Raw genomic sequence first — 57,286 nt, forward strand, 5'->3', positions numbered from 1 at the left:
CCCCCTTCTCATTTCATCTACTTATCTAAATATTGTACCACTTTATCCAAGAAATTCGTAGCCCATTTGAAAATTTTTACCATCTGTTGGATAGTCCTTCTTTTCTATGTTATAATGAAGGAAGGATTTGAAGTCGGAAAAGGAGTATTTATGCTTAAATTAGGTATCATCGGAACAGGGGCTATTAGCCATCATTTCATAGAAGCAGCCCATGCTAGCGGAGAATACCAGCTGGTTGCAGTCTATTCTAGAAAACGAGAAACTGCCGCAACCTTTGCTTCTTGCTATGAAAATATCCAACTCTTTGATCAATTAGAAGACTTCTTTAAGTCTTCCTTTGATGTGGTCTATATCGCCAGTCCAAACTCCTTGCATTTTGTTCAAGCCAAGGCTGCCTTGTCTGCTGGTAAGCACGTCATTCTTGAAAAGCCAGCTGTCACTCAGCCACAAGAATGGCTGAATTTGAGACAGACAGCTGAGAAAAATCACTGTTTTATCTTTGAAGCGGCTCGTAATTACCACGAGGAAGCTTTTACTACTATTAAGGTTTTTTTGGCAGACAAGCAAATTTGGGGAGCAGATTTCAACTATGCCAAGTATTCTTCCAAGATGCCTGACTTATTGGCTGGACAGACGCCAAATGTCTTTTCAGATCGTTTTGCTGGTGGAGCCCTTATGGATTTGGGGATTTATCCTCTCTATGCTGCTATTCGCCTCTTTGGAAAGGCTCAGGACGCGACCTATCAGGCTAAACAGCTTAACAATAGCATTGACCTAAATGGAGACGGTATCCTCTTCTACCCTGACTTTCAAGTTCATATCAAAGCTGGGAAAAACATCACTTCCAATCTTCCTTGTGAGATTTACACAGCAGATGGAACCTTGACCCTCAACACGATTGAGCATGTCCGCTCAGCTATTTTTACCAACCACCAAGGAAATCAAGTTCAACTCCCTATCCAACAGGCTCCTCATACGATGACTGAGGAAGTTGCTGCATTTGCACACATGATCCAGCAACCAGACCAGAAACTTTATCAGAACTGGCTGGATGATGCAGGTTCTATTCATGAGCTACTATATACTATGCGCCAGACTGCTGGCATTAGATTTGAGGCAGAAAAATGAAAACCAAACTACCTACTGAATGGCAAGAACTGAGCGACCAACTCGGTTTCCAAGACTTCACTCCCATTCAGACTCAACTTTTTGAACCTATAACAGAAGGGGAAAATATTCTTGGAGTCAGTCCCACTGGTACAGGGAAGACTTTAGCCTATCTCCTACCTAGTCTTCTCAAACTGCAAAAGAAAAAAGCCCAACAACTCTTGATCCTAGCACCAAATACAGAACTAGCTGGACAGATTTTTGAAGTCACTAAAACTTGGGGTGAGGCCACTGGCTTAACTGCTCAGCTATTTCTATCAGGTTCGAGCCAAAAACGCCAAATTGAGCGTCTGAAAAAGGGACCAGAAATTCTGATTGGAACACCTGGCCGTATCTTTGAGTTGATTAAATTGAAAAAAATCAAGATGATGAATGTGGAAACCATCATCCTGGATGAATTTGATCAATTGCTCGATGATTCTCAAATTCACTTTGTCGAGAAAATCACCCACTACGCACCTCGTGACCACCAACTCATCTACATGAGTGCGACGACCAAGTTTGACCAAAAAAAGATTGCACCAAACACGCGCACCATTGATCTCTCAGATCAAAAACTGGACAACATCCAACACTTCTACATGCAGGTAGACCAACGTCACCGAGTAGACATGCTACGAAAGCTGGCTCATGTTGAGGATTTCCGCGGACTAGTTTTCTTTAATAGCCTATCAGATCTTGGAAGTGCAGAAGAAAAATTACAGTATCGTGATGTCTTGGCTGTCTCCCTCGCTAGTGATGTCAATGTTAAATTTCGAAAAGTCATATTAGAAAAATTTAAGAACAAACAGCTAACCCTGCTCCTTGCAACTGACCTTTTGGCACGTGGAATTGATATCGATAGTCTAGAATGTGTCGTAAACTTCGACGTCCCTAGAGATATGGAAACCTATACCCACCGTGCTGGCCGTACAGGTCGCATGGGCAAAGAGGGCTATGTTATCACTCTCGTAACCCATCCTGAAGAACTGAAAAAACTCAAGAAATTCGCAAGTGTTCGTGAAATTGTCCTAAAAAATCAAGAACTCTATATCAAATAAGGTTGGCATTCGCCAACCTTTTTCTTATCCCCAAGTAATTTCTAATTGATAGCTGGCAAAGGGGTGTCCCTCTTGGTTTTGCAGTTGATAGGCGAGTTCAATCTTTTGCCCATCCAGTTGATAACGATTCGTTTGAATGATAAATTCCTGCATCCCCATTGGAGTCGGAATATAGGCTAAACTATCACTATCCTTTAGAAATCTCATAATAGTCTTCGGATTGGAAAAACGGGTCATCACCAGTTCTTGACCATGAAACTTGAGAACCACTTTTTCTTTTTCCTCATTATAAAAAAGCAGATAGCTATAATCCCCTTTTTCACACACTTCCACGTCATAAAGCTGGTCAATCACTTCCAACTGTTCATCAAACTGAATCCTATTTCGCATCCGAATCTTCACATCAGGTCCTCTTTCTTCTCTCTTGTCCTACTATTTTACCAAAAAGAGCAGGATTTTGCTATAATGGTCATATGAACGAAAAAGTATTCCGTGACCCAGTTCACAACTACATCCATGTCAATAATCAAGTCATCTATGACTTGATCAATACAAAAGAATTTCAACGTCTGCGTCGTATCAAACAGCTAGGGACTTCCAGCTATACCTTCCATGGTGGCGAGCACAGTCGCTTTTCCCACTGTCTAGGAGTCTATGAGATTGCACGACGCATCACAGAGATTTTTGAAGAAAAATATCCTGAAGAATGGGATCCTGCTGAGTCTCTCTTGACCATGACCGCTGCGCTCCTTCATGACCTCGGGCATGGTGCCTACTCTCATACTTTTGAACATCTCTTTGATACAGATCATGAAGCCATTACCCAGGAAATCATCCAAAGTCCTGAGACAGAGATTCACCAAGTCCTGCTACAAGTAGCGCCTGATTTCCCCAAAAAGGTAGCCAGTGTCATTGACCATACCTACCCTAACAAGCAGGTCGTACAGCTCATTTCCAGTCAGATTGATGCAGACCGCATGGACTATCTCTTGCGCGACTCTTATTTTACAGGAGCATCTTATGGGGAATTTGACCTGACTCGCATCCTCCGAGTCATTCGTCCTGTCGAAAATGGCATCGCCTTTCAGCGCAATGGCATGCATGCCATCGAAGATTATGTCCTCAGTCGTTACCAGATGTATATGCAGGTTTATTTCCACCCAGCAACACGCGCCATGGAAGTTCTCCTACAGAATCTCCTCAAACGCGCCAAGGAACTCTATCCTGAAGACAAGGATTTCTTTGCACGCACTTCTCCACATCTCCTCCCTTTCTTTGAAAAAAATGTGACCTTGTCTGATTATCTAGGTCTTGATGATGGCGTGATGAATACCTACTTCCAACTCTGGATGACCAGTCCTGACAAGATTCTCGCAGACTTGTCGCAACGCTTTGTCAACCGCAAGGTCTTTAAATCCATCACCTTTTCACAAGAAGACCAAGACCAACTCGCAACCATGAGACAACTGGTTGAAGAAATCGGTTTTGATCCCGACTACTATACAGCCATTCATAAGAACTTTGACCTCCCTTATGATATCTATCGTCCCGAATCTGAAAATCCACGGACACAGATTGAAATTTTACAAAAAAATGGTGAATTGGCAGAACTCTCTAGCCTGTCCCCTATCGTCCAATCCCTTGCTGGCAGTCGCCATGGAGATAATCGTTTCTATTTCCCAAAAGAAATGTTGGACCAAAACAGCATCTTCGCAAGCATCACCCAGCAATTTTTACACTTGATTGAGAACGATCATTTTACCCCAAATAAGAACGAATAGAGGAAATTTATGAGTATTAAACTAATCGCCGTCGATATAGATGGTACCCTGGTTAACAGTAAAAAAGAAATCACTCCGGAAGTCTTTTCTGCCATCCAAGATGCCAAACAAGCTGGCGTCAAGGTCGTGATTGCAACGGGTCGTCCTATCGCAGGCGTTGCCAAACTTCTGGACGATTTGCAATTGAGAGATGAGGGTGACTATGTTGTAACCTTCAACGGTGCCCTTGTTCAAGAAACTGCTACTGCCCATGAGATTATCAGCGAATCCTTGACCTATGTGGACTATCTGGATATGGAATTTCTCAGTCGCAAACTTGGTGTCCACATGCACGCCATTACCAAGGACGGTATCTACACGGCCAATCGCAATATCGGAAAATACACGGTGCACGAATCAACCCTCGTCAGCATGCCCATCTTCTACCGCACCCCTGAAGAAATGGCTGGCAAGGAAATCGTCAAGTGTATGTTTATCGATGAACCGGAAATTCTCGACGCTGCGATTGAAAAGATACCAGCAGAATTTTACGAACGCTACTCCATCAACAAATCTGCTCCTTTCTACCTCGAACTCCTTAAAAAGAATGTAGACAAGGGTTCAGCTATTACCCATCTAGCTGAAAAACTCGGATTGACCACAGATGAAACCATGGCGATCGGGGACGAAGAAAATGACCGTGCCATGCTGGAAGTCGTTGGAAATCCCGTTGTTATGGAAAATGGAAATGCAGAACTCAAAAAAATCGCCAAATACATCACCAAAACAAATGATGAATCCGGCGTAGCCCATGCCATCCGAACGTGGGTATTGTAAAAAGGCAAGAATAGACGAAAACCGCTCAGGAGAGCGGTTTTTCATATCTAATTACTGCCCCCTGCAGGAATCGATAAATAGGAAAAATCTTATTTTAAGGCTTTTCCTATTTAAAGGACGAAATTTGTCCTTTCTCGAGCTTAGCTTTTCTTCAACCCACTACAGTTGACAAAGAGCCCTTTATTCTATATTCATTGAGTGAAAATTATTCCTGAGTATTTATCATACACTATCTACACTTTTTACACCACGACTGCACTCTAATAGTACCACCACCCATATTTCTATAACCAAAATTACTTAACGGTTTCTCAATTCCACAATTTGGACATATCCTAGTCGGTTCACTTCCATTATAACCACTAGATTGAATAATAACTTCTTGATCATTTCCAAACATAATCAACGCTCCTTATTTTTATATATTTACTAAATTAAAAATCCAGTTTAGCCAACTTATAACAGAAGTCGCTCTCCTTGAAGCTACATCTATACTACATACATTATATTCCAATTCAAGTTCAACTACTCTACCTTTATCTGGGATCATACCTGTTTCTATAATTTCTCTAAATAATTCTCTAAAAATTCTATGAGATAAAATTAACTTGACTAATTCTAACTGTCTTTCTTTATAACTCTTTTTATAAACAGCCACACCAACATTAGTCAAGCCGTATTTTGTAACTTTATCTTCTTTTATTCTTTGAAATAGACCTAAATATTTACCAGCATTAAAATAATATTCTTTTTGGCGAATTGTAAACTTCATCAATTCAATAATTTCTTCACTTGTCATTGGATTGTCATACATATTTTCTAACAAAGAAACTATTCTTTCAAAGTTATCAGCCTGTATAAATGGAACACTACTTTCACCATTCATATTATCACTAATAACTTCAATATCCTCAATGCTATCATAGACATCTTTTATTTCATCTAACGTAATAGAAGTATCTTCTAAAGAATAGTTTTTAGTTCCAACTAATTCTATTGAAGAATAATTCCCTTTATCTTTAAAACGATACTCCATTAAACGAAAAATTTTATTTGTATAAATTGAAAATATCAAACGTATAGGTTTATCAACTTTACTTTCCCAAGTTCTATACGGATAATAAAGTTGACGAATATGAAAATCCTCATGCAGTACATTTTTTGCCTCTAGGATCACAACCCAATGGTTCGATTCAAAACCACCATCAATTTCTATTTGCGCTCTATCTACATTTACTCCTAGTTGAATCTGTCCTACTGTATCAACTTTAAAATCAAATTCCCCTGATGACATTCTACCATTAAAAGTTCCATATAAAACATCATCTGAATCCAGTTCAAGAAAATCTTCTAGTATTCCTGAAATCTGTAATACATTTATGGCATTTGCTTTAGAAGTAATATTATCTACATCAATGGTTTGTAAGTCAGGTAATTCAACTGTTGCCATATTTTTTACATGTTCTACTACTTTAGGCAGTTTTTGATACAACAAGAAATCACTTAAAATATACGAACTTCTGCTATCAGGTAGAATACTAATCTCATTCTTTTTTAGACTACTTGGCAACTGTTCTGAACTATCCCACTTTGCCATCAATCTAGGTTCTTTTACTTCCTTTATCTGCGAAGCAGAAATCTTAAAAAAACCATTATTAGATATTTCTGTTAAAATATCATACTTATCAATTAACACTTGCCAAGCGTCTGAAACGTTTATTTTTCCCATAACCTACTCTTTTTCGTAATTATAAATTAAAACCTCAGCAATTTCTCCTCTTTTATCTGACTGACTATTTACACTTCGTCTTGCTTGCACAATTTCAATATTAAACACATCTTTATCAGCATACAATTCTAAAATTTCAGGAGAATAAGAATTAGATTGTAAAAATTTAACCCCTCTTTTATGGAGTTTTAAACACTCATCTCTAAGTTCTACTTGTTTGTCATAGTCAAAACCATGTTCTGTATACCCAGTAAAACTAGAAGAAGTTGAAATAGGCATATAAGGGGGATCAAAATAAACAAATGCACCCCTTCTTAACCTTTTTAACGCTTCTTTATAATCACCAGTTAAAAATTTAACATTCGCTGAATTAAAATAATTTGAAATAGCTTTAATAGTCACTTCATTCACAATAGAAGGATTCTTATACTTTCCATAAGGTGTATTAAAGAAACCTGCTCTATTAACTCTAAACAAACCATTATAACAAGTTTTATTTAAATAAATAATTCGTCCAGCTTTTTCTACATTTGAAAATTTTTCATAATCCTCACTACGATCTAAAGAGCGAATTTCATAAAAATATTCTTCAGAGTGTAATTCTTTATGCCTTTTTAAAACATCTATTAAACCATCAGGATCATCTTTTATCACCTGATAAACATTCATCAATTCTTGATTGTAATCATTGATAATTGCCTTCTTTGGTTGTTGATGAAACAATACTGCACCCCCACCAACAAAAGGCTCAACATAAGTAGAAATCCTTCTAGGAATTAAAGGTTCAATTTCTGAAATTAGTTGTCGTTTTCCACCTACCCATTTAAGAACAGGTGCAACAAGTATATTTTTCTTCATTTTTTTATATGACCTCGTATCTTTTAATTATATCATATTTCACTTAAATCTTTCATTCAGCGAACTCTAAAAATGCTGAAAAAACTAAAGTAACAAATACAAAACAAAATAGACCAGCTTCCTGATCCATTTTATTTATCTATTTTAAAATTCTGAGTTTGAAATTTGCATGAGTGCATCCTCAAACTCACCTTTCAAACGATTTTGGCCTACTCCACCAGCTTGAAATTCTTCAGAAATAAGTTGAATATGTTTACGTTCAAAAATATCTTTTATCTTCTTAAAAATGTTTACAAAAAACTCCTCATCTAATCTTCCTTGTTCCATACCAAAATTATAAAATTTTTCAAAAGCCTTGATTAACGCTAAATATCCAGTTGTTTTGGTCAAAATATAGTCATTTGAATACCACTCTTTTTCAAAAACTACACTCACAGCAGTAAAATAATTTTTAAGGATTTTCAAAATTATATCATCATTCTCATTTATAAAGAAATTTCGTAGTGGTAATTTCTCATCTGGCAATAATTTATCGCCATTTTTTATACGAATCATATCTTCCTGAGGATTTTTTGAAATTAGTTCAACTAATCCTTTTACAAAAGTCCCTTGAGATAAAGTGTTTGATCCGCGTTCTCTTTTACCTAACATCTTCAACCTCTGATAAAAAGGATATGTGTGTTTTGAATTCATAATTCTAGCTATATAGTGACAAGTTTTTAATGGACTTCTTTTTGTACTCAGTTCAAATAAATCATAGATTAAAGATTTATCAACTTTTGCTTGATTACTATTTATTGTAGAAAATACATATGCTTTCTCCTCTTCAGTTAGATCAAACATTAATACAACAAGTAATTCACATCTGAATCCTGAACTACTGCTTGCTCGGCTAATTCCCTCTACTCGATGTTGTCCATCAATTATCTCGAAAATGCAATTGTCATCATTATACTCGATAAGAGTACCACCATTCTTCAATTTACAAAATGAAGAATCAACTGATAATATTATTGGTGTAGGGAAAGTAGCATCAGGATCCTTGCAATATGATTCGATTTCCATTACCCTTTTATCAGATCTGTCTCTTTGAATTCCTTCATTGTCTCTTCTAGGACGTACATAAGAACCTTTTATCAAATCACTAGAATCAATTTTTCCAAGGTAAAATGTTCCTATAGGTTGTGTAATTTCTATTACTTTTATTTCTTTTTGCATTATACACTCACATCCTTCCCTGTATCATCCTTAAAGCTTTTAATTTCTTCATTATTCTTATCTAATTTTTCCATTTCTTTATTTTCCATTTCCAAATAATCTTCAAAATTTTGAGGGTATTGTATAAGTCTATTTAAACAATAATAAAAGAAAGTACCATATATTGAAATTACAGCAATCAAAATTTGAATCCAATAATCAGTTCTGTATATACCTGAATATAACAGTAAAGATGTAATAAGCATTACAAATATAAAAACTATTATAACATAAAGATAACTAGTTATTGATGTCTTGCCTATAACAGGTAACAATTTATCATTTTCAATATTTGTTTCACTCAGTTTTCTATTTGCCTCTGATTTCTTCTCTTCTGATAACAGATATATAATTGCATCAGAAAGAACTGTAATTAACAATGTAATCGAAAAAATATAGATATTTCCTTGTTTAAATGAATCCTCAATAGTTTCTCCACGCAATAATTGTGAAAAATTTGTAAAAAAACCTGCTAATAGAGTAGTTACAATCCAAAGCAGTACAATTCTATCTTTTTTTAAAATTTTAAAAGGAAATAGAAAAAAATTATTTTGCTTCTTTTCATTCATAATTAATCTTTCTCCCTAACTAAATTTAATACTACATAGTTTATTAAAATTCTACACTTAATCAATATTTATATTAGCTACTATTATAGCAAAAAATGTAGAAACTTTAAAGAATAATATTATTATATTTTTAAAGACTAAATATAGAATACAAAATAAAATAGACCAGCTTCCTGATCCACTTTATTCTATATTTATTAAGTGAAAAATATTTTTGGTCAAATTTTGGTCATGGTTTGGTCAAAAAAACTCAAAATACTAACCTATTTAAAAAAACAAAATTGTGATGATTGCCTTTAAACTAACACTTTGAATATTCTTTATTCTTCTTTACTTTACTAAAAATGCCCCCTGCAGGAATCGAACCTGCAACTACTCCTTAGGAGGGAGTTGTTATATCCATTGAACTAAGGGAGCTAGAGAAAAACCCTGCTGGGTAAGCAGAGTTTTTTTGTCGAATTAACGACGGATTTCTTTGATACGAGCTGCTTTACCTTGAAGAGCACGCAAGTAGTACAATTTCGCACGACGTACTTTACCGTAACGAACAACTTCGATCTTTTCAACACGTGGAGTGTGGATTGGGAAGATACGCTCAACACCTACACCGTTAGAGATTTTACGAACTGTGTAGTTTTCTGAGATGCCAGCACCTTTACGTGCGATAACAACACCTTCAAAAATCTGGATACGTTCACGGTTTCCTTCGACAACTTTCGCGTGTACACGAACAGTGTCACCAGGACGGAATGATGGGATATCTGTACGAAGTTGACCTTCAGTCAAGCTTTGGATTAATGGATTCATTTTATTCTCCTATCTTTGTCAATCTTGAGGAATCCTCCTCAGCGGATAAACTGTATTTTTGTGCGTCCATTACACACAAGAGACAGTTTACCATATTTCCACCTAAAAGTAAAGGAATTTATAGCAGAATTCCTAAAAAAATCGCTAGAAACCCGCCTATGTAAGTTAAGAGGAAATAGCTATAAAATACCTTCTTGTCACTTAACAGTTTTTGCAGCTCGTCATTCAGAGTTGAAAAGGTCGTCAACCCTCCACAAAAACCTGTCGCTAGGATAGCATAGACTTCCTTGGACTCCACATGATTGTAAAGTAGGCCAATTAAAAAACATCCTAGAAGATTGGCAATGAGAGTTCCTAGTGGCAATTTAGAAGCTTGATTATAGCGGGAAAAGAAATAACGCACCAGGGCTCCGAACCCGCAGGCGATTGCAAGATAAACGATTACCATTTCTTCCTCCCTAGAACATAAGCCAAGAGTAGACCTCCACCAATACTAAAAATCAAATACAGGACTAAACTAAGATAACGCCCAGTATCGAGCAATTTCACAGCATCAAGCATTAGGCTAGAAAAGGTTGTCAGGCCACCACAAAATCCCGTCCCCAGCGCTAAAACCAAGCCTTTACTAGTTCCCTTATGGGCCAGATAGCCTTTTACCAGATAGACCAGGCAGAATATTCCCAGATAATTGACGAGAAGGGTTCCCCAAGGAAAGTCTGGGCTAGCTGGTAACCAAGTGGAAATGAGATAGCGGATAAGGCCTCCCACCATTGCAGCCAGAAAAATTCCTAGCGGATAAAATTGTTCTTTTTTCATTTGATGTTTTGATCCTGATAATCACGCGAACGTTTGAGAATGTCTGAAAAAGTAGCAACAATGGTCTCCTGATAGCGCTTATCTTCTACTCTATTTCTGACTTTTTCAAAAATGATTTCTTCTCTCTTAGTATCTAAAATAGGTTTTCCTGAGGCTTTCTTATAGGCAACTACTCCCTCAACCAAATGCATCCGTTCTTCTAGGAGCTTTACGATTTGGTCATCGATTTGATCAATTTCTTGCCGAATACTATCTAAATCCATAGTATCTCCTCCTTTATTTGAATTATTGTATCAAAAAGCCTCTAAATAGGCTAGTAAAATCCCAAAATAACTAATAAAAAACTGCACCGACTTATTCCAGCCAGCGCAGTTCGCTTCTTATCCTACTTTTGCAGCCAATTCTTCTGCGAATTGTTCCAAACGCTCGATGTCTTCTTCTTCGGCAGAGAGGTCCACTTTAACACACTCTGAACCTTTTTCTGCTCCTGTCGCGACAAATACACGATCAAAGTCATCGACAGCCTTACAGAATTCGTCGTAGAAGGTATCACCTGAACCGACCACTCCATAGATTTTGCCATTCAAGTTGAGATCTGCTAGGTCTTCGTAGAAGTCCATCATCTCATCTGGCAATTCTCCGTCTCCATAAGTATAAGTCGCAACGATTGCGATGTCTGCCTCCAAGAAGTCTGAAGCGTCAACAGTCGTACATTCATCCACATCGACATCCAAGCCCAAGTCACGCAATTTATCTGCTACAATATCTGCAATTTCTTCGGTATTACCGGTCATACTGGCAAATACAATTTTTGCTAATGCCATATCGTCCTCCTCAATTTATCTTTCTCCATTATATCATATCTTTTTCATTTTAAAAATAAAAATTCTTGTGCTACAATGAAATGAGAAAGAATTGAGGTTATTTATGGAAATTTGCCAGCAAATTTTAGAGAAAATCAAAGAATACGATACCATTATCATTCATCGTCATATGAAACCAGATCCTGATGCTTTAGGGAGTCAAGTGGGCTTGAAAGCTCTTCTCACACACCATTTTCCAGAAAAGACCATCAAAGCAGTCGGTTATAACGAACCAACTTTGACCTGGATGGCGGAAATGGATACTGTCCAAGACAGTGACTACCAAGGAGCTCTTGCTATTATTTGTGATACAGCGAATCGTCCTCGTATCGATGATAAACGCTACGAACAAGCTGCTTTCACCATCAAAATCGATCACCATCCAAATGATGATATCTACGGTGACCTATCTTGGGTGGATACAAGTTCAAGCAGTGCCAGTGAGATGATTGCATTATTTGCTCAAGAAAATCAGCTAGCTTTGTCTAGTAAAGCGGCACGACTTCTCTATGCAGGAATTGTAGGGGACACTGGGCGTTTTCTCTACCCGTCAACTAGTGCCCGTACCTTTAGAATAGCTGCCCAGCTCCGAGAAGTTGATTTTGACTTTGCTGGATTGTCTCGTCAAATGGATACCATGAGCTTCAAGATTGCAAAATTGCAAGGGTATGTTTATGATCATTTAGAAGTTGATGAGAATGGAGCTGCACGCGTTTTACTTACTCAAGACATCTTGAAAAATTATAAGGTTACGGATGCTGAAACGGCTGCGATTGTCGGAGCACCTGGTCGAATTGATACCGTTAAGGCTTGGGCTATCTTTGTTGAGCAAGCTGATGGTCACTTCCGTGTGCGTATGCGCAGTAAAATCACCTCTATCAATGAGATTGCCAAACGACACGACGGGGGAGGGCATCCATTAGCCAGTGGCGCCAATTCCTATAGTCTAGAAGAAAACGAACAAATATACAAAGAGCTGAAAGAGGCTCTACAGATGCACCAAGGCTAAGAAAGAATTTTCTTGGCCTTTTATATGCTATATTCTTAAAATATACGGTTTCTTTGTACCTCAGTTTATGGTATAATAAATCAAACTGAATAAAAGGAGACTTAATAATGGAAAAAAATCGTTTGTATATTCTCATTTCTGCTGGAGTAGCCATCCTTGGTTCACTCTTGCCATGGGCTAGTTTAAATGCAGGTTCTTTTGGGTCCTATAGTGTGAATGGTTACCAAGGAGATGGGTGGTTTGTCATTATCGCGGCTATTGTGTCTATTGTTCTTGCGTGCTTGAATAACATGAATAAAGCAATGCCTAAAGGGTTCTCAATTGGTGTCATTGTTGCGGGTGCAATTGCAACTCTCGTTACACTAAATAGTCTCTTTAATGTAAATAAGTACATGTCTAACTTTGGTGGATATGGCATTTCAATCGGCTTTGGTTTGATTTTGGCTATTCTTGCTAGCATTGCACTAGTTGTAACTGGTCTCTTGGCAATGTCAGGTGGTAAAATTACAAAAGAATCATTTACTGAATTAGCTGAGTCTGGTAAAGATTTTGCTCAAACTGTCGGACGTGTAACAAGCTCTACCGTTAAAACTGCAGTCGAAGAAATCAAAAAAGAATCTCAAGAACGTAAAAAAGAAGAAACTACTGCTGAGAAAACAGAGACTGCTAAAGAGGAAACCGAGCAAACAGAAGAAGCTAAGGAACCAGCTAATGTGGAGGCTGAATCAGTAGCAGAAAACGCAGAACCAGTAAAAGAAGAAACTACAGAAGCTGAAACAAAAACAGAAGCTGAACCTGTAGCCGAACCAACTGAAACAGAGGCTGAAGCTGAAACTGTAACAGAATCAACAGAAACAGAACCTACTGAAACTGAAAAAGAGGCTAAATCAGCAGCAGAAAACACAGAACCAGTAAAAGAAACAGAAGTAAAAAATGAACAAGAAGAAAAAGCTCCAAATCAAGAGAACTAATCATTCTTCTACCGTCACTCCAGTAAACACTGGAGTGATTTTTTATCAAGATTTTTAATAAAATCAAGGAAAAGACTTGCCAAACTTATCAGAATCTGATAGACTAGTATGGTAACAATCTATGGCTCGCAAAGAGACCATGGCAGAAAGGAAATATTGCAAAATGAAAAAAGATATCCATCCAGAATATCGCCCAGTTGTCTTCATGGACACAACTACTGGTTACAAATTCCTTAGCGGTTCAACAAAACGCTCTAACGAAACTGTTGAGTTCGAAGGCGAAACTTACCCATTGATCCGTGTGGAAATTTCATCAGACTCACACCCATTCTACACTGGACGTCAAAAGTTCACTCAAGCAGATGGACGCGTGGATCGTTTCAACAAAAAATACGGTCTCAAATAATGATAAAAAAGAACAGTTACCACTGTTCTTTTTTTGTACTTGTTTTTATGAATCAATCACTACTACTTTCTATTTGTCAACCTTCACGCTGACACTATGATTGATGTCAAACGAGTTTAAAAAATATCGAAAAGAAGCTTGATATTGAGAATGGTCAAGATGATTGAAACTGCGTAACCTAGGATTGTATTCCACTTGGCATTGGTAAATTCTCCCATCATTGACTTCTTAGAGGTCAGATAGATTAAGGGGAAGATTGAAAACGGAAGAGCAATTGACAGAAAGACCTGCGAATAGACCAATAACTGATCCAAGGTTTTTTCTTGATGTCCAAACAAGACGGCGACTATAATCACAGGGAGCAAGGCAAAAATACGTGTCCCGATACGGATAATCCACTGAGGTAATCTTAGATGTAAGAAACCTTCCATGACAATCTGACCTGTCAAGGTGCCTGTGATGGTAGAATTCTGTCCACTTGCTAAGAGAGCCAGAGCAAATAAAGTTGACAGCGTTGAGCTAGCTATCGCTCCTGCTATTGTCGAATCCTGTAAAGCATTGTACATTTGAGAAAAGGCCGAAATTTCAGATGCATGACCAAAAAAGAGAGATGCCCCTAAAATAAGAAGCAAGGAATTGACAATAAAGGCTAGGGACAACTGAAGATTTGAATCCCAGGTCATAAAACGCACGGCTTTTCGAACATCCTTCTTATCTTTGTGATTGATTTTCCTTGTTTGGGATAGGGATGAATGAAGATAGAGATTATGGGGCATGACTGTCGCTCCCACAATTCCTAGAGCCAAGGTCAATTGGCTTTCATGACCTGGTAACGGTGTTTCAAATAAAGTTGAAGTCGGTAAATAACCACCAAAAATACCCTGAATACTTGGACTGGATAAGGCCACCAGATAGGTAAAGATGGCTAATATGGTTAAAATAAGAGTCGTAACAATGGCTTCAATTTTTTTGAAGCCAAATTTCATCAACAACAACAAAAGAAATACATCTAAAACGGTTAAGAGGATAGCGACCATAATCGGTATTTTAAATAAAAGATTTAAGGCAATCGCTGAACCTAGAACCTCGGCTAAGTCTGTCGCCATTAAAGCTAATTCTAAAATCACCCACAGACTATAGCGAAGCCACTTGGGAGCATGATGTGCTGTTGCCTGCGCTAGGTCCATCCTAGTCACGATACCGAGCTTTCCAGCCATCTGTTGTAACTGCATAGCAATGATGGATGAAATTAAAATAACAAATAAAAGACTATATTTGTAGGAAGCACCACCAACCACACTGGTAATCCAGTTTCCAGGATCCATATAACCAACTGCTACAAGGGCTCCAGGTCCTAAGAATGCTTTTAGATTTTGCCAAAAATGATTGTTATTGGGAGTTTCAATAGATTGGTTGATCTCAGAAAGAGAGACTTTTTTGTAAGAAGACATCGGAATTTTACACTTTCTAATCTGTCTTTACCTATTTTCTTAATGGGATTTTTGAAAATATCTTGAAAATAGTTTCCTATTTCCAATTCTCCCTTATTATATCACAATTTAGAATGATTCTTAAGGAAAGAATGATAGTTCAAATAAGCAATATCTGTATTGCAAAAGCCAGCGTTTTCTGACGCTGGCTTTAAAACTGTGAAAAACTTTTTCTCAACTAGATCGCTTCTGTGACAAAACTACGGCTTTCTAGCACCTTGAGCATGGCATTAGCTGTATCTAGAGCTGTAAAGAGTGGTACACCGTGTTCAATGGCTGAACGACGGATTTGCTCACCATCTTCGTCAGCAGTTCGTTTGGTTCCGACAGTATTGATGATCGCTTGGATTTTCCCTTTGCGGACAAAGCTTGGGATATCTTGTTCATCGTCACCAATCTTACCAACAGGTTGAGCTTGAAGTCCATGACTAGCAAAGAAGGCTGCTGTCCCTTCTGTCGCAAGGATACCATAACCGATATTTTGGAAACGACGAGCCAAGTCCAAGGCTTCTTCTTTGGCATCATCAGCGATGGTAAATACAACATTTCCAAAGGTTGGCAAGTGTAGGTAGGAAGCTTCAAAAGCCTTGTAGAGAGCTTTTTCCAAAGTAGTATCAGAACCCATAACTTCCCCTGTTGACTTCATTTCAGGCCCGAGTAAGCTGTCTACTTTAGCTAGTTTCGTAAAGGAGAAGACAGGCGCCTTGATATGAACGCGAGTACTTTCTGGATAAAGTCCATCTTGGTAGCCAAGTTCTTCAAGACTTTGACCAAGAATGAGCTTAGTTGCTACCTGAGCCATAGGGATATTGGTTACCTTAGAAAGGAATGGCACCGTACGGCTGGCACGTGGATTGACCTCAATAACGTAGACTTTTTCATCCTTGATGACAAACTGGATGTTCATCATCCCAAGACAGTTAAGGCCAATTGCTAGACGTTTGGTGTAGTCTGCGATGGTTTCTTGCACCTTTTGCGACAAGGTTTGTGGTGGATAAACGGCCATTGAGTCACCTGAGTGGACACCAGCACGTTCGATATGTTCCATAATACCAGGGATGAGAACATTTTCCCCATCTGAGATGGCATCAACTTCACACTCTTGCCCAACGATGTAAGAGTCAACAAGGACTGGGTGGTCTGGACTGGCCTTAACAGCGGTACGCATGTAAGAACGAAGATCTTCTTCGTTTTCGACGATTTCCATAGCACGTCCACCCAAGACATAAGATGGGCGAACGAGGACTGGGAATCCAATCTTGCGAGCTGCAAGTACGGCTTCTTCTTCATTGGTAGCCGTTTGACCTGGTGGCTGTGGAATATCCAAGTCTTTAAGGGCTTGCTCGAAGAGGTCACGGTCTTCGGCACGGTCTAAGTCAGCTACTTGGGTACCAAGGATGGTCACACCTGCTTTTGCCAAAGGCTCGGCAAGGTTGATAGCTGTTTGACCACCGAACTGAACGATAACGCCTTTTGGTTGCTCCAAATCGATAACATTCATGACATCTTCGAATGTTAATGGCTCAAAGTAAAGTTTGTCTGATACCGAGAAGTCGGTTGAAACGGTCTCTGGATTTGAGTTCATGATGATAGCTTCATAGCCAGCTGCTTGGATAGCCTTAACAGAGTGAACAGTTGCATAGTCGAATTCAACCCCTTGTCCGATACGGATTGGACCTGAACCTAGGACAAGTACAGATTCCTTGTCAGACTTGATAGACTCGTTTTCCCAACCATAGGTTGAATAGAAATATGGTGTTTCAGAGTCGAATTCTGCCGCACAGGTATCGACCATCTTATAGACTGGAACAATCTTGTTTTCCAAGCGAAGTTGGCGAACTTGGTCAGCTGTCATTTTCCAGAGTTCCGCAATCTTACGATCTGAGAAGCCATTGAGTTTGGCTGTTTTCAAGACTTCTAGATCTTGTGGATGGGCACCTAATTCTTGCTCAATTTCAAAGATGTGCAAGAGTTTATCCAGATAGAAGATATCAATCTTAGTCAATTCAGCAATTTCTTCTGGTGTATAACCACGGCGAATGGCCTCTGATACGTAGAAGAGACGGTCATCTTGGGCTTTCACAACCTTTTCAATCAAGGCATCATCTGAAACAGTTGCCAGTTCAGGCATTTCATTGTGGTGAACTCCAATTTCAAGAGAGCGACATGCCTTGAGAAGTGACTCCTCAATGTTACGACCAATAGCCATGACTTCTCCAGTCGCCTTCATTTGGGTCCCAAGACGACGCTCACCTTTTTCAAACTTGTCAAATGGGAAACGTGGAATCTTAGCAACCACGTAGTCAAGAGCTGGCTCAAACATGGCATAAGTTGAACCTGTAACTGGGTTAATGACCTCATCCAGAGTCAAACCAACGGCAATCTTGGCAGCCAATTTGGCAATCGGATAACCCGTCGCCTTAGAAGCAAGGGCTGACGAACGCGATACACGAGGGTTTACTTCGATAACATAGTACTTGAAGCTATGCGGATCAAGGGCCAGCTGAACGTTACATCCACCTTCAATTTTGAGGGCACGAATGATGCTCAAGCTCGCATCACGTAGCATTTGGTTTTCATAGTCGGACATGGTTTGCGCAGGGGCAAATACAATGGAATCCCCTGTGTGAATCCCAACTGGGTCAAAGTTTTCCATGTTACAAACAACCAAAGCATTATCAGCTGAATCGCGCATGACTTCGTACTCGATTTCCTTGAAACCTGCGATTGAACGTTCAATCAAACATTGGGTAACAGGTGACAGTTTCAACCCATTTTCAGCGATTTCACGAAGTTCTTCCTCGTTGGCACACATACCACCACCAGTACCACCAAGTGTGAAAGCTGGACGAACGATAACTGGGTAGCCGATTGATGCCGCAAAGGAAACTGCTTCTTCTACTGTGTTGACAATTTCAGATTCAGGGATCGGCTGCTCAAGCTCTTCCATCAATTGTTTAAAGAGGTCACGGTCCTCCGCTTGGTCGATGGCAGATAATTTAGTACCCAGAAGTTCGACACCCAATTCATCTAGAATACCATTTTTAGACAACTCCATGGCCATATTGAGTCCTGTTTGCCCACCAAGAGTTGGAAGCAAAGCATCTGGACGTTCCTTACGGAGAATACGTGTCACAAACTCAAGTGTAATCGGTTCAATATAAACCTTGTCAGCAATTTCCTTATCCGTCATGATGGTTGCAGGATTTGAGTTCACTAAGACAACTTCATAACCTTCCTCTTTCAAAGACAAACAGGCCTGGGTCCCAGCGTAGTCAAACTCAGCAGCCTGACCAATAATAATCGGACCAGAACCAATCACCATAATTTTTTGAATATCAGTACGTTTAGGCATAGTTTATGATACAAAGCCCGTAAAGAACACAGTGAAAATAGGAAACTCGGTGCAGACGCCTTTAGCGTCAAGACGATGTTTTTCTTTTTCACACAGTTCTTAGGGCGTGTTCACTTCCGCGAACAATGTATCTTCTCCTTTCTATTCGTCGCCTCACAGAGCGACATTAAATAAGATACAAAGGACGAATAGAAAGCGATTGAATTTTAGGAAACCAAGGAAGGATTGACAATCCAAGTTGGTTTCTCTAAATTCCGAGCTTTCCGTCCGTGTTCAGTTACATAAATTCTCCGACGAGCTTTTACTCGTTCTTAGTTTGCTTGTTTAAAAGCTTCCATCATCTCGATAAATTCATCAAATAGGTAACTTGCGTCGTGTGGACCAGGAGCTGCATCTGGGTGGAATTGTACAGAAAAACCTGGTTGGTATCTGTGGCGAACTCCTTCAACTGACTTGTCATTGATTTCTTCGTGGGTAATGATCAAATGCTCTGGCAAGTCCTCACGGCTGACTGCATAACCATGGTTTTGGCTGGTAAAGTCTACGCGTCCTGTTGCAATCTCACGTACCGCGTGGTTAAATCCACGGTGACCAAACTTCATCTTATATGTCTTAGCCCCGTTTGCCATGGCAAAGAGTTGGTGTCCCATACAAATTCCGAAGATTGGAATTTTTCCTTGCACACCACGAATCATGTCCAGTGCTTCTGGAACGTCTTCTGGGTTACCTGGGCCATTTGACAACATAACTCCATCAGGATTGAGGTGGAGAATTTCTTCTGCTGTTGTTGAATAAGGAACAACCGTAACGTTACAGTTGCGCTTAGAAAGTTCACGTAGGATTGAGTGCTTGAGCCCAAAGTCTACTAAGACCACACTCAAACCAACTCCAGGAGCTGGGTAGGAAGTTTTAGTAGAAACCTGCTTGATATTGTCTGTCGGCAAGACTGTTGCTTGGAGCTGATCCGTCACATGGTCCATGCTGTCCCCAACGTGAGTCAAGGTTGCACGCATAGTACCGTGCTTACGGATAATCTTGGTAAGGGCACGCGTATCAATCCCTGAAATACCTGGAATTTTCTTAGCTTTCAAAAATTCATCTAAGGTCATTTGGTTGCGCCAGTTGCTAGCTCGACGCGCTTCTTCGAAAACGACAACTCCCTTACAAGTTGGAATGATGGATTCGTAATCATCACGGTTAATTCCATAATTTCCCACCAAAGGATAAGTGAAGGTCAAGATTTGTCCATTATAAGACTGATCTGTAATGGATTCTTGGTAACCAGTCATCCCTGTGTTAAAGACGATTTCGCCTGTTACATCAATGTCTGCTCCGAAGGCCTTGCCTTCAAAAACTGTGCCATCTTCTAATACTAGAAGTCTTTTTGTCATATTTTCACCTCTCGTGGACGCTCTCTGGCGTCTTTTAACGTCTTGTGTTTTAGTTGGCGTTTCTACTCGCCAATACGAATTCTAAGATTGCCATCCGAACAAAGAGACCATTGGTCATTTGTTGGACAATGCGTGATTTTGGCGCTTCAACCAAGTGGTCAGCAATTTCCACATCTCGATTCACTGGGGCCGGATGCATAATGATTGCTGTTTCTTTTAAGCGATTATAGCGTTCTTGGTTCAAACCGTGTTGAGCATGGTAGTCTTCTTTTGAAAAGACCGCTCCACTTTCGTGGCGTTCATGTTGAACTCGGAGTAACATCAAAACATCCACCTGATCAACAATCTCATCAATAGTTACAAACTGTCCATAGTCCGCAAACTCTTGACTTCTCCATTCCTCAGGTCCTGCAAAGAACAGTTCAGCTCCCAAGCGTTTCAAAATCTGCATATTTGATTTGGCAACGCGTGAGTGGTCCAAGTCGCCTGCAATAGCAACCTTAAGACCCTCAAAGTGCCCAAATTCCTCATAAATAGTCATCAAATCAAGCAAGCTCTGGCTAGGATGTTGTCCCGAGCCATCACCACCATTGATAATAGAAGTTGTAATCGACGGACTCGCAATCAACTCTCTGTAATAGTCGACCTCTGGGTGGCGAATCACACAGACATCCACTCCTAGAGCAGATAGGGTCAAGATGGTATCATACAATGTCTCACCCTTATTGACCGAACTAGTCTTCACATCAAAGTCAAGTCGTTCCAGCCCCAGCTTAATCTCTGCCACTTCAAAGGACTTATGTGTCCGTGTAGAATCTTCAAAGAAGAGATTCGATACGATAGGTTTGTTCTCGTAGGGAAGTTGGGCTCCGTTTTTAAACTCGATTCCTCGTTTGATCAATTTCATCACTTGATCGACAGTGAGGTCTTCCATGGAAACCACATGGTTCAGTGCTTGTTGATTTTCTGACATGGCTACTCCTTCAGCTTTCTAAGCTTCTTCAGTAATCAGAACTCTGTCTTGGCCATCAAGTTCTGTCATCTCTACGATGATTTCTTCAGAACGGCTAGTTGGGATATTTTTCCCAACGTAATCTGGACGGATAGGCAATTCTCTATGTCCACGGTCAACTAGCACCGCAAGACTCACGCGCGCAGGACGACCATGGCCGACAATGTTATCAATAGCGGCGCGGATGGTACGGCCTGTATAGAGTACATCATCCACCAAGATAACTTCACGGTCTGTCACATCAACAGAAATCAAAGAAGTATCTTCTCCGCTTTTAACATCATCACGGAAAGGCTTGGTGTCCAGTTCCACAACAGGAACAGTGATATTTTCCAACTGCTCCAAGCGTTCTTTGATACGATGAGCGATGAAAACACCACGCGTTTTTATCCCAGCTAGGATAATTTTATTCAAATCCTTATTGCGCTCGATAATCTCATAAGTAATTCGCGTAATCGCTCGTTTGACAGTCAATTCGTCTACAACTTCTTTTGTCTTCATGACAAACCTCCAAAAAGAAAAGTCTCCTTACACAAGGAGACTTGAAATGTATAGCCAAGCGAGCCCTACTATAAACAGTATAGACTTCACCCTTCTACTTTATCGCGCTCCTTGCCTGCCTCACGGGACAGGTTTAAAGGACTATTTAGTCACCATTTACTATAGCACAAAGCACCCTTAAAATCAAGCAAAAACTTTTTCAGAGTCCCCTTAAACAATGCTAAAATCATATAACTGGGGATAGTGGTCACATTCTGGATTTTTGGGATGACAGATAGCTCGTCCAAAGTAAATCATGGCCTGGTGAGCTGCTAACCATTCTTCTGGTGGCAAGACATCCATAACACGTTTCTCTACTTCAAGTGGCGTAGCTGATTTTTTAACGATATCGTGATGTTTGCAAATACGCTCCACATGAGTATCGACTGCGAAGGCTGGGATTCCATAGCCCACACTCATGACAACATTGGCTGTCTTACGACCAACACCTGCTAGATTTTCTAATTCTTCACGTGTCTGAGGGACTTGACCATCAAAATCATCTAGTAACTGTTGGGCACATTTTTTAAGGAATTTAGCCTTATTTCGATACAGTCCCAGATGAGAAATGTGTGAAGCAATTTCACTCTCTGTCGCTACAGACATGGCTTGCGGCGTTGGAAAAGCAGCAAAGAGCCCTGGTGTGGCCTTATTTACCGCTGCATCTGTGGTCTGGGCTGACAGCATCACCGCAACCAGTAGTTCAAAATGATTGGTAAAATCAAGACTAGGCTTAGCATCTGGAAAGAGGGCAATAATTTCCTCTATGACATGACGGGCACGTTTCTTAGATAAAACCATCTACTCGTCTCCATCAAACAGTCCTTGCAAGCCAGCAAATGGACTGTTTTCTTCTTTCTTGACTGCTTGTTGGGCTTGGTATTCATCTTCAGTCATGATTTGCCAGTCATTTCCTGACACAAAACCTTGGCCCGCCTCTTCTTCTGCCGTCAAGACCTTGATAGGGATATTGAGCAGAATATTATCTGCTACGCTCTCAGCAAGGTCGATTTCCCCATTTTCGATAGGCAAGACCAAATCATCATCTAGAACTTCCTGGTCTAGTTGGTTGGTCGCTCCTTCCATGAAAACTTCTGTGACTGGATAAGACTCAGCCAACTCAACTGGCTCCATACTGCGGCTGGAAGCAAGGACAATGGTATATGACAACTGATAGTCCAAGAAATACAGACGGTCTTCGTACTGCACCTTCCCCACTGCAAGGATATCTTTGACATCTAAAATCTCTTGATTTCGTTTACACAAGTCTGCTGCCAGGTCTAAAGCTTGTTCAAAATGTAGGCCTTCAGGTTGCTTACGAATTTCTTGAATGTTTAACTTCATATTTCCTCCATAAAGATGTACTCACTTGATTATACCATGAAAAGGCTATAAGTCAGCCTCCCAAACTTTGAGATTAAAATCTCATTTTTTAACATATTTACTATGACAAACTTTCCTATTAGTGCTATACTATAGGCAAGAATACATCAGAGCAAGGAGGATGCTCATATGGAAGACAAAGCACTCATCACTGAAGCTTATCGACTCCTTTCCGAGTTAAATAAAAGCTACCAAAGCTGTAAACAAGGAACAGCTGATGATCTTCGACTGCAAGAGCTGCTGAACACCACTCTTAAGGAACTAAAAACAGCAGAAAAGCTGGACAACAGTATCTTAATCGACCTTGAGAAATTTTACCAACGCACCAGTCTTCTGATTGGACTGGGTAGCCTAAAACTAAATGATCAAGCACGCACCGCTTGGCGAAACTATGACAAGTTCCATTACGAGCACGTCAAACACGTACTGACTCTCTATGGACCTGTTTTTGGATTTTAGAGTTTAGAATTTTGGATTTTCTATTGACAAAATTTCCTTAAAGGTATAGGATAGAGATACTAATACTCGGAGGTATGGGAGACATGAACAACTAATCTATCAAATAAAGAACTTTATTTAGTAGATCTTGTTTTTGTCTCTTTTTGTGTGCTCTTTTTATACTAGATTTTCTAGTATCTTGTCCCCATTGAAAATCGAAAAACTAGAAAGCTATGCTCCTCTTGAGTTGGGTTAGGCAGCTCCAAGCTAGTTTGACGAGTTTTTCAACGAGGATAATAGAGTTTTTGACAGTGACTTTGGGCTCTACTAGATAAAGTAGAGCTTTTTGTTATGCAATATCGACATTCTAGAAAGGGCATCAATATGATAAAAATCAACCATCTAACTATCACGCAAAACAAAGATCTACGAGATCTTGTATCTGACCTAACCACGACTATCCAAGACGGGGAAAAGGTTGCTATTATTGGTGAAGAAGGAAATGGTAAATCGACTTTACTACGAGCTTTAATGGGGGAAGCATTACCTGATTTTACTATCAAGGGCGACATCCAGTCTGATCTTCAATCACTGGCCTACATTCCTCAAAAACTCCCTGAAATCCTGAAAAATAGGACTCTACACGACTACTTCTTTTTGGATTCTGCTGATTTAGACTACAGCATTCTTTATCGTTTGGCGGAGGAGTTGCACTTTGATAGCGACCGTTTTGCTAGCGACCAAGAAATTGGTAGCCTCTCGGGGGGCGAATCTTTGAAAATTCAGCTCATCCACGAGTTAGCCAAACCCTTTGAGATTCTATTTTTGGATGAACCTTCAAATGACCTAGACCTTGAGACGGTTGATTGGCTAAAAGGTCAGATTCGAAAGATTAGGCAAACTGTTATTTTCATTTCCCATGATGAAGACTTTCTTTCTCAAACGGCTGATACTATTGTCCACTTGCGACTGGTCAAGCATCGGAAAGAAGCGGAAACGCTAGTCGAGCATTTAGACTATGATCGCTATAGTGAGCAGAGAAAGGCTAATTTTGCAAGACAAAGCCAGCAAGCTGCTAACGACCAGAGAGCCTATGACAAAACCATGGAAAAACATCGCCGCGTCAAGCAAAATGTGGAAACTGCACTTCGAGCTACCAAAGACAGTACTGCCGGTCGCCTATTGGCTAAAAAGATGAAAACTGCTCTCTCTCAAGAAAAACGCTTTGAAAAGGAAGCTCAGTCCATGACCCAAATGCCACTTGAAGAGGAACAAATCCAACTTTTCTTCTCAGACATCCAACCATTACCATCTTCTAAAGTCTTAATCCAACTGGAAAAAGAAAATTTATCCATTGGCAAGCGCATTTTAGCTCAGGAGTTACAACTAACTGTTCGTGGCCAAGATAAAATCGGTATCATCGGGCCAAATGGTGTTGGAAAATCAACTCTGTTAGCCAAGTTGCAACAACTGCTCAGCGCCAAAAGAGAGATTTCGCTTGGTTTTATGCCACAAGATTACCATAAAAAACTGCAATTGGATTTATCTCCAGTAGCCTACCTCAGCCACACTGGACAAAAAGAAGAACTACAGAAAATCCAATCTCACCTAGCCAGTCTCAATTTCAGCTATCCAGAGATGCACCACCAAATTCGCTCCCTATCTGGCGGGCAACAAGGTAAACTCCTACTTTTGGATTTAGTGTTGCGCAAACCAAACTTTCTCCTTCTGGATGAGCCTACACGTAATTTTTCTCCCACTTCTCAACCCGAAATCAGAAAACTCTTTGCCTCTTATCCTGGCGGTCTGATCACTGTTTCGCATGACCGTCGTTTCTTAAAAGAGGTCTGTACGAGTATCTATCGTTTAACAGAAGAGGGTTTGGAAGTCGTTGATTTACAAGATTTATAAATGTTGAACATAGCAAAAATCCAGAGAAGTCTCTCTGGATCTTTTTACATCTGTTTCAAACGTTCGATTCGTTCTGAGATAGGTGGGTGGGTATAAAAGAGTTTTTGAAGTCCCCCACCTTTCTTAGGATCATTGATATAAAGAGCGCTGCTGGCATCGTCAACATGGTGATGCATCGGCTCGCTATTCTCCAACTTACGCAAGGCATTGATCATCCCTTGAGGATTGCGAGTCAACTCCACACTGGATGCATCCGCCAGAAATTCCCTCTGACGGGAAATGGCAAGTTGCACCAAAGTTGCTGCGAGAGGTGCTAGAACAATGGCTAACAGAGAGATAATAAGCATGATAATCTCCAAACCATTTCCATCGCGATCATTATCACTCCGTCTGCGACCTGCTCCTCCCCACCACATCATCCGTCCTGCCATACTAGACAGAAGGGTAATGGCACTGGCAAGGGCGACAGCAATGGTCGAAATTCGAATATCGTAGTTTCGGATATGACTGACTTCATGCCCCATAACAGCTTCTAGCTCCTCACGATTCATGATAGCCAGAAGACCCGAAGTGGCTGCGACAGCTGCATTCTGCGGGTTTGAACCTGTTGCAAAGGCATTTAAAGAAGAATCCTCAATGATGAAAACACGCGGCATGGGAATCTGAGCGACCATGGCCATATCTTCTACTACATGGTAGAGGTCTGGTGCTGTTTGCTCATCAACCTCACGCGCCCCATTCATAGACATAACAATCTCTGTCGATTGAAAGATCATGGTCAGAGCGTAGATAAGACCAATAATCAAGGCAATAATCATGCCACCAAGACCTGAACGCATAAAGAGATAGCCAACAGCATAACCAACCAAGGCCAAGAGTAGGAAGAAAACCAGCAACAAAATCCAGGTTTTTCGTTTATTGCTCGCAATTTGATCAAACAACATCTTAGTCACCTAATCCGCTAAAGTCAACTTTAGGAACTGCCTTTTCCTCTTCAGGTGTTTGAAGGAAGTCTGCAGCTTTAAAGCCAAATAGTCCTGCGATGACGTTACTTGGGAAGCTTTCAAGTTTTACATTGTAGTTGCTGACAACACTGTTGTAGAGTTGACGAGAGTAAGAAATTTTATTTTCTGTATTGGTCAACTCTTCTTGCAATTTGATAAAGTTAGCACTAGCTTTCAAGTCTGGGTAATTCTCTGCTACTGCAAAGATACCAGAAATCTGGCGGGTAAGGGCATCACTGGCCTTCATAGCTTCTGCCGGTGAAGTTGCTGCGGCTACTTGTCTACGAAGTTCTGTCACTTTTTCCAAGGTAGAACCTTCATATTTGGCATAGCCTTTGACTGTTTCAATCAAGTTTGGGAGGAGATCATTACGACGCTTCAACTGAACATCGATCTGGCTCCAAGCCTCCTTGGTCTGCATACGATTTTTAACCAAATCGTTATAGCTAACAATCACAAAAATAACAATCAGAGCCAAAACTCCAAGAATAATCCAAGTCATAATCTTATTCCTTTCTGCTTTTAGATTACTACCAGTATATCAAATTTTTAATGAATATGGTAAAATAAGATGATACTAGAGAAGGAAACTACTATGAAACCAGAAACATTTTACAGCCTACTAGCTGAGCAAAATATTTCACTTTCGGACCAGCAAAAGAACCAATTTGAACGCTATTTTGAGCTCTTGGTCGAGTGGAATGAAAAGATTAACCTGACCGCTATTACAGACAAAGAAGAAGTTTATCTCAAACATTTTTACGATTCGATTGCACCTATTCTGCAAGGCTTGATTTCAAATGAAACTATCAAACTTCTTGATATCGGAGCGGGGGCAGGATTTCCTAGTCTGCCCATGAAAATTCTCTATCCTCAGTTGGAGGTGACCATCATTGATTCGCTCAATAAGCGCATTAACTTCCTTCAGCTTTTGGCTCAGGAGTTGGATTTGGATGGTGTTCACTTCTACCATGGACGGGCAGAAGACTTTGCCCAAGACAAGAACTTCCGTGCCCAGTTTGATATGGTGACGGCTCGTGCGGTTGCCCGTATGCAGGTTTTGTCTGAGCTGACCATTCCCTATCTTAAAGTTGGCGGCAAACTATTGGCACTCAAGGCCAGCAATGCTCCTGAGGAATTGCTAGAAGCCAAGAATGCCCTTAACCTCCTCTTTAGTAAGGTAGAGGACAACCTCAGCTATGCCCTGCCAAATGGAGATCCGCGCTACATCACTGTGGTCGAAAAGAAAAAAGAAACCCCAAATAAATATCCACGTAAGGCTGGCATGCCCAACAAACGCCCACTTTAAACAATGGTGCCCCTTGTTTAAAATTCAGAAAACCATTTACAAAATCAACTTCGCTCTCACATTTCTAGGATCGGGAAAAATTCGTTTACAAAACGGACCTCACTCTCACATTTCTGGGATCGGGAAAAATTCGTTTACAAAACGAATTTTTTCTGCTATACTATCCTAAGCAAAGGTTTTTAATGTCATCCTGTGAGGTGACGAAGGCGCAGATTTATATAAATTTTTAAAAGATAGCTATTTTTTAAAAAGTCTTACTCTGAGGGCCTATTGCTGCAAAATAATGGGCTCTTTTTTGGTGCCCAAAAGTGAGGTTTTTATGAAACAGGAATCAACTGTTGACTTGTTACTAGACGTTGATCAACGTCCTTCTGCTGGTAAAGGTATTCTTCTAAGTTTCCAGCACGTATTTGCCATGTTTGGTGCGACCATCTTGGTACCCTTGATTTTGGGAATGCCTGTATCTGTTGCCCTTTTTGCTTCAGGTGTTGGTACACTGATTTACATGATTTCTACTGGTTTTAAGGTTCCAGTTTATCTTGGTTCTTCATTCGCCTTTATCACAGCTATGTCTCTAGCCATGAAAGAAATGGGAGGCGATGTCTCTGCTGCTCAAACTGGAGTTATCTTGACTGGTTTGGTCTATGTCCTTGTAGCAGCAAGTGTTCGTTTTGCAGGTACGAAATGGATTGATAAACTCTTGCCCCCAATCATTATCGGACCTATGATTATCGTTATCGGTCTTGGTCTTGCTGGTTCTGCTGTAACGAATGCTGGACTCGTAGCAGACGGAAACTGGAAAAACGCCCTTGTAGCCGTTGTTACATTCTTGATTGCCGCCTTTATCAATACAAAAGGAAAAGGTTTCCTTCGTATCATTCCTTTCCTCTTTGCCATCATCGGTGGGTACATCTTCGCTATGATGCTTGGTTTGGTTGACTTTACCCCAGTCCTTCAAGCCAATTGGTTTGAAATTCCTGGTTTCTACTTGCCATTTAGTACAGGTGGAGCCTTTAAAGAGTACAACTTGTACTTCGGTCCTGAAACAATCGCCATCTTGCCAATCGCTATTGTAACCATTTCAGAACACATCGGAGACCACACAGTTTTAAGCCAAATCTGTGGCCGTCAATTCCTGAAAGAACCAGGACTTCACCGTACGCTTCTTGGTGATGGTATCGCGACATCTGTATCAGCCTTCCTCGGTGGACCAGCTAATACGACTTACGGCGAAAATACAGGGGTTATTGGGATGACTCGTATCGCTTCTGTCTCTGTTATCCGTAACGCGGCCTTCATCGCCATTGCTCTTAGCTTCCTAGGGAAATTCACTGCCTTGATTTCAACCATTCCAAATGCTGTGCTTGGTGGCATGTCCATCCTTCTCTACGGAGTTATCGCCAGCAATGGTTTGAAAGTTTTGATTAAGGAACGTGTTGACTTCAGTCAAATGCGTAACCTCATCATTGCAAGTGCTATGCTGGTACTTGGACTTGGTGGAGCAATCCTTAAACTCGGTCCAGTAACCCTTTCAGGTACTGCTCTATCAGCCATGACAGGAATCATCTTGAACTTGATTTTGCCACACGAAAATAAAGACTAATCATCTATACACAAAAAATCCACTCGATTGAGTGGATTTTTTAATTACTTACTCTTTATTTCCAACAGTAAATCTTTCAATGAAATAATGGTCACGGCTAGTAAAATCATAGCCATACCGATAAAATCAATCGCATAAAACTGTTCCTTCATAATCAGAAAGGCAAAGAAAACGGCAGAAATTGGCTCTATGGAAGCCAATAAACTAGACTTAACAGGGCCTATCAGACTAGCTCCCTTTAGGAAAGCTGTATAGGCAAAAACCGTTCCAATAATGATAATCCCAGTAAATGCAAAGAAAAAATCTAAGCTGGTTGGTATGCTAGCCTGTAAGACTCCTGTAAAGGGAATAGCCACTACACCAGAAATAACCATCCCGACACCAATCACCAAAATACTGCCCCACTTCTTAATCAAAGCAATAGGAAGGATGATATAGAGGGCATAGGTCAAGGCTGAAAAGAGGCCCCAGAACAGACCTAGGGATGTGACAGATAACTGGTCAACTTTCCCGTGCGTTGCAATCAGAAAAGTTCCTCCTATAGCCAATCCAATCGAAAAAATCTCAGCCAGTGTCGGAGCTACCTTATCTTTCATACAGGTATAAACCAAAATCCCAACAGGACATACATACTGGAGAACCGTTGCCGTTCCAGCATTGGTCTCCTGAATGGCAGAAAGATAGGCAAACTGGTTTAAGAAAAGTCCAAACAAGGCAAACAACAGCAGAGATAAAAGGCTTTTTCTGTCTTTTAAAAAAGCATAGAGTTTATCCTTTGCGGTCACGTAGGATAAGAACACCAGTGCCAAGCCTGCAATGATAAGTCGCAAATTGGTCAAGACTAAAGCAGAAATCCCGTGTGCCATCAGGTATTGGCCACTGGTTCCAGACAAGCCCCAAGCAATCCCCGCCACTACTGTATACAGAGTTCCTTTTACGGTTTTTGACATACTTCTTCCTACTCCTCTTGACGAATCATTTCCATCACTTGGTTTCGATCGACTATCCACTGGGCACGCTCATCCTTCTCATACGTTCGATTGGATAAAAAGATAGCCGCCTCCTGCTTCTCTCGATTCCACATAATGAAGGTACCTGTATAACCCGTATGGTCGAGCCAAGCTCCTTCCAGATTCCATGATAGAGACCGCTCCTTATCATCTAAAGGAGAAAAATTTCGGCTCAATTCTGCTGCAAAATCATCTTTCAAATAATGTTCCAGAAAAATCTGCAAATCCTTAACAGTCGAAAACAAACCAGCACTTCCTGCGTGTTTCCCTAATAGACGGGCTTTGGGATCGTGAATGTTTCCGGCCTCCACCCCTCTCACTGTTGGTACAGCTTGCTCAACAGGACCAAACATCGTTTCCTTCATCCCCCATGGTTCCAAAACTTGTTTTTTTATAATCTGATCCAAGTCTTGGTTAAAGATTTTTTCCAAAAGAAAGCCCAAGAGTAAAAAGTGAACGTCCGAGTATAGGAAGGCTGGCTGATTTCGTCTGTTGAGGTGAAACATGGCTTCTCTTAATTCCTCTGCCCTTAACTTGTCTCGATTGGGAATAAAGGGGTCCAAGTCTGTGGCATGGGTCAGAAGCTGCCGTATAGTGATATCAGGATAATCACACTCCGGTAAAAAATCCGTTACCGGTCGCTCAATATCGAATGTGCCCTGCTGCCACAAGAAGGTCAAAACCGTCCCCACTCCCACGACCTTACTCACACTGGCTAGATCATAAACCAAACCACTTTCTGTCTTCAAGTCTCTTTCTGGATCACTCAATCCTAGATAAGACTCTTTCCATTCACCATCCTTATAATACGCAAAAGAGGCCCCGGGATAAATCCCTGCCTCAATTTGATTTTCTATTTTTCTTAGAATTTTTTCCAACTTCATGCTTCTTCAAACCACAATTCAATGTTATTGGTATCTTTACCGAGGAAGAATTTTTCAGACTTAGGGACAAAGTAGCCTGTCTTTTCAAATTTCTGACGAAGACTGGTTAGATCAAAATTCTTGACTAAAAATTTTAACATCGTCAGGTCCCAAGTGACATTGTTTTCAACAGCCAAATCTGGTCCTTGTCCTTTAGTAAAGGTAATTACTGGCGCTACTCCTTCGGGATCAAGTAAACTCTCTGTCCCTTCAGGTAAACGCAACTCCATAGAAACCTCAAATTGGCTCACGTATTTTATACTTGTATTTGAATAAAATTCAGGAACAGTTTCCAGTGGAACCAAATCTCTTATATCATCTTCTGCATGAACAAGGATCACATCCTCTTCAGGAGAAACAATCTCAAAAGCATACCCACGGTTTCCTTTAAATAGGCGAGGAAGAGACTTCATCTGAGAAAGGAGGGCCTCGATTTCAGAAGGATTCTCAACCTTTATCAAGAGTCTAGCTAGCTTCTTAAGCCCTTCAACTCTGCGTGTTCGCATGCTTGGAGCCTCTTCTAAAATCAATCTTTCAGTACCTGTCTGATCACCTAAGGAAAGAAAGGCAGACTCTTCCAGCAAAGGTTTCATCCCTAGGGTTTCAATGTAAAATTTTTCATTTAATTTTCGATTATTAACTTTCAAAGTCGGAACGATCCGAACAATCTCATTCACATTCATAAATTCCTCCAACTCTTTTATTTTAAAGGATTTTCGAATATTTTACAAGCCATATCTATTTTATTTAGAAATTTTATAACAAAAAAACTGGGATTCCCCAGTTTTATTTTTTATAGGTAAAGTAGTTTAAATAGTGCTACTGCTGCAATACCCGCTGCAATTGGAGCTACAACCGGAACCCATGCATACCACCATTTTGAATCACCCTTGTGTTGACCAAGAACTGATTTTGGAAGGAGTTCATGAAGAAGACGTGGTCCAAAGTCACGAGCTGGGTTCAAACCAGGTCCAGTAGGTCCACCGAGTGAAGTTACCAAGGCCATTACTAGGAAACCAAGTGCCAAGTGCGCAACTGAGATCCCAGCAGCTGTATGTGGAGCTACTTGAGCTTTCACTGCCAATTCACTTAAATCAACAGTTTGTCCAGCTTGAGTAGCCATTTGTTTCATGTATTGAAGAACCTCAGCACCAAAGAAGTTTTTAGTCAAACCAAGTGCTGCAAAGAAAAGAACAAATGAACCTACAAACTCATTGAGGAAACCGTTAACAGTAGCTGCAAAACGTGATTCTTTTGTACCGTGGTCGATGCTTGAAATCGTTGAGAAGGTACCCAAGATATTGTTTGGATTTTCTGTCTTCAAGTAGTAAGGACGGTGAGTCGCTACAACCAAAGCTTGACCAAAGATTGCTCCCAAAACTTGTGCTAGGATGTAATATGGTACTTGCTCCCAAGAGAAAAGTCCACTAACAGCAAGTCCAAGAGTGAAAGCTGGGTTGATGTGGTTACCAGATACATTACCAAACATCAAGGCTGGGATCATAACCCCCATACCATAACCAACCGCGATAACGAGCCAGCCACTTTGGTGACCTTTCGTACCTTTAAGTTCAACGTTAGCAACTGCACCATTACCAAGAATGATCAAAATAGCAGTTCCCAAGAATTCTGTGGCATATTTAATAGCCCATGTAAAATCCATTTGATAGATTCTCCTTAAATTTTTTTAGACAATCCTTATTCTATCAATTTTTAGGCCTTTTAGCAATATCTTTTCTAAAAGAATCTCTGGAAAACGCTTTATTTAACTTATCTTTAAGAAAAGGACAAAAGAAGTCAAACTCCTTTTGTCCTAATCGTTATTCTTGACGTTGACCAAAATCTGCAATCATCTGCTCCATCTCTTGGCGACTCGGAGTGGTCAACATATAAAGGTAGTCCCCTTGTAGCTCTGCAAAGGCTGCTGGCATGATTTTTTTGACCTTGAATTGCTGGCTGTACTTAGCAAGCAAGTCTTCTTCTGAATAGACATAGTTTGCATTGGCACGACGTGATGTAGCTAGACAGTATTGAGGTTCAAACTCTGATGCTGGGAACTCTTCTCCTGCGACAATAGCTGCATAACCTCGGTAGAGATCCAAGGAGTGGGCAAAGTTATAAACATCAATGGTAAAGCCACCTGCAGGACGGTTATTGTACTCAATGGCAATGTAGTCATCCCCGTCACGGAAAAACTCGATATGGAAAAAGCGCTCTTTCATACCAAATTCCTTGACAATGGCCTCGCCATACTTGCGCAGTTTGGGATCCATATCCTTGAGTACATAGTAGGAATTGTCCATCTTATAAATCATGAGATCAAGTGGTGTATGGGCGTAGTCGAAAGTCGTTGAAAAGACGATGTTGCCATCTTTGTCCACAAGCCCGTCAAAGGTACAGATTTCGCTAGAAGTGACAAATTTTTCAAAGAAATAAACGGTTGAATGGTCCCATTCAGCCTTAAAGTGATTTACATCGTCTTCTGTCTCAAGCTTAAAGGTTGCTGCCGCTCCCACTCCATTATCAGGTTTGGCAATCATTGGTAGACCGATTTCGGTCACTGCTTTATCCACATCTGCTTCCGTATGGATAACAGCACCAGGTACCACAGGGACACCTGCTTTTTTGAAAAGTTTCTTCATCTCAGACTTATATTTGGTCTTTTTGAGATCCTCTGGTTTGGCACCAAAGACATTAAATTGCTCACGAAGTGTTGCGTCCAGCTCAAGCCAGTATTCATTGTGGGACTCGATGCGGTCGATTGGTCCATGCTTGTAGAACAGAAAGGCAACAGCACGTTTGACTTCGTCTATGTTCTCAAGATTGTCCACACGGAAATACTCGGTCATGCTATTGCGCAAAGGTTCATCTAGTTGTTCGTAAGGTTCTTGACCAATCCCCAAGACTGTGATGCCTTTATTAGCTAGCTCGATGGTAAACTGTTGAAAGTTTTGCGGATAGTAGGGAGAAATAACAAGGTAATTCATAGGCAACTCCTTTTATAGATACAGGTGTCCAAGAAAATAGGGCATTTGTTTACGCCACCATTCCCAGTCGTGGGCGACATCGTGTCCCCATTCAGCAAACCAGGCTGGAATTTGTTTCTGGTCAAAGGCTTCTTTAAGCTTGTAGAAAGATGGTAGACCGTCTTGTTCCCAGGCACCAAGTCCCGTACAGACGACGATTTCTGCCTGACGGTAACGATCAATAAACCAGCCGTCGTTTTGATTCCAGATATAATCTACTGGTGAGTTTTGGTAAATTGCATCGTCGTTGTAGTAATCGCCAACGAAGAAACGTGCGTCGTAAACACCACTGAGGGCAATCACCTTGGTAAAGACATCTGGATGCTGAAGAAAGAAATTGAGTGCATGATAGGCCCCCATCGAGCAACCTGTCGTCATCATGCCATCAAACCAACCTGTCTTGTGCTTGATGAAAGGAATGGCCTCCTCAATCACATAGCGTTCGTAGGCGCGGTGCATCTCCGCCTGGTCATGACCATTTTTCCAAGTGGCTAGCCAGCTCTCACTGTCCACACTGGATAGCGTAAAGAACTGGACGCGGCCCTCCTCGATAAAGGAAGCACAGGCGTCAATCATGCCAAAATCATAGTATTCGTTGTGACTGCCACCAGATGAAGCAAAAACAACAACTGGAATCCCAGCATGTCCATAACGGTTGAGATACATTTCACGGTTGAGATTGCCACTCCAGTGGCTGAGGTTTTCAATATGCATTGGCTTTCTCCTTTCTTAACTTACCATTTCTCTGCAAAAAATCGGAGACAGTCTGGTAAATTTTCCGACCATGGAATCTCACTATGGATAGCACCAGACTGAACTTTCAAGAAAAGATTATCCAAGCCTACTCCACCTGCAATCAAATCACGGTAATAGCGAAGCGACGAATCGATATAGGCTTGTTTGATATTGCCAGCCATCAAGGTCTTGTCCGTATCGTCTGCTTCTTCTGTTCCTACATAGATAAAAATGCGCTGTTCAGGTGTCAATTTCTTGCGCTCGATATAGCGGTTAAAGGATTCTTGGTGAAGCCAGTTGGCAGAGGAGAAGACACCTAGACAACCAATTCGGTCTTGGTACTCTAGTCCGATAAACTGAGTAATATTGCCTCCTAGTGACGAACCAATCATAGCCGTGTGCTGGCGATCAGCTTTGGTTCGGTAGGTTTCATCGATAAAAGGCTTGACCACTTCCATGACAAACTCGGCATACTCCACACCCTTACCACCAAACTGCTGGCCTGGGATAGGAGATTCTTGAAATTTCCAAGCCGCATACTCATTCATCCGTCCCATGCCATCATTGTCAATAGCAACGACAATCATGCGACTGATATCAGGATTCCGCTTAATGGCTGGAATAATCTTCCAAGAGTGTCCGATATAAGACTCCTTGCTGTAAAAGACATTTTGTCCATCATGAAAGTAAACAACAGGATAAAAACGATCTGTGTCTTTCTCGTAGTCTTTAGGCAGAAGAACACGCACACGACGCTCCTTTCCTGTATAAGGAACCTTGAGTTTGTGTTCTTTCATTTTTAAGTAAAAGTAGGAATGATTCATTGTCAGAAAACTCTCTATATTCAAAATTTTATCTTATTATACCACAAAAATAGAAAAAAAGTCAGTTAATGTCCATTTTAAGGATAAATAACTAACTTTCTTCATTTGTTTTTCTGAATTCTTCTGGATTTTCTGATTAGAGGAGATTGTCAATTAACTCATCGACAGCATCTTTTTCAACCTGGGGAGTGATTTCAGTAATCATAATCCCAGCCACTGCTCGCTCAACCAAGCCTTCAACATCCATGCGTTTTTCATACTGCTCTGCATTCTCTATCTTAGGATTGGTCTTAGGACGGTCAGGTGCAAAAATAGTACAGCAGTCTTCAAAAGGCTGGATTGAAATTTCAAAGGTATCGATTTCCTGCGCGATGTCAATGATTTCCAACTTGTCCATGGTAACCACGGGACGAATGACTGGAGTGCTGGTCACAGCGTTGATAGTCTGCATGCTTTCCAAGGTCTGGCTGGCTACTTGACCAAGACTTTCCCCATTAATGATAATTAAACCTTTTCGTATCTCACGAATACGGTCGGTAATCCGCATCATAAAACGTCGTGTCAAGGTCATAAGGTAGGCTTCTGGCGCTTTAGCCTTGATTTCCTCTTGAATCTCTGTGAAAGGCACCTCGATAAACTGGATATTGCCCCCAAACTTGGTCAATTTCCGAGTCAAATCGTGGGCTTTCTTGAGGGCACCAGGACTTGTGTATGGCGGGCTAGCAAAGTGGACGGCTTCAATATCTACCCCACGTTTAAGAGCTAGATAACCTGCCACAGGTGAATCAATTCCTCCTGACAACATGAGCATGCCTTTACCAGAACTTCCCACAGGTAATCCTCCTGCTCCACGAAAGGTTTCATAGGAAAGATAGGCAGCCTCCTCACGAATCTCAACCTGAAGATTAATATCTGGATTTTTCATCTGAGCTTGCACGTTTGGAATAGCCTCGAAAACAGCACCACCAAGAGTTTGATTGAGTTCTCGACTATCCAATTCGAAGTTGTGGTCGCTTCGCTTACTAGTGATTTTAAAGGTCATGCCCTCCTTGTAGATAGCTTTCATAATCTCTTGGACAGCAGACTTCAGAACTTCCACAGACTTTTCAACCTTATACACAGGAGAAAAGTTTTGGATCCCAAAAACTTGTTTGAGCGATTCTGCTACTGCTGTATAATCAGCTCCATTGAGGTAAGCGTGGGCACGGTCGCGATCTGCGGTTACCTTAACTTGAGGATAGATAGACAAAACGTCTGAAATATTATTACGAAGTTTATTGATGAAACGCATGCGATTTTTGTGTTTGGTTGACAATTCTCCGTAACGAATCATAATTTCTGAATACTGCATAAATACTCCTATCTTACTTTTCTAGTTTGATTGTAAATTAATTTTAGCTTGGTCAAAAACTGCTCGACTTGACTCATATCATTTTCCAGGTCTAGGCTTAGACGCACAGCTGACTGGGCCTTATCTTTGTCCACTCCCATGGCAATCAAGGTCCCCGCAGGTTTTCCTGCCTTGGACGAACAAGCAGAGGTTGTGGAAATGAAAATATCATAGTCTTCAAAGGCGTGAACGATGACTTCACCACGAACACCCTTAATCCCAAAAGTCAGGATATGAGGGGCAAAGTCTTCCTCATCTGAAAAGACAAAAATATCTGGATAATCCAGAAGGGCTTGACGAATGACTGCCTTCATCTGCCCTGTCTTACTAGCAAAGATATCTAACTTTTCCATAGATAAACGGAGAGCTTTGGCTGTCGCTGCAATCCCTGCCACATTTTCAGTTGTCGAACGAGAGTCTCGCTCCTGACCACCACCAGTTAAAAGAGGCGTAATCTTCTTACCAGACTTGATATAGACAAATCCAACACCTCTGACACCATGAAACTTATGACTCGAAAATGTTGCAAAATCCACTCGATCTGTCAGATAGTTTTCAATCGGAATCTTAGCGAGTGCCTGAACCGCATCAACGTGGAAAGAAATAGTCGGCTTATCTGCCAACAGTTTTGAAATAGCTTGAATTGGCTGGATAGAGCCAATTTCGTTGTTAACTGCCATGATGGAGACAAGGATCGTATCAGGTCGTGTCAAATTCGCTAGAGCCTCAACATCCACAAATCCTTTCTCATCAACTGGAGCAAAATCTATCTCAAAACCTTGACTTTTCAGCCAAAGGGCTGATTCCTTGACTGCTGGATGTTCAATAGCTGACACAATAATGTGCTTACCAAACTGGGCTTTTTCAAAGGCCACACCCTTGATGACCCAGTTATCTCCTTCTGTTCCACCAGAGGTAAAGAAGATTTCCTCACTTTTCTTACCAATCAGATCTGCAATTTGCTGCCGGGAAGCATCTAAAATTCGTGTTGCCTGATCTCCCAAACGATGGAGACTAGACGGATTTCCTACAATTTTTGAAGCGACCTGCATGTAAGTTTCAAGTGCTTCAGGATAAGGCTTGGTTGTCGCCGAATTATCAAAGTAGATCATGTTTTCTCACGCTTTCTAAAATCACTCCTTCTATTGTATCACGAAAAGAGACCTGCGACAAGAAAGGGAGGTTTCTCTTTTTTTAAGATTTTTTTAAAGAAATGAGGTATAATAAATCATAATTAAAGGAGAGTATCATGTCTAACTATCGTAGAACTTCAAAACCAAAAACAGAACACATCAAAAAGGGATTTACTGTCTTTCAAAAAACGATTGCTACCATCGGTAGTATCCTTGGCCTAATCACCGCTACTATCACCATTATGAACGCCATGGATAATAACAAAAACAACAAAAAAGAACCGACGACAACCCAAACAACTGTTGTCAAGGAAATTCAAAAAGAATCCCCTCAGGAAAATACTACTCCTAACAGGGACAACACTTCTACTAAAGAAAATACCTCGCAGGAAGAAACTTCTCAATCCAACAAGAAAGAGGAGAAAAAAGAAGAACAGAAAACAACAACTCAGGACTCTTCTACACCAGCTACAAATAAAGAAACAAGCGATAATGGAACACAGTCAAATACGACGAGTTCTGAAACTAAAACGAACCAGTAATCAAAAAAATAACTTCTTTCCAAATTTGGAAAGAAGTTATTTTTTTATTGTTGCAATACTTTTCGTGGTTTGGTTCCCTCAGCTGGACCGATGACACCTGCCATTTCGAGTTCTTCCATCAGGCGGGTCGCACGATTAAATCCAACTGACAAACGACGCTGAATCATCGAAGCGCTAGCTTTCTGAGTTTCGATAACCAAAGCCTTAGCTTCTTCAAAAAGCGGATCGCCGCCAGCTTCACCATCAGAAAAATCTCCTTCATTTTCAGGGACATCTCCTGGGTCAAAGCTTTCATCATAGTCCGCATCCGCCTGAGCCTTGATGAAGTTTACGATGCGTTCAACATCATCATCCGAAATAAAGGAGCCTTGTAGACGGACTGGGTGATTTTCATCAATTGGTTTAAAGAGCATATCTCCTCGACCGAGCAATTTTTCTGCTCCATTTTCATCCAAGATGGTTCGCGAATCTGTACCTGATGAAACTGCAAAAGCCACACGAGATGGGACATTGGCCTTGATAAGGCCAGAGATAACATCAACCGATGGACGTTGCGTTGCGAGAATCATGTGAATCCCTGCGGCACGCGCCTTCTGTCCGAGACGGATGATGGCATCTTCCACTTCCTTGCTGGCCACCATCATGAGGTCTGCCAGCTCGTCCACAATGACAACAATCAAAGGAAGCGGTACTTGTTTGTACTCAGACTGGGCATTGAATTCCTCGACCTTGGCATTGTAGCCAGCGATATTTCGCACACCAACCTTAGCAAAGAGTTCATAACGGTTTTCCATCTCATCCACAACCTTTTGCAGGGCCTTGCTGGCTTTGCGTGGATTGGTCACAACTGGAATCAAGAGGTGAGGAATGTCATTGTAAACGGATAACTCAACCATCTTTGGATCCACCATCATAAACTTGACCTGATCTGGTCTTGCTTTCATAAGAATGCTAGCGATAATACCGTTAACTGCGACTGACTTCCCTGATCCCGTCGAACCTGCAACGAGTAGGTGGGGCATCTTGGAAAGGTCAAAGGTGCGAGCAGTTCCATTGACAGCCTTACCTAGAGGAATTTCGAGGAGATTTTCTGGTTTAGTTTGAGACTGTTCCCAGAGTTCACGGAAGGAAACGGTCGCAATCTCAGAGTTGGGTACTTCAATTCCGACTAAGGATTTACCAGGGATCGGAGCCTCAATCCGAACATCCTTGGCCGCCAGAGCCAGCGCTAAGTCGTCTGCCAGATTGGAAATACGGTTAACCCGTACTCCAACTGCTGGCTTGACTTCATACTTGGTAACTGATGGTCCAATTTCAGCCCGTTCTACCGTCACCTTGATACCAAAGCTGGCAAAGGTTTCTTCTAGGATTTTGATATTTTCTCGAACAATCTTCTTTTCCTTGGATTGGTCTTTGGGTTTATCTGGCGCAAAGAGTTGCAAGCTTGGCAGTTTGTATTCGAGAGCTTCTTTGGTAGAAAAATCAACCTGCACCTCTTCATCCTCAAAATCTTCTTCCACATCTGGAACGTCAAAATCAGTTTGAGGGAGGATAATCTCCGGTTCGATCCACTCTTCCTCAGGAATTGGTGGGAGATCGTAGTCTGGTACCTCTGATAAGATTTCTCCCGTTTCAGGATCTACAGGAGGAAGCGGTAATGCATCCTGTTCTTCTTGTTCTCTCTTGATTCTAGCTGCTTCTTCAGCTTCTTGACGAGCCTTCTCTTCTTCTCTCTTGATGAAGCGTTCCTGTTTTCTCTGTTCCTGTTTTTCCATGAAAGATCTGAACTGAGCTCCAATAAAGGCTGCGACATCATAAATAGACCAAGGACTAACCAAGAGTGCCCCAACTAGAATCAAGAGAAGTCCAATAAAGTACGATCCGATATTTGAGAAAAGAAATGCTATGGGGATATAGAGCCCAACACCAAGCAGGCCTCCACCAGCGAAGCTAGTCACCCGCATACCAGTCAGGTCAGCCATAACTTGAGCCAGGGTCCCTTTTAGGACTGACTGCTCCAAGCCAAATTTCCATACCAAGTAGGCCTCAAAAATCAAGAGTAAGCCAGCGAAGATACAAAGAAATCCTGACAGAAGCCCCTCTTGCTTGCGGATCCATTTAAATAGAAAAAGATAAATGAGAAGGGCCCCAATGGCCACATAGGCCAAACTTCCAACCACCAGTCGAATGAGATTGTAAAGAGTAACACCTGCCGCGCCGAGTTTGAGGGCTGCAATAATCAACAATAAGGCAATTCCTAAGGAAATCAACATCCTCTGGATAGCCTGTTTTCTTTCGAGTTCTGCTTTAGACGGTCTCCGTCTTGTTTTACTAGTATTCTTGTTTGCCATTCTTTTATTATACCATATTTCACAGCCATTTCGAATAGAGAAAAAGATTGCACCAAATGGTAACAATCTTTCTATTCTAATACTTTTTATGCTTGTGGTTTGCGTAGGTAACCATAAACCACACCACTTACGATTGCACCAACCAAGACAAAGGCAAGGTAGAGAAGGGCATTTGAAGTAAGAGCGATGACGAAGATTCCTCCGTGGGGCGCCATGAGTTTAATACCTGCAAGACCAACGAGTCCCCCTGCTACTGCAGAACCAAGGATGAAGCTTGGGATAGCACGAGCTGGGTCAGCGGCACCAAATGGAATCGCTCCCTCAGTGATAAATGACAAGCCCATGATGATGTTTGTCAAACCAGAGTTGCGTTCTTCCTTAGTGAATTTATCTTTGAAAAGAAGGGTTGCGACAAAGATAGCAAGTGGTGGCACCATTCCTCCAGCCATAACTGCTGCCATGGCTACAGAACCACCTGAAGAAACAGTTGCTGCAAGCGTACCTGTACCAAAGACATAGGCCGCTTTATTAACTGGACCACCCATGTCAACAGCCATCATGCCTCCAAGAACGATACCAAGAAGGACAGCTGAACCGCCTCCAAGACCGCCTAGGAAGTCATTCATCGCAGTGTTGATTGCTGCCATCGGGATGTTAACAGCTAGCATGACAAATCCTGTTAAGATTGTTCCAAGAAGTGGCAAGAGAAGGATTGATTTAGCACCTTCAAGTGAACGAGGAACTTTAACGTATTTCTTGATAGCAAGAACCAAGGCTCCTGCGATAAATCCACCAACAAGGGCACCTAGGAAACCAGATGAAACACCTGCAAGAGTTGAAGTTGCTTCACCACCTGCTGCATAAGGAATTTTACCAAAGGCAAAACCTTCTTTGGCAATAGCACCAGCCACAAAACCAGCTACCAAACCAGGTTTTTCAGCGATAGAGTAGGCAACATATCCTGCAAAGACTGGAAGCATCAAGCCAAAGGCTGCTCCACCAATTTTCATGAACATTGAAGCTAGTTCATGGTAGGATCCGAGATTGCCAAGACTATCTTGTGGCACACCAAAAGCTCCGTCGATTAAGAAGGCGAGGGCAATCATGATACCACCACCAATAACGAATGGCAACATTTGAGATACACCACTCATCAAGTGTTTGTAGAAAGCACCACCAAGGCTTTGTTTTTCATTAGATGCTGTTGCAGCTTTTGCTCCATTAACAGCACGATAAACTTCAGCATCTCCTGAAAGAGCCAAGTTGATCAATTCTTCTGTCTTACGGATACCGTCTGCAACTGGACGATTAACCAATGGTTTGCCATCGAAACGATCCATCTCAACAGCCTTGTCCGCAGCGATAATAACAGCTTTAGCCTTGCGGATGTCTTCCGCAGTCAATTGGTTCCCAACACCGCTAGCACCATTGGTTTCAACCTTGATCCCAACACCCATTTCAGCAGCCACTTTTTGAAGGGCTTCTTGGGCCATGTAAGTGTGGGCAATACCTGTCGTACAAGCTGTAACAGCTACGATAAAGTCGCCAGAGTCATTGGCAGGTGCTTGAACAGGTTCCTCAGCTTTTTCTGAAGCTTGGTCAAAGAGTTCGATAACTTGATCTGCCGATGTTACTTGACGAAGTTTGTCTGCAAAACCGTCTTTCATTAAGTATTGAGACAATTCTGCCAAGGCTGCTAAGTGAGTATCATTGGCACCTTCTGGAGCTGCAATCATGAAGAAGAGGTCTGTTGGTTGCCCATCCAAACTTTCATAGTCAACACCCTTGTTTGACTTTGCAAAGAGAACCGTTGCTTCTTTGACAGCAGAGTTTTTGCTGTGAGGCATAGCAATTCCGTCACCCAAGCCAGTGGAAGTGAGAGCTTCACGCGCTAAGATTCCTTCTTTAAAGGTTTCAAAATCCGTCACGTAACCGTGATCTACCAAACTTTTAATCATCTCTTCGATAACAGCTGTTTTTTCAGTTGCCTGCAAATCCAGCAACATGACATCTTTTCTCAATAGGTCTTGAATTTTCATCGTTTTTCTACCTCAACTTTTTCATATGTTTCTTTAATAAATTCCGCCGTTGCCAAGTCATCCGAGAAGGTAGTTGCTGTTCCACAAGCTACTCCCCATTTGAAGGCTTCTACTGCATCTTTAGATTTGACAAATTCACCGGTAAATCCAGCGACCATAGAGTCGCCAGCTCCCACTGAATTTTTGACTGTTCCCTTGATAGGTTTTGCGAAGTAAGCTCCCTCAGATGTGACAAGAAGAGCACCGTCCCCAGCCATAGAGATGATGACGTTTTGAGCTCCCTTGGCCAGTAACTGACGAGCATAGTTCTCGATTTCATCTAAACTTTCGAGTTTCACTCCAAAGATAGCTCCAAGTTCGTGATTGTTTGGTTTAACCAAAAGTGGATGGTAGTCTAAACTATCAATCAAGGTCTGTCCTTCAAAGTCACAAACAACTTGAGCACCAGTCTGGCGTGTCAAGGCAATCAAATCTTTATAGATAACATTGCCTAGGTTCTTAGCACTCGAACCTGCAAACACAACCGTATCATCTGCTGTCAGACTAGACAAAATAGCTTTCAATTCTTCTAACTGAGCCGGTTCCACATTTGGACCAGTCCCGTTGATTTCTGTTTCTTGGTCTGCTTTAATCTTGACATTGATGCGAGTATCTTCTGCTACTTGGACAAAACGAGTTTCGATTTCTTCCTCTGTAAGGGTATCTGTGATAAATTTACCAGTAAAACCTCCGATAAATCCAGTCGCAGTATTTGGAATACCCAAGCGCTTCAAAACACGGCTGACATTGATTCCTTTCCCACCAGCAAACTTATCATCACTGTCCATACGATTGACACTGCCGACTTGAACTTGCTCCAAGCGCACAATATAATCTATGGATGGATTAAGTGTGACTGTATAAATCATACTTCTATTACCTCCGTTTTCTTCTTAATAGCCTGCAAGAGCTCATGCCCTTGACTTGTGATGACAATAGCGCGTTTAAGTGGTGCTACTTTGGCAAAGCAAGTTTGACCAATCTTTGACGAATCCACCAAGACATAGGTTTGTTTGGCATTCTCTAAAATAGCACGCTTAACGGCTCCCTCCTCCATATCAGGAGTCGTATAATAACCATCGTCCACACCATTCATCCCGATAAAGGCACGGTCAAAGTGCAATTGATTGATTTGGTTAAGAGCAACACCACCGATACATGCATCTGTTGCCATTTTGACACTTCCTCCAACCATGACAGTTGGAATCTGTTTTTCAACCAACTGAACCGCATGGTGAATGGAGTTGGTCACGACTGTGATATTCTTATTAACCAATTCCTTGATTAAAAAAGCAGTTGTCGTTCCAGCATCGATAAAGATAACATCTTGTTCCTTAATAAGAGAGGCTGCTTTCTGAGCCAGTAGCTTCTTCTCTTGAAGGTTTTTGACAGATTTTTCTTGGATGGTTTCTTCTTCCTGCAAGGAGTGGGGCAATTCTGCTCCACCATGTACACGGCGAAGCTTGTTTTCCGCCTCCAACTCATCCAAATCTCTTCGTACTGTCGATTCTGATGTTTCTAATAGACTAACCAATTTTTCTAGGGAAACTACATGATGTTGATTTAACTCCTCTAAAATCAGTTGCTTCCGCTCAGTTTTTAACACCAAATCACCTCCTGTTATCGTTTACACTATTCATTCTAGCACATTCTCTACCAAAGTCAAGCATTTTTTATCATTTTCTGTCAAATTCTATCATTTTTCTTATTTCCAAAATTTTTATTGCAAGATAAGTGGCTTTATGGTAGACTATTTGAGTAAGTATTGGAAGATTACTCAAGAGGCTTAAGAGGCCGTGTTGGAAACGCGGTAGGCGTGTAACAGCGTGCGTGGGTTCGAATCCCATGTCTTCCGTAGAAAAAAGAAAAACTGCACCTCAATGCAGTTTTTTTATCGTTCTAAGAACAATATATAGGAATGAAAGGCTGAGTTACTCTAACTATCACACCACATTTTTGTATCCTAATTCATAAAAAAACAAGTAGTTTATTAAGACTACTTGTTTTTCTTTTAAATCTTAGGATTAGATATTGCTTTTATCTTTCTTATCTGAAGATTTGTCTGTTGATTTATCAGTGGATTTGTTTGAAGATTTATCTGAAGACTTGTCTGTTGATTTATCATTAGACTTAGTTGAGTTTTTACGGACAATTTTATCATAACCTTCTGTATCATCAAGCAACTCTGTCGCCAAAGTACGGTAATCTTCTTGAGAAATCAGCCAGTTTCCATCCTTATCCTTTGTTAATTTGATTTCAGTATCAAAATCACCAGTAGTGAAAGGTGTATGAGCTAAGTTAGGGTCAACGTCACTGTAGGTTGAGAAATCTTTCTTGAATAGATGCTCAAAAATCCAGTAAGAAACCAATGTTTGGTAACGCTTGATGTCAACGTTTGAACCAGCTTGATTGTATTTACCTAGGTTATCAACACCTCCAATAAGAGTAGTGAGAACTTCCCTTGTAGATGAAGCCAATCCTTTAGAGTGTAACTTCTTAGAGTTGAAAGTAACAGTTGCTGTATTTCCTGATTCATCAACCTTCACATCTTTAACAGTGTAAGAACCGATATCTTGATATAATCTACGTCTCATCTTCAAGAAACCTGAAATGGTTTCTTCTGGAGTTTCTACAGGGAAATCTTTGTGCCATTGTACTGAGTATGTAGATGCAGGTGAAAGCCCTTCTTCTTTGATTTTTTCACTTGTTTGCACTGCAAAAATGGCCTCAGTCCATTTTTCATAGGTTTCACCATAAATTTTCTTGAATCGTGCAGAGTCGCTAGTGAGAACAGAGTCTAGGAGAATTTCAGCATCTTTTGTGACTTTCTCTTTAACTTCCGCTGCTTCATCCTTCTTCTCAACTTGTTCCGTTTTCTCTTTGTCATCAGAAGAAGCTTCAGATGACTGATTAGACAATGCAGAACATGCACCCAAGACAACTGTTGAGAGTGCTAAGATACTTAGTAACTTAATCTTTTTCATGTTTCACCTCTTTATGAAAAATTTACTCTTGGAGACCACCTCCAAGTAGATTTGTTTAGAAAAACACTGGGTTCATCTAACGGAGAATGGGGGATTCGAACCCCCGCGCCAGTTACCCGACCTAACGATTTAGCAAACCGTCCTCTTCAGCCTCTTGAGTAATTCTCCACTAACACACTAAAGTAATTGGATACAATTTGGAAAAAATCTACTGTATACCTGTTCATAATGGAGCCGGTGGGAGTCGAACCCACGTCCAAACACCTGCTAACATATTCGTCTACAACCATAGGTTATGTATTGTTTTAACAGTCCCTCGACACATAACTCAAGCCTAGGAACTGCGAGTCTATTAATCTCTTATCAAACCACTAGACAAGGCTTGATCGTATCTCGCTAATCATAAGACCTGTCATTGAACACGAGCAATCCAAATCAGGTCACGCCTGCTGGTTTTTAGGCAGCTAGAGCGTAAGAAGTGTTATTTTTTGCAGTTATATTTAACTGAGCGTTTACGTCGCCACACGGGTTGCAAAATATGCCTCATAATGCCTGTCGAATCCGTAACGACCCCAGGATGTTAGAACTATTATAACCTATCTTCAAAAAAAATGCAAAATCAAGCCAATTCTTTAGAACAGATACGTTTTCAAAGCATCTGATAATGCTTGATAACCGGCTACACTTAGATGGAGGCCATCCGTTGTATAGGCTGATTGAAGTTGTCCTTTTGAATCTGTCAAACTATCATAAATCGGCACAAAATCTACCTGCATATAGGCGGATGCTAGAGCCTCATAGGCTTGATTCCATTCTCTAATCTTTTCATTGGTTCGGATATAAACTGTCTGCTTGTATTCTTCTCCTTCATTGACTGGCAGAATAGAAACAAGCTTTATTTGTGACAGCGGATAATCTCGGTTAAGCGATTGAATCACACCTTCAAGATTATCCAAAGCATCATTCATGGGAATATCTTTTCCAATATCATTTGTCCCAATTAAGAGAACAATTTGATCGACAGCATCACCATAAAGATGGGCATCAAGATTGTCTAGTAGAAGCCCCGTCTGGTAACCTCGGATGCCTCTATTAACAATCGTCTTGGCAGTCCCAAGTAACTCTTGCAAAGGGTAGTATTCTACAATTGAATCGCCGATAAAAATCATATCTGGTTCTAAAAGAGAAATCTCATTGAGTTCACGATACTTGGTTTGTATCTTTGCCTGCTCTTTTAGGAGCCAATTTTCTAATAACTGTACTGCCACCTTATCCCTCTTTCTCTAACCAATTTTCTAGGACCTGATAAACGCCCCATTGGCTGTTAGCTGGAGCTAGGGCAGTTGCAACTGCCTTGGCCTCATCGTCAGCATTTTCCATAGCATAGGCAATTCCAGCCATCTCCAACATTTCAACATCATTTTCGCTATCACCAAAAGCCATGATCTGTTCCGATTTTAAATTCCAGCGCTTGAGTAATTCTTCCAATCCCCAAGCCTTGTGAACACCATCCTGCAGGATATCAATACAACCATAACCGCTAGAAACAGCCCTTACATGACCATCAAAGAGGTCATTGATTTCCTGCAAAACTGAACTAGAACGTTCTTCACCAACGACCATGCTCATCTTTAACACTCCACCAAAGAGGTCTGAGTTTAGCTCATCCACAAAATTGGTCCTTTGGTAAAGTTTTTCAATCATCTCTGGAGTCATAAATTTTTCCAGGTCTGTAAAAACCGTTCCTTCCTTGACAAAACCACCCTTCATACCTGTTACAACAAACTGATCTCGGCACTCTCTCCCTTTAAAATGAACTAAAGCCTTGTCAACCATAGCATCATCCCAGGTCTGCGCTTGAATCAGTTTATTGTTTTCAAAAATACGCGCCCCATTGGCAACGACTAGAACTACTCTACTCGCCAAGTGTTCTAGTAATTGCCTCATACGGTGAACTTCATTCCCTGTCGCAATGACAAAACGGATATCCCTTTGATCCAGCTGATCTAAAATCTTTTCCAAGCGGGGCAGATCCAGCTGCCCCCTCGGGTCTAGCAAGGTTCCATCCATATCCGTTGCAATCAATTTAATCGTCATCTCGTCTCCTTTAGGGCAAGTGCCTACCACTTCAACCCTACATGTTCATTCATTTCTTTATAGGCCGTGTCAATTCGTTCCTTGGTCGCCTCGTCCAACTTGTCACGGTGACTGCCTCCCTCGATGAAGTCCTCTAGGATATAGGTCTGATAGAGGAAGAGCGGATAGCCTTCTGGAGAGTAAGTCCCTTTGGGTGTTCGATTTACCCAAGTAGGATGCGCTTTGGCCGTTTCAATCCTTGTCTTGCCATCTTTTTTCTTAATGGTCACGTCCATGAGAACACCGCGCTCCGTCCATTTGGCATTTTCCTCATCTTGCATGGTTTCAATGCGTTGATTTGAGAGAAAATTTCCCATGGAATAGATAATCAATTTTTTGTCACCATCTTTTTCAACGGTTTCAGCAGGTTCAACGACGTGAGGATGCCCTCCAAAGATAATATCGGCTCCCCAGTCAATCATCTTGTGGTACAGTGTTTTCTGTTCTTCCGTTGGTTCTAGTTGGTACTCAATTCCCATCTGAGGCATGATGACAGTAATATCCGCCTCCTTCTCTGCACGCTCGATTTCTGCCTTCATCTTATCTTCATTCAAATCAGAAAGATAGCGATTATAGTCCTCTTGAGAGATATACTGCTCAATGCCATTAAAACCGTAAGAATAGGCCAGGAGAGCTACCTTGATACCATTGACTTCCTTGATGACTATAGGTGCTTGGTCTCGGGATTCATGCGTGTAGACTCCGATGGGTGTCATTCCAGCCTTTTCAATAGCTTGAGCCGTTGAAACCACTCCCTCTATCTGCGAATCCAAGATGTGATTATGAGCCAAGTCTAGAACTTGGTAGCCTGCATCCTTGATCGCATCCATGACTTCCCCTGGTGCATTAAAGAGAGGATAACCTGCCAAGTAGTGGTCCTTGTTCACCGTTCCTTCAAAGTCACCAATCACCAAATCCGCTTGTTTGAGCCAGGGTTTTACATACTCAAAATTTTCATGGAAATCATAGGTCCCATCTTCTTTAAGAGCTGTTCGGTAGATAGGGATATGATAAAGAAGGTCACCATTTGCCATGATACGTGCCGTTGTTTCACCAGACTGATCTTCCTTGGATTGACCAGATGTACTAGCAGAATCAAGAGTTTGGCTACCAGGGCTTGTTCCCTTACTACCTTGTACTGCTCGAACTAATAAGTTTCCCCCCATGGATAAGGCAACTGCAAGCAATAACACAATAATAAACTGGGCATTGGTCCAGGATTTATAATTCCGAAAGAAATCCACACTAGTTCTCCACACCCCATAAAGAGAGTCCTGAGACCGTCTATCTTGTCGCTTTTCCATCTTTATTCCCCCCTTGCTTTTTGGTGCAAGTCTTTTCTTTTATTATACCACAGACAAAAGAGGAATACCGTTTATTATATTATTTTTTAGGAACTTCTGCGACTTTCTTTCTCGCCTATTTTGTGTTATCATGTAGAGGTAATGAAAGGAGAGAAAATGTCTGCAATAGAACGTATTACAAAAGCTGCTCACTTAATTGATATGAACGATATTATCCGCGAGGGGAATCCAACTCTTCGCGCAGTTGCTGAGGAAGTCACTTTCCCACTGTCTGACCAGGAAATCATCCTTGGCGAAAAGATGATGCAATTCCTCAAACATTCTCAAGATCCTGTTATGGCTGAAAAGATGGGGCTCCGCGGTGGAGTTGGATTGGCCGCTCCCCAGCTGGATATCTCAAAACGCATTATCGCTGTTTTAGTTCCCAATATTGTGGAAGAAGGTGAAACTCCACAGGAAGCCTACGACTTGCAAGCTGTTATGTACAATCCAAAAATCGTCTCTCACTCTGTTCAAGATGCTGCTCTTGGCGAAGGAGAAGGTTGCCTTTCTGTTGACCGAAACGTACCTGGCTATGTTATTCGCCATGCCCGCGTCACTGTTGATTACTTTGACAAGGACGGCGAAAAACACCGTATCAAGCTCAAAGGTTACAACTCTATCGTTGTCCAACATGAAATTGATCATCTAAACGGAATCATGTTTTACGATCGTATCAATGAAAAAGATCCATTTGCTGTTAAAGATGGTTTACTGATTCTGGAATAAAGAAAATCCCGTTGCAAGACGGGGTTTTGTGTTATAATAGAGGCATGAAAACAAATGATATTGTCTATGGCGTCCACGCCGTTACAGAAGCCCTCCTTGCAAACACTGGAAATAAACTCTACCTCCAAGATGATCTCCGAGGTAAGAATGTTGAGAAAGTCAAGGAACTGGCTGCTGAGAAAAAGGTCTCCATCTCTTGGATCTCAAAAAAATCCCTGTCTGAAATGACCGAAGGCGCTGTCCACCAAGGTTTTGTTCTACGAGTGTCCGAATTTGCCTATAGCGAGCTGGATCACATCCTTGTCAAAACACGACAAGAAGAAAATCCACTTCTGTTGATTCTGGATGGTCTAACTGACCCTCACAACTTAGGCTCTATCTTAAGGACTGCTGATGCGACCAATGTTTCAGGTGTCATCATTCCCAAGCACCGTGCTGTCGGAGTGACTCCTGTCGTTGCCAAAACGGCCACAGGTGCTATTGAGCATGTACCGATTGCGCGAGTTACCAACCTCAGTCAAACCCTAGACAAACTCAAGGCTGAAGGCTTCTGGACCTTTGGAACGGATATGAACGGTACTCCTTGCCACAAGTGGAATACAAAAGGGAAAATTGCCCTCATCATCGGAAATGAAGGAAAAGGCATCTCCAGCAACATCAAAAAACAGGTTGATGAAATGATAACCATTCCGATGAACGGTCATGTTCAAAGCCTCAATGCCAGTGTTGCAGCAGCCATTCTCATGTACGAAGTTTTCCGAAACAGACTATAAAAAAGTTTCCAATCAAGTGATTGGAAACTTTTTGCTTAACTATGTTCTGTGATAAATTTATAGGCTTCTTGACCAGCGATAGCCCCATCTCCAACTGCTGTTGTTACTTGGCGAAGATCTTTTTGGCGAACATCTCCAACCGCAAATATACCATCAACGCTAGTTTTCATGTTATTGTCTGTTAGGATCCAGCCTGCCTGGTCTTGAATGTTCAATTCTTTAACAAAATCGCTAACAGGATCCAAACCGACATAGATAAAGACACCTCCGAAGGCTTGCTCTGTTACTTGACCTGTTTTCACATTTTCAAATACGACAGATTCTACTCGATTTTCACCTTTAATTTCCTTAACTACAGAGTCCCAGATAAAGTTGACTTTTTCATTTGCAAAGGCACGGTCTTGCAAAACCTTTTGGGCACGAAGTTCATCGCGACGGTGAACAATAGTGACAGTCTTGGCAAAGCGTGTCAAGAAGAGGGCTTCTTCTACCGCTGAATCTCCACCACCAACTACGAGCAAGTCTTGATCACGGAAGAAAGCTCCATCACAGACCGCACAGTAAGAAACACCTCGACTGTTCAGTTCTTCTTCTCCGGGAACTCCCAAAAGACGGTGTTTAGAACCAGTTGCTACAATGACAGTACGGGTTTCGTAAACTTGATCATCAGTGATTACCTTCTTAAAGTCACCCTGGTCTTCAATATTTTCAACGTAACCATAAAGATGCTCCACTCCAAGGTTTTCAAGTGGTTCAAACATCTTTTCAGCCAATTCAGGTCCACTGATATTAGCATAACCTGGATAGTTTTCAATATCAGATGTGTTATTCATTTGCCCGCCTGGCAGACCACCTTCAATCAAAGCCACTTTCAGATTGCTTCGAGCAGCATATAAGGCAGCGGTCATTCCCGCAGGTCCAGCACCGACAATAATCGTATCGTACATTTCAATTCCTTCTTTCTTGTTGTAACTATCTTTATTCTAACTCATTCTTGCTAGTCACGCAAGGATTATGCCTTGAAAACCAAGAGCAAACTCATGACGGCAAAGGATAACACCGGAACGACCAAAACTCCAATCATAATCATATCATAGAGATGAGCTTGGCGAGCTTTGGCTGTCTTGTCCACACCAGACATGGCTCTCAACCCAATCCAAATCCCCAGAAAAATCACGACAAGGATGGCCGTTAAGATCAAACTCTCGAAATACAAAGAAAATAGATGCAGTAGCATGATCTCTCTCGTTTCTATCTTTTTTAAAGAGTAAACTCAGCTAGTCCAACTAACTGAGTTTTCCTTTTTTCTATTATATCAAATATAAGTCCGTTTGTAACTAGCGAAGAATTCTTTTGTTCGTTCTTCTTTCGGATGATTGATGATTTCATCCGGTGTACCAGACTCGATGATTTTCCCTTTATCTAGGAATAGAACCTTGTCTGCCACTTGGGCTACAAAAGACATATCGTGACTGACCAAAATCATGGTCTGACCTGACTTGGCAGCGTCTGCAATAGACTTTTCTACTTCACCGACCAACTCTGGGTCCAGTGCCGACGTTGGTTCGTCCAAGAGCAAGACATCTGGTTTCATAGCAAGCGCACGCGCGAGGGCAACCCGTTGCTTCTGTCCACCTGATAAGTGGCGAGGATAATGGTTTTCACGGTCAGAAAGACCAACCTTGGCCAACTCTTCCTTAGCGATTTTTGTTGCTTCCTCGTCCGATAATTTTTTAACGACAACCAAACCTTCCTTGACATTGTCAAGAGCAGTTCGGCGTTCAAACAAATTAAACTGTTGGAAAACCATGGACAACTTGCGACGAAGGGTTAGGATTTCTTCTTGGCTAATCTGAGAAAAATCAACTTTAAAATTGTCAATCTGAATCGTTCCACTATCTGGAGTTTCAAGGTAGTTCAAACTACGAAGAAAGGTTGATTTCCCAGCTCCAGATGAACCAATCAAAGCCACTACCTCACCTTTTTGGATATCCAAGTTCAGATGATTCAAGACTGTCTGTCCTGAAAAGGATTTGCTTAAATTCGAAATCTTAATCATTAACGAAGGTCTCCTTTCACATCTGTAGATACTGTATCCGGCGCTGAGATAGCCATTTTTCTCTCGATGAAACGGCCGAGGCTTTCAATTCCGATATTGACCACCCAATAAACAAGGGCAACAGAGATAAAGCGCTCAAAATAGCGGTAATCAGCTCCACCTAAAATCTGAGCTTGGGCAAAGACCTCCACAACACCTGCGCTAAAGGCTAGAGAAGTTCCCTTGGTCAAACCGATGAGGGAATTAATCAAGGTTGGAGTCGCCACAACGGCCGCATTTGGAATAATCACGCGACGGTAAACTTGAGCTCGCGTCATACCCAAACTGCGTGCCGCCTCAATTTCACCGGGATTAACAGAAAGGATGGCCGCACGAATCGTTTCACTTGCATAAGCCGCCTCATTAAAAGCAAAGGCCACAATCGCAAAAAGCGCCGCTGGAATCGCATTGATATTGAGACCAGTTCCCCATTGTTGGTTGATAGCTTTCAGCGCTAAAGGTATTCCGTAGTAGGTCAACATAAGTTGAACTAGGATTGGGGTACCTTTTAAGAAACTGACGAAAAAGGCCTGCAAGGGATATAGAATCTTAACACGATTGATCTTAACAATGGCAAAAATTAGGGCAAGTAGCAAACCAAAGAGTGCACCTCCAAGCGTCAACATCAAGGTTGTAGGCAGTTGTTGGACAATCCTTGGAATTCCATCAAAGACCGAACGCAAACTAAAGAGCTTACCATCCGGAATGAGTTGCATCAAACTTTGGTACCAATCTGATGCTAAAAATGTTATAACAGTCATAAAAATATCCTCTCCTGATAATGATTCATTCTATCATACTTCTGCTCGCAAGCAAATTATTTGCTACGGGCTGCTCAGACTTTGTCTATCTTCTAGTTTATCACACTTTAAAACAGGGATGCTATATATTTTACCTATCAAGGAGATAAATAAAAACTATCTCAAACCTAAGTCCTCATAGGGTTTTCTATAGCCGATTTGTTTAACAGCACCATTCTCCACCAAAATTGGACGTTTCAATAACATACCATCACTCGCTAGAAGCTTGGCTGCTTCTTGTTTTGACAAACTTCCCACCTTATCTTTCAAGCCCAGTTCACGATATTTGATCCCGCTGGTATTGAAAAATTGTTTCACTTCAAAACCGGAAGTTTCCAACCAGTTTAAAATCACGTCTTCACTTGGTGTTTCTTCTACGATGTGGACATCTTGGTATTCCAGTCCAAGTTGATCTAATTCATTTTTTGCTTTCTTACAAGTTGAACATTTTGGGTATTCGATAAATTCTAACATCTTCTTTTCTTTCTATTTTTTATTTTCTTGAAATGCTGCACCTTCATGTTGCAAGAGCCAGGCTTTCTTTTCGACTCCAGATGCATAGCCTGTCAAGCGATTGCCTGACCCCAGCACCCGATGACAGGGAACAAGTATGGACCAAGGATTGCGCCCCACTGCTCCACCAATCGCTTGGGCAGAAGCCACTTGCAAGTCTTGAGCTATTTGTCCGTAAGTTACTGTTTGACCATAAGGAATGGCCTGTAAGTAAGCCCAGACCCGCTTTTCAAAATCCGTTCCAATGGGAGCCAGAGGCAAGGAAGACAAATCTTGAGCACATCCATCAAAGTAAGTATCCAAATAGGAAATAACCTGGTCTAGGACAGGATGGCTAACAACTTCTTCTATCGTTTCATCCCCTAATCCTCTCTCAAAATGAATTTGGTCCTGTACCCAAATTCCATACAGATATTGCTCGTCAGCAACTAAGAATAAGGTTCCAATTGGCGACGGGTAGAGCATTTTTGCGTACTTATTCTGCTTCATTTTTTTAATTTCTGATAGGCCAAACGTTCCCCATCAACTGGAACCTTACCAACCTGTTGAAAGCCTAGCTTTTCAAAGATATGCTGCATAACCTTGTTTTCTGCATGCGTATCTGAACGAAAATCTAGATAATCAAAACCTTCAATCAAGCCTTCTAGGAAAGTCTGAGCAACTCCTTGTCCTTGGACATCTGCTGCCACAGCGATACGGTGAAAGACCAGATATTCTGATTCTCCCCCCTGCCAACTTCCTTCATAAATGCCTTCATAGGATTTCTCTGGACTCTTGGTCACAGCAGCATAGGCTAGTAGTTCTCCTTCTTCCAAGGCCACATAGGCTTGACCTGAGATGATATCATCGATAATGATATCGGCATTTGGATAGCCATTTTGCCACTGGTCGCTACCAGACTTGGCTAAGCACTTTTTAGCATTCTCCATCACCTGCATAATCGCATCTACTTCATTTGGAAAAGCTAAACGAATCTCCATCTTTTCCCCTCATTTCTAACTATTTTCTCTCATCATAGCATAATTTAAAGCTTTCTACAAGCAGTTGAAACTTGACTTTTGTTTTTTATTATTTTATAATCTAGTTATCAAAACTAGATGGAAAGGAGTTGGAAATGAATTCTAACTTTTCCTACCCAAAATGGGAAGACATTCCAAACATTGACCTCTATCTGGATCAGGTTTTGCTTTATGTCAATCAAGTCTGTGCCCCTATTTCTCCAGATAAAGAAAAGGGCCTGACCGCATCCATGGTCAATAACTATGTCAAACACGGTTACCTGACAAAGCCTGACAAGAAAAAATACCAACGCAAACAGATTGCCCGTTTGATTGCCATCACCACTCTAAAGTCTGTCTTTTCGATCCAAGAAATCGCTCAGACACTGAATACTCTACAAACTCAAGCCAGTTCAGACCAGCTCTACGATGCTTTTGTGGACTACATGAACCATGGGATTGATCCAGATAATCCTATTATCCAAACCAGCTGTCAAACGGTTAAACTCTATCATCAAACTCTAGACTTAATCCTTATCAAAGAAGAGGAGGAAATCCAATGAATACCAGTTTAAAACTCAGTAAAAAACTCAGTTTTGGAGAGGAGATTGCCAATAGCGTGACCCATGCTGTGGGTGCGGTTATCATGCTCATCCTACTCCCCATTTCATCCACCTATAGTTATGAAGCACACGGATTTTTATCATCTTTTGGCGTTTCTATCTTTGTTATCAGTCTCTTTCTCATGTTCCTCTCATCAACCATTTACCACTCTATGGCCTACGGTTCGACCCACAAATACGTCTTGCGAATCATCGACCATTCTATGATTTACGTGGCTATCGCAGGCTCTTATACGCCGGTTGTATTGACTTTGATGAATAACTGGTTTGGCTATCTGATCATTGCCATTCAGTGGGGAACGACCATCTTTGGCATCCTTTATAAAATCTTTGCTAAAAAGGTCAATGAGAAATTCAGCCTTGCCCTTTACCTGATCATGGGCTGGTTGGTTCTGGCTATCATTCCTGCCATTATCAGTCAAACAACACCAATTTTCTGGAGTCTCATGGTAACTGGCGGACTCTGTTATACAGTTGGAGCTGGATTTTACGCTAAGAAAAAACCTTATTTCCACATGATTTGGCATCTCTTTATCCTAGCAGCATCTGCACTCCAATATATCGCGATTGTTTATTACATGTAAAAAAGTTGAGAATCTTTTCTCAACTTTTTTCTTTACACATATTGATAAAATACTGGTGCAAGCGAACATCATCTGTCAATTCTGGATGAAAAGAGGTTACCAGCATATTCTGTTCTTGCGCAGCAACGATTTGATCATCAACTGTTGCTAGAATTTCTACACCCTCTC

Annotated in this window: 60 protein-coding genes, 3 tRNA genes and 1 other RNA gene (1 of these 64 cut by a window edge); 17 read left to right on the forward strand and 47 right to left on the reverse strand. The window is 41.2% G+C overall.

What is annotated here, in order from left to right; all coding sequences use genetic code 11:
• The first annotated feature begins 150 nt into the window (after positions 1-150).
• Both DG474_RS06145 and DG474_RS06150 read left to right on the forward strand, forming a co-directional pair.
• Entirely contained in the window at positions 151-1,128 is a 978-nt protein-coding gene (locus DG474_RS06145; protein ID WP_255777684.1) for a Gfo/Idh/MocA family protein, read from the forward strand.
• Complete coding sequence (locus DG474_RS06150) at positions 1,125-2,207, forward strand: DEAD/DEAH box helicase (protein WP_000850557.1); 1,083 nt, start codon at positions 1,125-1,127, stop codon at positions 2,205-2,207. The genes DG474_RS06145 and DG474_RS06150 overlap by 4 nt, the downstream gene beginning before the upstream one ends.
• 24 nt (positions 2,208-2,231) lie before the next feature.
• Here DG474_RS06150 and DG474_RS06155 read toward each other — a convergent pair whose 3' ends face one another.
• The gene (locus tag DG474_RS06155; protein ID WP_255777686.1) at positions 2,232-2,609 is read right to left on the reverse strand and encodes a YwiB family protein; all 378 of its coding nucleotides are present in this window, start codon (positions 2,607-2,609) and stop codon (positions 2,232-2,234) included.
• A gap of 71 nt (positions 2,610-2,680) precedes the next feature.
• Here DG474_RS06155 and DG474_RS06160 point away from each other — a divergent pair, with 71 nt between their 5' ends.
• Both DG474_RS06160 and yidA read left to right on the forward strand, forming a co-directional pair.
• Complete coding sequence (locus DG474_RS06160) at positions 2,681-3,988, forward strand: HD domain-containing protein (RefSeq protein WP_255777687.1); 1,308 nt, start codon at positions 2,681-2,683, stop codon at positions 3,986-3,988.
• A gap of 9 nt (positions 3,989-3,997) precedes the next feature.
• Positions 3,998-4,804 (forward strand): sugar-phosphatase, encoded by an 807-nt coding sequence (gene yidA, locus DG474_RS06165; RefSeq protein WP_255777688.1) that lies wholly within the window; start codon positions 3,998-4,000, stop codon positions 4,802-4,804.
• A 418-nt stretch (positions 4,805-5,222) separates the two neighbouring features.
• Here the strand turns inward: yidA and DG474_RS06170 are convergent, their stop codons facing one another.
• The 10 genes from DG474_RS06170 to DG474_RS06215 all read right to left on the reverse strand — a co-directional run bounded on the left by DG474_RS06170 (position 5,223) and on the right by DG474_RS06215 (position 11,664).
• Positions 5,223-6,533 carry a type II restriction enzyme gene (locus DG474_RS06170; RefSeq protein WP_049485324.1) on the reverse strand — a complete coding sequence of 437 codons (1,311 nt, stop codon included), beginning with the start codon at positions 6,531-6,533 and terminating at the stop codon, positions 5,223-5,225.
• Positions 6,534-6,536: 3 nt separating this feature from the next.
• A complete protein-coding gene (locus DG474_RS06175; RefSeq protein ID WP_049485325.1) occupies positions 6,537-7,391 on the reverse strand; it encodes a DNA adenine methylase in 855 nt (284 codons plus the stop codon).
• Positions 7,392-7,535: 144 nt separating this feature from the next.
• Positions 7,536-8,609 carry a DGQHR domain-containing protein gene (locus tag DG474_RS06180; RefSeq protein ID WP_049485326.1) on the reverse strand — a complete coding sequence of 358 codons (1,074 nt, stop codon included), beginning with the start codon at positions 8,607-8,609 and terminating at the stop codon, positions 7,536-7,538.
• Positions 8,609-9,217 carry a hypothetical protein gene (locus tag DG474_RS06185; protein WP_049485327.1) on the reverse strand — a complete coding sequence of 203 codons (609 nt, stop codon included), beginning with the start codon at positions 9,215-9,217 and terminating at the stop codon, positions 8,609-8,611. Before DG474_RS06185 ends, DG474_RS06180 begins: the two co-directional genes overlap by 1 nt.
• Before the next feature lie 345 nt (positions 9,218-9,562).
• Positions 9,563-9,634: transfer RNA gene (locus DG474_RS06190), tRNA-Arg, on the reverse strand.
• Between the two features lie 42 nt (positions 9,635-9,676).
• Positions 9,677-10,024: a 50S ribosomal protein L19 gene (gene rplS, locus DG474_RS06195; RefSeq protein ID WP_001068669.1), complete on the reverse strand. Its 348-nt coding sequence runs from the start codon at positions 10,022-10,024 to the stop codon at positions 9,677-9,679.
• A gap of 118 nt (positions 10,025-10,142) precedes the next feature.
• The gene (gene crcB, locus DG474_RS06200) at positions 10,143-10,472 is read right to left on the reverse strand and encodes a fluoride efflux transporter CrcB (protein ID WP_049485328.1); all 330 of its coding nucleotides are present in this window, start codon (positions 10,470-10,472) and stop codon (positions 10,143-10,145) included.
• Positions 10,466-10,840 carry a fluoride efflux transporter CrcB gene (gene crcB / locus DG474_RS06205; protein WP_049485329.1) on the reverse strand — a complete coding sequence of 125 codons (375 nt, stop codon included), beginning with the start codon at positions 10,838-10,840 and terminating at the stop codon, positions 10,466-10,468. Before crcB (DG474_RS06205) ends, crcB (DG474_RS06200) begins: the two co-directional genes overlap by 7 nt.
• Positions 10,837-11,103 carry a chorismate mutase gene (locus DG474_RS06210; protein WP_255777690.1) on the reverse strand — a complete coding sequence of 89 codons (267 nt, stop codon included), beginning with the start codon at positions 11,101-11,103 and terminating at the stop codon, positions 10,837-10,839. Before DG474_RS06210 ends, crcB (DG474_RS06205) begins: the two co-directional genes overlap by 4 nt.
• Positions 11,104-11,220: 117 nt before the next feature.
• Positions 11,221-11,664: a flavodoxin gene (locus DG474_RS06215; protein ID WP_001162125.1), complete on the reverse strand. Its 444-nt coding sequence runs from the start codon at positions 11,662-11,664 to the stop codon at positions 11,221-11,223.
• Positions 11,665-11,767: 103 nt separating this feature from the next.
• Between DG474_RS06215 and DG474_RS06220 the strand changes: the two genes are divergently transcribed.
• The 3 genes from DG474_RS06220 to DG474_RS06230 all read left to right on the forward strand — a co-directional run bounded on the left by DG474_RS06220 (position 11,768) and on the right by DG474_RS06230 (position 14,089).
• A complete protein-coding gene (locus DG474_RS06220; RefSeq protein WP_255777691.1) occupies positions 11,768-12,712 on the forward strand; it encodes a DHH family phosphoesterase in 945 nt (314 codons plus the stop codon).
• Positions 12,713-12,819: 107 nt separating this feature from the next.
• Entirely contained in the window at positions 12,820-13,683 is an 864-nt protein-coding gene (locus tag DG474_RS06225; RefSeq protein ID WP_255777692.1) for a lantibiotic ABC transporter permease, read from the forward strand.
• A 163-nt stretch (positions 13,684-13,846) separates the two neighbouring features.
• Positions 13,847-14,089 (forward strand): type B 50S ribosomal protein L31, encoded by a 243-nt coding sequence (locus DG474_RS06230; RefSeq protein ID WP_000710762.1) that lies wholly within the window; start codon positions 13,847-13,849, stop codon positions 14,087-14,089.
• Positions 14,090-14,205: 116 nt separating this feature from the next.
• Here the strand turns inward: DG474_RS06230 and DG474_RS06235 are convergent, their stop codons facing one another.
• The 7 genes from DG474_RS06235 to DG474_RS06265 all read right to left on the reverse strand — a co-directional run bounded on the left by DG474_RS06235 (position 14,206) and on the right by DG474_RS06265 (position 23,221).
• Complete coding sequence (locus DG474_RS06235; protein ID WP_255777693.1) at positions 14,206-15,540, reverse strand: Nramp family divalent metal transporter; 1,335 nt, start codon at positions 15,538-15,540, stop codon at positions 14,206-14,208.
• A 217-nt stretch (positions 15,541-15,757) separates the two neighbouring features.
• Complete coding sequence (carB, locus tag DG474_RS06240) at positions 15,758-18,934, reverse strand: carbamoyl-phosphate synthase large subunit (protein ID WP_255777694.1); 3,177 nt, start codon at positions 18,932-18,934, stop codon at positions 15,758-15,760.
• A gap of 311 nt (positions 18,935-19,245) precedes the next feature.
• Positions 19,246-20,325, reverse strand: a complete 1,080-nt coding sequence (locus DG474_RS06245) for a carbamoyl phosphate synthase small subunit (protein ID WP_000166847.1) — start codon at positions 20,323-20,325, stop codon at positions 19,246-19,248.
• A 49-nt stretch (positions 20,326-20,374) separates the two neighbouring features.
• Positions 20,375-21,298, reverse strand: a complete 924-nt coding sequence (locus tag DG474_RS06250) for an aspartate carbamoyltransferase catalytic subunit (protein ID WP_255777696.1) — start codon at positions 21,296-21,298, stop codon at positions 20,375-20,377.
• 18 nt (positions 21,299-21,316) lie between these two features.
• Entirely contained in the window at positions 21,317-21,838 is a 522-nt protein-coding gene (gene pyrR / locus DG474_RS06255) for a bifunctional pyr operon transcriptional regulator/uracil phosphoribosyltransferase PyrR (RefSeq protein WP_000850018.1), read from the reverse strand.
• Between the two features lie 210 nt (positions 21,839-22,048).
• Complete coding sequence (gene nth / locus DG474_RS06260) at positions 22,049-22,678, reverse strand: endonuclease III (RefSeq protein ID WP_255777697.1); 630 nt, start codon at positions 22,676-22,678, stop codon at positions 22,049-22,051.
• Complete coding sequence (locus tag DG474_RS06265) at positions 22,679-23,221, reverse strand: YceD family protein (protein WP_139658490.1); 543 nt, start codon at positions 23,219-23,221, stop codon at positions 22,679-22,681.
• Between the two features lie 168 nt (positions 23,222-23,389).
• Here DG474_RS06265 and DG474_RS06270 point away from each other — a divergent pair, with 168 nt between their 5' ends.
• Both DG474_RS06270 and DG474_RS06275 read left to right on the forward strand, forming a co-directional pair.
• Positions 23,390-23,719, forward strand: coding sequence for a helicase BlpT (locus tag DG474_RS06270; protein WP_139658489.1), 330 nt, complete (start codon positions 23,390-23,392; stop codon positions 23,717-23,719).
• Positions 23,720-24,049: 330 nt separating this feature from the next.
• Positions 24,050-25,609, forward strand: a complete 1,560-nt coding sequence (locus DG474_RS06275) for an ATP-binding cassette domain-containing protein (protein ID WP_255777698.1) — start codon at positions 24,050-24,052, stop codon at positions 25,607-25,609.
• Between the two features lie 44 nt (positions 25,610-25,653).
• Here the strand turns inward: DG474_RS06275 and htpX are convergent, their stop codons facing one another.
• Both htpX and DG474_RS06285 read right to left on the reverse strand, forming a co-directional pair.
• Positions 25,654-26,553 (reverse strand): zinc metalloprotease HtpX, encoded by a 900-nt coding sequence (gene htpX, locus DG474_RS06280; RefSeq protein ID WP_198464791.1) that lies wholly within the window; start codon positions 26,551-26,553, stop codon positions 25,654-25,656.
• A 1-nt stretch (position 26,554) separates the two neighbouring features.
• Positions 26,555-27,115: a LemA family protein gene (locus tag DG474_RS06285; RefSeq protein WP_255777699.1), complete on the reverse strand. Its 561-nt coding sequence runs from the start codon at positions 27,113-27,115 to the stop codon at positions 26,555-26,557.
• Between the two features lie 93 nt (positions 27,116-27,208).
• Between DG474_RS06285 and rsmG the strand changes: the two genes are divergently transcribed.
• On the forward strand, positions 27,209-27,922 hold the full coding sequence (gene rsmG / locus DG474_RS06290) for a 16S rRNA (guanine(527)-N(7))-methyltransferase RsmG (protein ID WP_215804535.1): 714 nt from the start codon (positions 27,209-27,211) through the stop codon (positions 27,920-27,922).
• A 319-nt stretch (positions 27,923-28,241) separates the two neighbouring features.
• Entirely contained in the window at positions 28,242-29,525 is a 1,284-nt protein-coding gene (locus DG474_RS06295; protein ID WP_185755937.1) for a uracil-xanthine permease family protein, read from the forward strand.
• 44 nt (positions 29,526-29,569) lie between these two features.
• Here DG474_RS06295 and DG474_RS06300 read toward each other — a convergent pair whose 3' ends face one another.
• The 9 genes from DG474_RS06300 to DG474_RS06340 form a co-directional block, all read right to left on the reverse strand.
• Entirely contained in the window at positions 29,570-30,475 is a 906-nt protein-coding gene (locus tag DG474_RS06300; RefSeq protein WP_255777703.1) for a DMT family transporter, read from the reverse strand.
• A gap of 8 nt (positions 30,476-30,483) precedes the next feature.
• Complete coding sequence (locus DG474_RS06305) at positions 30,484-31,419, reverse strand: serine hydrolase domain-containing protein (RefSeq protein WP_255777704.1); 936 nt, start codon at positions 31,417-31,419, stop codon at positions 30,484-30,486.
• The gene (locus DG474_RS06310) at positions 31,416-32,141 is read right to left on the reverse strand and encodes a CppA N-terminal domain-containing protein (protein WP_001102077.1); all 726 of its coding nucleotides are present in this window, start codon (positions 32,139-32,141) and stop codon (positions 31,416-31,418) included. Before DG474_RS06310 ends, DG474_RS06305 begins: the two co-directional genes overlap by 4 nt.
• 110 nt (positions 32,142-32,251) lie before the next feature.
• Complete coding sequence (gla, locus tag DG474_RS06315) at positions 32,252-33,121, reverse strand: aquaglyceroporin Gla (RefSeq protein ID WP_000348117.1); 870 nt, start codon at positions 33,119-33,121, stop codon at positions 32,252-32,254.
• A gap of 157 nt (positions 33,122-33,278) precedes the next feature.
• The gene (locus DG474_RS06320; RefSeq protein WP_095726138.1) at positions 33,279-34,445 is read right to left on the reverse strand and encodes an ATP-grasp domain-containing protein; all 1,167 of its coding nucleotides are present in this window, start codon (positions 34,443-34,445) and stop codon (positions 33,279-33,281) included.
• Positions 34,446-34,457: 12 nt separating this feature from the next.
• Positions 34,458-35,198, reverse strand: coding sequence for an esterase family protein (locus tag DG474_RS06325; RefSeq protein WP_000546816.1), 741 nt, complete (start codon positions 35,196-35,198; stop codon positions 34,458-34,460).
• Between the two features lie 20 nt (positions 35,199-35,218).
• Positions 35,219-36,043 carry an alpha/beta hydrolase gene (locus DG474_RS06330; RefSeq protein WP_255777705.1) on the reverse strand — a complete coding sequence of 275 codons (825 nt, stop codon included), beginning with the start codon at positions 36,041-36,043 and terminating at the stop codon, positions 35,219-35,221.
• 136 nt (positions 36,044-36,179) lie between these two features.
• Entirely contained in the window at positions 36,180-37,394 is a 1,215-nt protein-coding gene (thiI, locus tag DG474_RS06335; protein ID WP_255777706.1) for a tRNA uracil 4-sulfurtransferase ThiI, read from the reverse strand.
• Between the two features lie 8 nt (positions 37,395-37,402).
• The gene (locus DG474_RS06340) at positions 37,403-38,545 is read right to left on the reverse strand and encodes a cysteine desulfurase family protein (protein WP_255777707.1); all 1,143 of its coding nucleotides are present in this window, start codon (positions 38,543-38,545) and stop codon (positions 37,403-37,405) included.
• A gap of 137 nt (positions 38,546-38,682) precedes the next feature.
• Between DG474_RS06340 and DG474_RS06345 the strand changes: the two genes are divergently transcribed.
• Positions 38,683-39,108 (forward strand): DUF6556 family protein, encoded by a 426-nt coding sequence (locus tag DG474_RS06345; protein WP_084857198.1) that lies wholly within the window; start codon positions 38,683-38,685, stop codon positions 39,106-39,108.
• A 44-nt stretch (positions 39,109-39,152) separates the two neighbouring features.
• Here the strand turns inward: DG474_RS06345 and DG474_RS06350 are convergent, their stop codons facing one another.
• From DG474_RS06350 to DG474_RS06365, 4 genes are all read right to left on the reverse strand, one after another.
• Positions 39,153-41,459 carry a DNA translocase FtsK gene (locus DG474_RS06350; RefSeq protein WP_369522196.1) on the reverse strand — a complete coding sequence of 769 codons (2,307 nt, stop codon included), beginning with the start codon at positions 41,457-41,459 and terminating at the stop codon, positions 39,153-39,155.
• Positions 41,460-41,545: 86 nt separating this feature from the next.
• Positions 41,546-43,498, reverse strand: a complete 1,953-nt coding sequence (locus tag DG474_RS06355) for a PTS fructose transporter subunit IIABC (protein ID WP_255777708.1) — start codon at positions 43,496-43,498, stop codon at positions 41,546-41,548.
• Positions 43,495-44,406, reverse strand: a complete 912-nt coding sequence (gene pfkB / locus DG474_RS06360; protein ID WP_000640822.1) for a 1-phosphofructokinase — start codon at positions 44,404-44,406, stop codon at positions 43,495-43,497. Before pfkB ends, DG474_RS06355 begins: the two co-directional genes overlap by 4 nt.
• Positions 44,403-45,143 carry a DeoR/GlpR family DNA-binding transcription regulator gene (locus DG474_RS06365; RefSeq protein ID WP_000920660.1) on the reverse strand — a complete coding sequence of 247 codons (741 nt, stop codon included), beginning with the start codon at positions 45,141-45,143 and terminating at the stop codon, positions 44,403-44,405. Before DG474_RS06365 ends, pfkB begins: the two co-directional genes overlap by 4 nt.
• 161 nt (positions 45,144-45,304) lie before the next feature.
• On the opposite strand from DG474_RS06365, the gene DG474_RS06370 reads away from it, so the two are divergent.
• A tRNA-Ser gene (locus DG474_RS06370) sits at positions 45,305-45,392 on the forward strand.
• 169 nt (positions 45,393-45,561) lie between these two features.
• Here the strand turns inward: DG474_RS06370 and DG474_RS06375 are convergent.
• The 6 genes from DG474_RS06375 to DG474_RS06400 all read right to left on the reverse strand — a co-directional run bounded on the left by DG474_RS06375 (position 45,562) and on the right by DG474_RS06400 (position 49,961).
• Positions 45,562-46,521: a hypothetical protein gene (locus tag DG474_RS06375; RefSeq protein WP_000721417.1), complete on the reverse strand. Its 960-nt coding sequence runs from the start codon at positions 46,519-46,521 to the stop codon at positions 45,562-45,564.
• An 80-nt stretch (positions 46,522-46,601) separates the two neighbouring features.
• Positions 46,602-46,689, reverse strand: a tRNA-Ser gene (locus tag DG474_RS06380).
• A gap of 58 nt (positions 46,690-46,747) precedes the next feature.
• Positions 46,748-47,095, reverse strand: a transfer-messenger RNA (tmRNA) gene (ssrA, locus tag DG474_RS06385).
• Positions 47,096-47,153: 58 nt separating this feature from the next.
• Positions 47,154-47,789, reverse strand: a complete 636-nt coding sequence (locus DG474_RS06390; protein ID WP_255777710.1) for an SGNH/GDSL hydrolase family protein — start codon at positions 47,787-47,789, stop codon at positions 47,154-47,156.
• Between the two features lies 1 nt (position 47,790).
• On the reverse strand, positions 47,791-48,618 hold the full coding sequence (locus DG474_RS06395) for an HAD family hydrolase (protein WP_255777711.1): 828 nt from the start codon (positions 48,616-48,618) through the stop codon (positions 47,791-47,793).
• Between the two features lie 23 nt (positions 48,619-48,641).
• Entirely contained in the window at positions 48,642-49,961 is a 1,320-nt protein-coding gene (locus DG474_RS06400) for a CapA family protein (protein WP_255777712.1), read from the reverse strand.
• Positions 49,962-50,117: 156 nt separating this feature from the next.
• On the opposite strand from DG474_RS06400, the gene def reads away from it, so the two are divergent.
• A complete protein-coding gene (gene def / locus DG474_RS06405) occupies positions 50,118-50,729 on the forward strand; it encodes a peptide deformylase (RefSeq protein ID WP_001272958.1) in 612 nt (203 codons plus the stop codon).
• Between the two features lie 44 nt (positions 50,730-50,773).
• A complete protein-coding gene (gene rlmB, locus DG474_RS06410) occupies positions 50,774-51,502 on the forward strand; it encodes a 23S rRNA (guanosine(2251)-2'-O)-methyltransferase RlmB (RefSeq protein WP_084860118.1) in 729 nt (242 codons plus the stop codon).
• 35 nt (positions 51,503-51,537) lie between these two features.
• Here rlmB and trxB read toward each other — a convergent pair whose 3' ends face one another.
• The 7 genes from trxB to DG474_RS06445 all read right to left on the reverse strand — a co-directional run bounded on the left by trxB (position 51,538) and on the right by DG474_RS06445 (position 55,893).
• Positions 51,538-52,449 (reverse strand): thioredoxin-disulfide reductase, encoded by a 912-nt coding sequence (trxB, locus tag DG474_RS06415; protein ID WP_049479748.1) that lies wholly within the window; start codon positions 52,447-52,449, stop codon positions 51,538-51,540.
• Positions 52,450-52,514: 65 nt separating this feature from the next.
• Positions 52,515-52,739 carry a DUF4059 family protein gene (locus tag DG474_RS06420; protein ID WP_042767743.1) on the reverse strand — a complete coding sequence of 75 codons (225 nt, stop codon included), beginning with the start codon at positions 52,737-52,739 and terminating at the stop codon, positions 52,515-52,517.
• A gap of 78 nt (positions 52,740-52,817) precedes the next feature.
• Entirely contained in the window at positions 52,818-53,561 is a 744-nt protein-coding gene (locus tag DG474_RS06425) for an amino acid ABC transporter ATP-binding protein (protein WP_000590997.1), read from the reverse strand.
• The gene (locus DG474_RS06430; protein ID WP_255777713.1) at positions 53,561-54,361 is read right to left on the reverse strand and encodes an amino acid ABC transporter permease; all 801 of its coding nucleotides are present in this window, start codon (positions 54,359-54,361) and stop codon (positions 53,561-53,563) included. The genes DG474_RS06425 and DG474_RS06430 overlap by 1 nt, the downstream gene beginning before the upstream one ends.
• A 156-nt stretch (positions 54,362-54,517) precedes the next feature.
• Positions 54,518-54,874, reverse strand: coding sequence for an arsenate reductase family protein (locus DG474_RS06435; RefSeq protein WP_038805006.1), 357 nt, complete (start codon positions 54,872-54,874; stop codon positions 54,518-54,520).
• Positions 54,875-54,886: 12 nt separating this feature from the next.
• Positions 54,887-55,402, reverse strand: coding sequence for a methylated-DNA--[protein]-cysteine S-methyltransferase (locus DG474_RS06440; protein WP_255777714.1), 516 nt, complete (start codon positions 55,400-55,402; stop codon positions 54,887-54,889).
• Positions 55,399-55,893: a GNAT family N-acetyltransferase gene (locus DG474_RS06445; protein WP_255777715.1), complete on the reverse strand. Its 495-nt coding sequence runs from the start codon at positions 55,891-55,893 to the stop codon at positions 55,399-55,401. Before DG474_RS06445 ends, DG474_RS06440 begins: the two co-directional genes overlap by 4 nt.
• Positions 55,894-56,027: 134 nt before the next feature.
• Here DG474_RS06445 and DG474_RS06450 point away from each other — a divergent pair, with 134 nt between their 5' ends.
• On the forward strand, positions 56,028-56,474 hold the full coding sequence (locus tag DG474_RS06450) for a DUF1836 domain-containing protein (protein ID WP_255777716.1): 447 nt from the start codon (positions 56,028-56,030) through the stop codon (positions 56,472-56,474).
• A complete protein-coding gene (gene trhA, locus DG474_RS06455; protein WP_001097972.1) occupies positions 56,471-57,118 on the forward strand; it encodes a PAQR family membrane homeostasis protein TrhA in 648 nt (215 codons plus the stop codon). Before DG474_RS06450 ends, trhA begins: the two co-directional genes overlap by 4 nt.
• A 19-nt stretch (positions 57,119-57,137) precedes the next feature.
• Here trhA and pdxT read toward each other — a convergent pair whose 3' ends face one another.
• On the reverse strand, positions 57,138-57,286 hold the end of the coding sequence (pdxT, locus tag DG474_RS06460; RefSeq protein ID WP_070656998.1) for a pyridoxal 5'-phosphate synthase glutaminase subunit PdxT. The gene runs 433 nt beyond the window's last position; 149 of the gene's 582 nt are visible here — the last part of the coding sequence; the start codon falls outside the window, past its right edge — the gene reads right to left on this strand; its stop codon occupies positions 57,138-57,140.

Origin of the sequence: Streptococcus oralis (assembly GCF_024399415.1) — a bacterium.
Taxonomy (GTDB): Bacteria; Bacillota; Bacilli; order Lactobacillales; family Streptococcaceae; genus Streptococcus; species Streptococcus oralis_CS.

Bases quoted from the DNA above. Each gene is read 5' to 3' on its own strand.
- DG474_RS06145 (WP_255777684.1), top strand. From the start codon at position 151: ATGCTTAAATTAGGTATCATCGGAACAGGGGCTATTAGCCATCATTTC.
- DG474_RS06150 (WP_000850557.1), top strand. From the start codon at position 1,125: ATGAAAACCAAACTACCTACTGAATGGCAAGAACTGAGCGACCAACTC.
- DG474_RS06160 (WP_255777687.1), top strand. From the start codon at position 2,681: ATGAACGAAAAAGTATTCCGTGACCCAGTTCACAACTACATCCATGTC.
- yidA (WP_255777688.1), top strand. From the start codon at position 3,998: ATGAGTATTAAACTAATCGCCGTCGATATAGATGGTACCCTGGTTAAC.
- DG474_RS06170 (WP_049485324.1), bottom strand. From the start codon at position 6,533: ATGGGAAAAATAAACGTTTCAGACGCTTGGCAAGTGTTAATTGATAAG.
- DG474_RS06175 (WP_049485325.1), bottom strand. From the start codon at position 7,391: ATGAAGAAAAATATACTTGTTGCACCTGTTCTTAAATGGGTAGGTGGA.
- DG474_RS06180 (WP_049485326.1), bottom strand. From the start codon at position 8,609: ATGCAAAAAGAAATAAAAGTAATAGAAATTACACAACCTATAGGAACA.
- DG474_RS06185 (WP_049485327.1), bottom strand. From the start codon at position 9,217: ATGAATGAAAAGAAGCAAAATAATTTTTTTCTATTTCCTTTTAAAATT.
- rplS (WP_001068669.1), bottom strand. From the start codon at position 10,024: ATGAATCCATTAATCCAAAGCTTGACTGAAGGTCAACTTCGTACAGAT.
- crcB (WP_049485328.1), bottom strand. From the start codon at position 10,472: ATGGTAATCGTTTATCTTGCAATCGCCTGCGGGTTCGGAGCCCTGGTG.
- crcB (WP_049485329.1), bottom strand. From the start codon at position 10,840: ATGAAAAAAGAACAATTTTATCCGCTAGGAATTTTTCTGGCTGCAATG.
- DG474_RS06210 (WP_255777690.1), bottom strand. From the start codon at position 11,103: ATGGATTTAGATAGTATTCGGCAAGAAATTGATCAAATCGATGACCAA.
- DG474_RS06215 (WP_001162125.1), bottom strand. From the start codon at position 11,664: ATGGCATTAGCAAAAATTGTATTTGCCAGTATGACCGGTAATACCGAA.
- DG474_RS06220 (WP_255777691.1), top strand. From the start codon at position 11,768: ATGGAAATTTGCCAGCAAATTTTAGAGAAAATCAAAGAATACGATACC.
- DG474_RS06225 (WP_255777692.1), top strand. From the start codon at position 12,820: ATGGAAAAAAATCGTTTGTATATTCTCATTTCTGCTGGAGTAGCCATC.
- DG474_RS06230 (WP_000710762.1), top strand. From the start codon at position 13,847: ATGAAAAAAGATATCCATCCAGAATATCGCCCAGTTGTCTTCATGGAC.
- DG474_RS06235 (WP_255777693.1), bottom strand. From the start codon at position 15,540: ATGTCTTCTTACAAAAAAGTCTCTCTTTCTGAGATCAACCAATCTATT.
- carB (WP_255777694.1), bottom strand. From the start codon at position 18,934: ATGCCTAAACGTACTGATATTCAAAAAATTATGGTGATTGGTTCTGGT.
- DG474_RS06245 (WP_000166847.1), bottom strand. From the start codon at position 20,325: ATGACAAAAAGACTTCTAGTATTAGAAGATGGCACAGTTTTTGAAGGC.
- DG474_RS06250 (WP_255777696.1), bottom strand. From the start codon at position 21,298: ATGTCAGAAAATCAACAAGCACTGAACCATGTGGTTTCCATGGAAGAC.
- pyrR (WP_000850018.1), bottom strand. From the start codon at position 21,838: ATGAAGACAAAAGAAGTTGTAGACGAATTGACTGTCAAACGAGCGATT.
- nth (WP_255777697.1), bottom strand. From the start codon at position 22,678: ATGGTTTTATCTAAGAAACGTGCCCGTCATGTCATAGAGGAAATTATT.
- DG474_RS06265 (WP_139658490.1), bottom strand. From the start codon at position 23,221: ATGAAGTTAAACATTCAAGAAATTCGTAAGCAACCTGAAGGCCTACAT.
- DG474_RS06270 (WP_139658489.1), top strand. From the start codon at position 23,390: ATGGAAGACAAAGCACTCATCACTGAAGCTTATCGACTCCTTTCCGAG.
- DG474_RS06275 (WP_255777698.1), top strand. From the start codon at position 24,050: ATGCAATATCGACATTCTAGAAAGGGCATCAATATGATAAAAATCAAC.
- htpX (WP_198464791.1), bottom strand. From the start codon at position 26,553: ATGTTGTTTGATCAAATTGCGAGCAATAAACGAAAAACCTGGATTTTG.
- DG474_RS06285 (WP_255777699.1), bottom strand. From the start codon at position 27,115: ATGACTTGGATTATTCTTGGAGTTTTGGCTCTGATTGTTATTTTTGTG.
- rsmG (WP_215804535.1), top strand. From the start codon at position 27,209: ATGAAACCAGAAACATTTTACAGCCTACTAGCTGAGCAAAATATTTCA.
- DG474_RS06295 (WP_185755937.1), top strand. From the start codon at position 28,242: ATGAAACAGGAATCAACTGTTGACTTGTTACTAGACGTTGATCAACGT.
- DG474_RS06300 (WP_255777703.1), bottom strand. From the start codon at position 30,475: ATGTCAAAAACCGTAAAAGGAACTCTGTATACAGTAGTGGCGGGGATT.
- DG474_RS06305 (WP_255777704.1), bottom strand. From the start codon at position 31,419: ATGAAGTTGGAAAAAATTCTAAGAAAAATAGAAAATCAAATTGAGGCA.
- DG474_RS06310 (WP_001102077.1), bottom strand. From the start codon at position 32,141: ATGAATGTGAATGAGATTGTTCGGATCGTTCCGACTTTGAAAGTTAAT.
- gla (WP_000348117.1), bottom strand. From the start codon at position 33,121: ATGGATTTTACATGGGCTATTAAATATGCCACAGAATTCTTGGGAACT.
- DG474_RS06320 (WP_095726138.1), bottom strand. From the start codon at position 34,445: ATGAATTACCTTGTTATTTCTCCCTACTATCCGCAAAACTTTCAACAG.
- DG474_RS06325 (WP_000546816.1), bottom strand. From the start codon at position 35,198: ATGCATATTGAAAACCTCAGCCACTGGAGTGGCAATCTCAACCGTGAA.
- DG474_RS06330 (WP_255777705.1), bottom strand. From the start codon at position 36,043: ATGAATCATTCCTACTTTTACTTAAAAATGAAAGAACACAAACTCAAG.
- thiI (WP_255777706.1), bottom strand. From the start codon at position 37,394: ATGCAGTATTCAGAAATTATGATTCGTTACGGAGAATTGTCAACCAAA.
- DG474_RS06340 (WP_255777707.1), bottom strand. From the start codon at position 38,545: ATGATCTACTTTGATAATTCGGCGACAACCAAGCCTTATCCTGAAGCA.
- DG474_RS06345 (WP_084857198.1), top strand. From the start codon at position 38,683: ATGTCTAACTATCGTAGAACTTCAAAACCAAAAACAGAACACATCAAA.
- DG474_RS06350 (WP_369522196.1), bottom strand. From the start codon at position 41,459: ATGGCAAACAAGAATACTAGTAAAACAAGACGGAGACCGTCTAAAGCA.
- DG474_RS06355 (WP_255777708.1), bottom strand. From the start codon at position 43,498: ATGAAAATTCAAGACCTATTGAGAAAAGATGTCATGTTGCTGGATTTG.
- pfkB (WP_000640822.1), bottom strand. From the start codon at position 44,406: ATGATTTATACAGTCACACTTAATCCATCCATAGATTATATTGTGCGC.
- DG474_RS06375 (WP_000721417.1), bottom strand. From the start codon at position 46,521: ATGAAAAAGATTAAGTTACTAAGTATCTTAGCACTCTCAACAGTTGTC.
- DG474_RS06395 (WP_255777711.1), bottom strand. From the start codon at position 48,618: ATGACGATTAAATTGATTGCAACGGATATGGATGGAACCTTGCTAGAC.
- DG474_RS06400 (WP_255777712.1), bottom strand. From the start codon at position 49,961: ATGGAAAAGCGACAAGATAGACGGTCTCAGGACTCTCTTTATGGGGTG.
- def (WP_001272958.1), top strand. From the start codon at position 50,118: ATGTCTGCAATAGAACGTATTACAAAAGCTGCTCACTTAATTGATATG.
- rlmB (WP_084860118.1), top strand. From the start codon at position 50,774: ATGAAAACAAATGATATTGTCTATGGCGTCCACGCCGTTACAGAAGCC.
- trxB (WP_049479748.1), bottom strand. From the start codon at position 52,449: ATGTACGATACGATTATTGTCGGTGCTGGACCTGCGGGAATGACCGCT.
- DG474_RS06420 (WP_042767743.1), bottom strand. From the start codon at position 52,739: ATGCTACTGCATCTATTTTCTTTGTATTTCGAGAGTTTGATCTTAACG.
- DG474_RS06425 (WP_000590997.1), bottom strand. From the start codon at position 53,561: ATGATTAAGATTTCGAATTTAAGCAAATCCTTTTCAGGACAGACAGTC.
- DG474_RS06430 (WP_255777713.1), bottom strand. From the start codon at position 54,361: ATGACTGTTATAACATTTTTAGCATCAGATTGGTACCAAAGTTTGATG.
- DG474_RS06435 (WP_038805006.1), bottom strand. From the start codon at position 54,874: ATGTTAGAATTTATCGAATACCCAAAATGTTCAACTTGTAAGAAAGCA.
- DG474_RS06440 (WP_255777714.1), bottom strand. From the start codon at position 55,402: ATGAAGCAGAATAAGTACGCAAAAATGCTCTACCCGTCGCCAATTGGA.
- DG474_RS06445 (WP_255777715.1), bottom strand. From the start codon at position 55,893: ATGGAGATTCGTTTAGCTTTTCCAAATGAAGTAGATGCGATTATGCAG.
- DG474_RS06450 (WP_255777716.1), top strand. From the start codon at position 56,028: ATGAATTCTAACTTTTCCTACCCAAAATGGGAAGACATTCCAAACATT.
- trhA (WP_001097972.1), top strand. From the start codon at position 56,471: ATGAATACCAGTTTAAAACTCAGTAAAAAACTCAGTTTTGGAGAGGAG.